This is a genomic window from Lysobacter sp. 5GHs7-4, assembly GCF_021284765.1.
Taxonomy (GTDB): domain Bacteria; phylum Pseudomonadota; class Gammaproteobacteria; order Xanthomonadales; family Xanthomonadaceae; genus Lysobacter.
This window is the reverse complement of sequence record NZ_CP089924.1, coordinates 3,754,769-3,809,274: the sequence shown is the minus strand read 5'-3', so window position 1 is coordinate 3,809,274 and position 54,506 is coordinate 3,754,769. Positions and strand designations below refer to the sequence as shown.

55 protein-coding genes and 3 pseudogenes (2 of these 58 running past the window's edge) are annotated in these 54,506 nt (G+C 70.1%); 22 read left to right on the top strand and 36 right to left on the bottom strand.

Translation table 11 applies throughout. From position 1 onward, the window contains the following. The 5 genes from LVB77_RS17225 to LVB77_RS17205 form a co-directional block, all read right to left on the bottom strand. Positions 1-1,828, bottom strand: partial view of a molybdopterin cofactor-binding domain-containing protein gene (locus LVB77_RS17225; RefSeq protein WP_232907299.1) — the 5' portion only. Its footprint begins 1,031 nt before the window's first position; the window shows 1,828 of its 2,859 coding nt (coding positions 1-1,828); the start codon lies at positions 1,826-1,828; its stop codon lies beyond the left edge, outside the window. Positions 1,829-1,979: 151 nt separating this feature from the next. Then, positions 1,980-2,624 (bottom strand): alpha/beta fold hydrolase, encoded by a 645-nt coding sequence (locus tag LVB77_RS17220; protein WP_232910336.1) that lies wholly within the window; start codon positions 2,622-2,624, stop codon positions 1,980-1,982. A gap of 108 nt (positions 2,625-2,732) precedes the next feature. Further along, positions 2,733-3,386 (bottom strand): hypothetical protein, encoded by a 654-nt coding sequence (locus LVB77_RS17215; RefSeq protein ID WP_232907298.1) that lies wholly within the window; start codon positions 3,384-3,386, stop codon positions 2,733-2,735. Beyond that, complete coding sequence (locus tag LVB77_RS17210) at positions 3,386-4,768, bottom strand: L-serine ammonia-lyase (protein ID WP_232907297.1); 1,383 nt, start codon at positions 4,766-4,768, stop codon at positions 3,386-3,388. Before LVB77_RS17210 ends, LVB77_RS17215 begins: the two co-directional genes overlap by 1 nt. A gap of 39 nt (positions 4,769-4,807) precedes the next feature. Beyond that, a complete protein-coding gene (locus LVB77_RS17205; protein WP_232907296.1) occupies positions 4,808-5,191 on the bottom strand; it encodes a hypothetical protein in 384 nt (127 codons plus the stop codon). 71 nt (positions 5,192-5,262) lie between these two features. Between LVB77_RS17205 and LVB77_RS17200 the strand changes: the two genes are divergently transcribed. Further along, positions 5,263-5,490, top strand: a complete 228-nt coding sequence (locus tag LVB77_RS17200; RefSeq protein WP_232907295.1) for a glutaredoxin family protein — start codon at positions 5,263-5,265, stop codon at positions 5,488-5,490. A 137-nt stretch (positions 5,491-5,627) separates the two neighbouring features. Here LVB77_RS17200 and LVB77_RS17195 read toward each other — a convergent pair whose 3' ends face one another. The 3 genes and pseudogenes from LVB77_RS17195 to LVB77_RS17185 form a co-directional block, all read right to left on the bottom strand. Beyond that, on the bottom strand, positions 5,628-6,176 hold the full coding sequence (locus LVB77_RS17195; RefSeq protein WP_232907294.1) for a YceI family protein: 549 nt from the start codon (positions 6,174-6,176) through the stop codon (positions 5,628-5,630). 85 nt (positions 6,177-6,261) lie between these two features. Beyond that, positions 6,262-6,798 (bottom strand): annotated as a pseudogene (locus tag LVB77_RS17190) (cytochrome b); the annotation flags it as partial. Then, positions 6,795-7,421 (bottom strand): annotated as a pseudogene (locus LVB77_RS17185) (YceI family protein); the annotation flags it as partial. The pseudogenes LVB77_RS17190 and LVB77_RS17185, both read right to left, overlap by 4 nt. A gap of 294 nt (positions 7,422-7,715) precedes the next feature. Here LVB77_RS17185 and LVB77_RS17180 point away from each other — a divergent pair. Together LVB77_RS17180 and LVB77_RS17175 are read left to right on the top strand one after the other, a co-directional pair. After that, entirely contained in the window at positions 7,716-11,300 is a 3,585-nt protein-coding gene (locus tag LVB77_RS17180; RefSeq protein ID WP_232907293.1) for an ATP-binding protein, read from the top strand. A gap of 177 nt (positions 11,301-11,477) precedes the next feature. Then, positions 11,478-12,410 carry a hypothetical protein gene (locus LVB77_RS17175; protein WP_232907292.1) on the top strand — a complete coding sequence of 311 codons (933 nt, stop codon included), beginning with the start codon at positions 11,478-11,480 and terminating at the stop codon, positions 12,408-12,410. A gap of 12 nt (positions 12,411-12,422) precedes the next feature. Here LVB77_RS17175 and LVB77_RS17170 read toward each other — a convergent pair whose 3' ends face one another. The 4 genes from LVB77_RS17170 to LVB77_RS17155 form a co-directional block, all read right to left on the bottom strand. Beyond that, a complete protein-coding gene (locus tag LVB77_RS17170; RefSeq protein WP_232907291.1) occupies positions 12,423-13,172 on the bottom strand; it encodes a heparin lyase I family protein in 750 nt (249 codons plus the stop codon). A 175-nt stretch (positions 13,173-13,347) separates the two neighbouring features. Next, positions 13,348-14,430: a uroporphyrinogen decarboxylase gene (gene hemE / locus LVB77_RS17165; RefSeq protein WP_232907290.1), complete on the bottom strand. Its 1,083-nt coding sequence runs from the start codon at positions 14,428-14,430 to the stop codon at positions 13,348-13,350. A gap of 171 nt (positions 14,431-14,601) precedes the next feature. Next, complete coding sequence (locus LVB77_RS17160; RefSeq protein ID WP_232907289.1) at positions 14,602-14,853, bottom strand: WGR domain-containing protein; 252 nt, start codon at positions 14,851-14,853, stop codon at positions 14,602-14,604. Positions 14,854-14,922: 69 nt separating this feature from the next. After that, positions 14,923-15,876: a helix-turn-helix domain-containing protein gene (locus tag LVB77_RS17155; RefSeq protein ID WP_232907288.1), complete on the bottom strand. Its 954-nt coding sequence runs from the start codon at positions 15,874-15,876 to the stop codon at positions 14,923-14,925. A 120-nt stretch (positions 15,877-15,996) separates the two neighbouring features. On the opposite strand from LVB77_RS17155, the gene LVB77_RS17150 reads away from it, so the two are divergent. Continuing rightward, positions 15,997-16,629: a cysteine hydrolase family protein gene (locus tag LVB77_RS17150; protein WP_232907287.1), complete on the top strand. Its 633-nt coding sequence runs from the start codon at positions 15,997-15,999 to the stop codon at positions 16,627-16,629. 136 nt (positions 16,630-16,765) lie between these two features. Here LVB77_RS17150 and aroB read toward each other — a convergent pair whose 3' ends face one another. After that, complete coding sequence (aroB, locus tag LVB77_RS17145; RefSeq protein ID WP_232907286.1) at positions 16,766-17,887, bottom strand: 3-dehydroquinate synthase; 1,122 nt, start codon at positions 17,885-17,887, stop codon at positions 16,766-16,768. Beyond that, positions 17,884-18,438, bottom strand: coding sequence for a shikimate kinase (locus tag LVB77_RS17140; protein ID WP_232907285.1), 555 nt, complete (start codon positions 18,436-18,438; stop codon positions 17,884-17,886). Before LVB77_RS17140 ends, aroB begins: the two co-directional genes overlap by 4 nt. Positions 18,439-18,564: 126 nt before the next feature. Here LVB77_RS17140 and LVB77_RS17135 point away from each other — a divergent pair, with 126 nt between their 5' ends. Then, positions 18,565-18,768, top strand: a complete 204-nt coding sequence (locus tag LVB77_RS17135; protein ID WP_232907284.1) for a dodecin family protein — start codon at positions 18,565-18,567, stop codon at positions 18,766-18,768. A gap of 40 nt (positions 18,769-18,808) precedes the next feature. Here the strand turns inward: LVB77_RS17135 and LVB77_RS17130 are convergent, their stop codons facing one another. After that, on the bottom strand, positions 18,809-19,636 hold the full coding sequence (locus LVB77_RS17130; RefSeq protein WP_232907283.1) for a kinase: 828 nt from the start codon (positions 19,634-19,636) through the stop codon (positions 18,809-18,811). Positions 19,637-19,653: 17 nt separating this feature from the next. Here LVB77_RS17130 and pdxH point away from each other — a divergent pair, with 17 nt between their 5' ends. From pdxH to LVB77_RS17105, 5 genes are all read left to right on the top strand, one after another. Further along, positions 19,654-20,256 carry a pyridoxamine 5'-phosphate oxidase gene (gene pdxH / locus LVB77_RS17125; RefSeq protein WP_232907282.1) on the top strand — a complete coding sequence of 201 codons (603 nt, stop codon included), beginning with the start codon at positions 19,654-19,656 and terminating at the stop codon, positions 20,254-20,256. Further along, complete coding sequence (aac(6'), locus tag LVB77_RS17120; RefSeq protein WP_232907281.1) at positions 20,253-20,723, top strand: aminoglycoside 6'-N-acetyltransferase; 471 nt, start codon at positions 20,253-20,255, stop codon at positions 20,721-20,723. Before pdxH ends, aac(6') begins: the two co-directional genes overlap by 4 nt. A gap of 78 nt (positions 20,724-20,801) precedes the next feature. Continuing rightward, positions 20,802-21,602: a cobalamin-binding protein gene (locus LVB77_RS17115; RefSeq protein WP_232907280.1), complete on the top strand. Its 801-nt coding sequence runs from the start codon at positions 20,802-20,804 to the stop codon at positions 21,600-21,602. Between the two features lie 205 nt (positions 21,603-21,807). Then, positions 21,808-22,767 (top strand): triacylglycerol lipase, encoded by a 960-nt coding sequence (locus tag LVB77_RS17110; RefSeq protein WP_232907279.1) that lies wholly within the window; start codon positions 21,808-21,810, stop codon positions 22,765-22,767. Positions 22,768-22,769: 2 nt separating this feature from the next. Beyond that, on the top strand, positions 22,770-23,735 hold the full coding sequence (locus tag LVB77_RS17105) for a lipase secretion chaperone (protein ID WP_232907278.1): 966 nt from the start codon (positions 22,770-22,772) through the stop codon (positions 23,733-23,735). Between the two features lie 42 nt (positions 23,736-23,777). Here LVB77_RS17105 and LVB77_RS17100 read toward each other — a convergent pair whose 3' ends face one another. The 3 genes from LVB77_RS17100 to LVB77_RS17090 all read right to left on the bottom strand — a co-directional run bounded on the left by LVB77_RS17100 (position 23,778) and on the right by LVB77_RS17090 (position 25,900). Beyond that, positions 23,778-24,269 carry a DUF4426 domain-containing protein gene (locus LVB77_RS17100; RefSeq protein ID WP_232907277.1) on the bottom strand — a complete coding sequence of 164 codons (492 nt, stop codon included), beginning with the start codon at positions 24,267-24,269 and terminating at the stop codon, positions 23,778-23,780. A 25-nt stretch (positions 24,270-24,294) separates the two neighbouring features. Continuing rightward, positions 24,295-25,140: a pyrroline-5-carboxylate reductase gene (gene proC / locus LVB77_RS17095; RefSeq protein ID WP_232907276.1), complete on the bottom strand. Its 846-nt coding sequence runs from the start codon at positions 25,138-25,140 to the stop codon at positions 24,295-24,297. A gap of 109 nt (positions 25,141-25,249) precedes the next feature. After that, positions 25,250-25,900 carry a YggS family pyridoxal phosphate-dependent enzyme gene (locus LVB77_RS17090; RefSeq protein WP_232910333.1) on the bottom strand — a complete coding sequence of 217 codons (651 nt, stop codon included), beginning with the start codon at positions 25,898-25,900 and terminating at the stop codon, positions 25,250-25,252. A gap of 230 nt (positions 25,901-26,130) precedes the next feature. Here LVB77_RS17090 and LVB77_RS17085 point away from each other — a divergent pair, with 230 nt between their 5' ends. From LVB77_RS17085 to LVB77_RS17075, 3 genes are all read left to right on the top strand, one after another. Then, positions 26,131-27,168: a type IV pilus twitching motility protein PilT gene (locus LVB77_RS17085; protein WP_055903397.1), complete on the top strand. Its 1,038-nt coding sequence runs from the start codon at positions 26,131-26,133 to the stop codon at positions 27,166-27,168. Between the two features lie 117 nt (positions 27,169-27,285). Continuing rightward, entirely contained in the window at positions 27,286-28,416 is a 1,131-nt protein-coding gene (locus LVB77_RS17080) for a PilT/PilU family type 4a pilus ATPase (RefSeq protein ID WP_232907275.1), read from the top strand. A 209-nt stretch (positions 28,417-28,625) separates the two neighbouring features. Beyond that, positions 28,626-32,477: a hypothetical protein gene (locus LVB77_RS17075; protein WP_232907274.1), complete on the top strand. Its 3,852-nt coding sequence runs from the start codon at positions 28,626-28,628 to the stop codon at positions 32,475-32,477. 31 nt (positions 32,478-32,508) lie between these two features. Here LVB77_RS17075 and LVB77_RS17070 read toward each other — a convergent pair whose 3' ends face one another. Further along, a complete protein-coding gene (locus LVB77_RS17070; RefSeq protein ID WP_232907273.1) occupies positions 32,509-33,075 on the bottom strand; it encodes a DNA-3-methyladenine glycosylase I in 567 nt (188 codons plus the stop codon). Positions 33,076-33,240: 165 nt separating this feature from the next. Here LVB77_RS17070 and LVB77_RS17065 point away from each other — a divergent pair, with 165 nt between their 5' ends. The 4 genes and pseudogenes from LVB77_RS17065 to LVB77_RS17050 all read left to right on the top strand — a co-directional run. Next, positions 33,241-33,807, top strand: a complete 567-nt coding sequence (locus LVB77_RS17065; RefSeq protein ID WP_232907272.1) for a YqgE/AlgH family protein — start codon at positions 33,241-33,243, stop codon at positions 33,805-33,807. Next, on the top strand, positions 33,804-34,298 hold the full coding sequence (gene ruvX, locus LVB77_RS17060; protein WP_232907271.1) for a Holliday junction resolvase RuvX: 495 nt from the start codon (positions 33,804-33,806) through the stop codon (positions 34,296-34,298). The genes LVB77_RS17065 and ruvX overlap by 4 nt, the downstream gene beginning before the upstream one ends. Then, positions 34,295-35,239 carry an aspartate carbamoyltransferase catalytic subunit gene (locus LVB77_RS17055; protein WP_232907270.1) on the top strand — a complete coding sequence of 315 codons (945 nt, stop codon included), beginning with the start codon at positions 34,295-34,297 and terminating at the stop codon, positions 35,237-35,239. Before ruvX ends, LVB77_RS17055 begins: the two co-directional genes overlap by 4 nt. Before the next feature lie 50 nt (positions 35,240-35,289). Further along, positions 35,290-35,505, top strand: a pseudogene (locus LVB77_RS17050) (alkylphosphonate utilization protein); the annotation flags it as partial. A gap of 191 nt (positions 35,506-35,696) precedes the next feature. Here the strand turns inward: LVB77_RS17050 and LVB77_RS17045 are convergent. Both LVB77_RS17045 and mgtE read right to left on the bottom strand, forming a co-directional pair. After that, a complete protein-coding gene (locus tag LVB77_RS17045) occupies positions 35,697-36,503 on the bottom strand; it encodes a prolyl oligopeptidase family serine peptidase (protein ID WP_232907269.1) in 807 nt (268 codons plus the stop codon). Positions 36,504-36,649: 146 nt separating this feature from the next. Continuing rightward, on the bottom strand, positions 36,650-38,011 hold the full coding sequence (gene mgtE / locus LVB77_RS17040; RefSeq protein WP_115858835.1) for a magnesium transporter: 1,362 nt from the start codon (positions 38,009-38,011) through the stop codon (positions 36,650-36,652). 296 nt (positions 38,012-38,307) lie between these two features. Here mgtE and LVB77_RS17035 point away from each other — a divergent pair, with 296 nt between their 5' ends. After that, the gene (locus LVB77_RS17035; protein WP_232907268.1) at positions 38,308-38,865 is read left to right on the top strand and encodes a DUF4189 domain-containing protein; all 558 of its coding nucleotides are present in this window, start codon (positions 38,308-38,310) and stop codon (positions 38,863-38,865) included. Positions 38,866-39,248: 383 nt separating this feature from the next. Here LVB77_RS17035 and ptsP read toward each other — a convergent pair whose 3' ends face one another. From ptsP to LVB77_RS16960, 15 genes are all read right to left on the bottom strand, one after another. Then, a complete protein-coding gene (ptsP, locus tag LVB77_RS17030) occupies positions 39,249-40,982 on the bottom strand; it encodes a phosphoenolpyruvate--protein phosphotransferase (RefSeq protein ID WP_232907267.1) in 1,734 nt (577 codons plus the stop codon). Between the two features lie 27 nt (positions 40,983-41,009). After that, positions 41,010-41,279, bottom strand: coding sequence for an HPr family phosphocarrier protein (locus LVB77_RS17025; protein WP_232907266.1), 270 nt, complete (start codon positions 41,277-41,279; stop codon positions 41,010-41,012). Between the two features lie 61 nt (positions 41,280-41,340). Beyond that, positions 41,341-41,733: a PTS fructose IIA subunit family protein gene (locus LVB77_RS17020; protein WP_232907265.1), complete on the bottom strand. Its 393-nt coding sequence runs from the start codon at positions 41,731-41,733 to the stop codon at positions 41,341-41,343. Positions 41,734-42,016: 283 nt separating this feature from the next. Continuing rightward, positions 42,017-42,307 (bottom strand): hypothetical protein, encoded by a 291-nt coding sequence (locus LVB77_RS17015; RefSeq protein WP_232907264.1) that lies wholly within the window; start codon positions 42,305-42,307, stop codon positions 42,017-42,019. Between the two features lie 57 nt (positions 42,308-42,364). Further along, positions 42,365-42,715, bottom strand: coding sequence for an EF-hand domain-containing protein (locus LVB77_RS17010; protein WP_232907263.1), 351 nt, complete (start codon positions 42,713-42,715; stop codon positions 42,365-42,367). A 178-nt stretch (positions 42,716-42,893) separates the two neighbouring features. Further along, positions 42,894-43,775 (bottom strand): RNase adapter RapZ, encoded by an 882-nt coding sequence (gene rapZ / locus LVB77_RS17005; RefSeq protein ID WP_232907262.1) that lies wholly within the window; start codon positions 43,773-43,775, stop codon positions 42,894-42,896. Next, positions 43,772-44,722 carry an HPr(Ser) kinase/phosphatase gene (gene hprK, locus LVB77_RS17000; RefSeq protein WP_056182810.1) on the bottom strand — a complete coding sequence of 317 codons (951 nt, stop codon included), beginning with the start codon at positions 44,720-44,722 and terminating at the stop codon, positions 43,772-43,774. Before hprK ends, rapZ begins: the two co-directional genes overlap by 4 nt. Next, positions 44,719-45,192 (bottom strand): PTS sugar transporter subunit IIA, encoded by a 474-nt coding sequence (locus LVB77_RS16995; protein WP_232907261.1) that lies wholly within the window; start codon positions 45,190-45,192, stop codon positions 44,719-44,721. Before LVB77_RS16995 ends, hprK begins: the two co-directional genes overlap by 4 nt. A gap of 43 nt (positions 45,193-45,235) precedes the next feature. Beyond that, complete coding sequence (gene raiA, locus LVB77_RS16990; protein ID WP_232907260.1) at positions 45,236-45,562, bottom strand: ribosome-associated translation inhibitor RaiA; 327 nt, start codon at positions 45,560-45,562, stop codon at positions 45,236-45,238. A gap of 302 nt (positions 45,563-45,864) precedes the next feature. After that, positions 45,865-47,310: an RNA polymerase factor sigma-54 gene (locus LVB77_RS16985; RefSeq protein WP_232907259.1), complete on the bottom strand. Its 1,446-nt coding sequence runs from the start codon at positions 47,308-47,310 to the stop codon at positions 45,865-45,867. Positions 47,311-47,419: 109 nt separating this feature from the next. Beyond that, positions 47,420-48,139 (bottom strand): LPS export ABC transporter ATP-binding protein, encoded by a 720-nt coding sequence (gene lptB / locus LVB77_RS16980; RefSeq protein WP_232907258.1) that lies wholly within the window; start codon positions 48,137-48,139, stop codon positions 47,420-47,422. After that, on the bottom strand, positions 48,139-48,666 hold the full coding sequence (gene lptA, locus LVB77_RS16975; protein WP_232907257.1) for a lipopolysaccharide transport periplasmic protein LptA: 528 nt from the start codon (positions 48,664-48,666) through the stop codon (positions 48,139-48,141). The genes lptB and lptA overlap by 1 nt, the downstream gene beginning before the upstream one ends. Continuing rightward, positions 48,647-49,213 (bottom strand): LPS export ABC transporter periplasmic protein LptC, encoded by a 567-nt coding sequence (lptC, locus tag LVB77_RS16970; protein ID WP_232907256.1) that lies wholly within the window; start codon positions 49,211-49,213, stop codon positions 48,647-48,649. Before lptC ends, lptA begins: the two co-directional genes overlap by 20 nt. After that, complete coding sequence (locus LVB77_RS16965) at positions 49,210-49,758, bottom strand: HAD hydrolase family protein (protein WP_232907255.1); 549 nt, start codon at positions 49,756-49,758, stop codon at positions 49,210-49,212. The genes lptC and LVB77_RS16965 overlap by 4 nt, the downstream gene beginning before the upstream one ends. Before the next feature lie 86 nt (positions 49,759-49,844). Next, a complete protein-coding gene (locus LVB77_RS16960) occupies positions 49,845-50,855 on the bottom strand; it encodes a KpsF/GutQ family sugar-phosphate isomerase (RefSeq protein WP_232910331.1) in 1,011 nt (336 codons plus the stop codon). A gap of 470 nt (positions 50,856-51,325) precedes the next feature. Between LVB77_RS16960 and LVB77_RS16955 the strand changes: the two genes are divergently transcribed. The 4 genes from LVB77_RS16955 to LVB77_RS16940 all read left to right on the top strand — a co-directional run. Continuing rightward, positions 51,326-51,562: a BolA/IbaG family iron-sulfur metabolism protein gene (locus tag LVB77_RS16955; RefSeq protein WP_232907254.1), complete on the top strand. Its 237-nt coding sequence runs from the start codon at positions 51,326-51,328 to the stop codon at positions 51,560-51,562. Between the two features lie 16 nt (positions 51,563-51,578). Next, positions 51,579-52,835 (top strand): UDP-N-acetylglucosamine 1-carboxyvinyltransferase, encoded by a 1,257-nt coding sequence (gene murA / locus LVB77_RS16950; protein WP_232907253.1) that lies wholly within the window; start codon positions 51,579-51,581, stop codon positions 52,833-52,835. Between the two features lie 101 nt (positions 52,836-52,936). Beyond that, on the top strand, positions 52,937-53,407 hold the full coding sequence (locus tag LVB77_RS16945; RefSeq protein WP_232907252.1) for a hypothetical protein: 471 nt from the start codon (positions 52,937-52,939) through the stop codon (positions 53,405-53,407). A gap of 110 nt (positions 53,408-53,517) precedes the next feature. Beyond that, positions 53,518-54,506, top strand: the 5' portion of a protein-coding gene (locus LVB77_RS16940; protein WP_232907251.1) for a hypothetical protein. Its footprint extends 91 nt past the window's final position; only the first 989 of its 1,080 coding nucleotides appear in the window; the start codon lies at positions 53,518-53,520; its stop codon lies beyond the right edge, outside the window.

The following is a 54,506-nucleotide window of genomic DNA, read 5'->3' as shown; positions in this document are numbered from 1 at the left end:
TGGCGACCATCGGCAGTTCCGGCCAGTCGATCTCGCCGGTGCGCACCTCGTCGGCGGGGCGGCCCAGCCATTGCGCGCAGATCGCGGCCTGGCTGGTGGTCATGCCGGTGCCCATCTCGATGGCGACATGCCGCAGCAGGATCTGTCCGTCCTTCGACACCGCGACTTCGGCGAAGCCGGATTCGGCGCCGGTGCCGAAGTCCTTCTGCACGCAGCCGAAGCCCACGCCGTAGCGCTTGCCCGGATGCGCGGCCTCGTACTCGCGCTTGCGCCGAGCGCGCTCGCGCCACAGCGGATGCGCTTTGGCTTTGGCCAGTACTTCGTCGGCGCGTTGCGCGCCGCCCGGGATCGCGCCCTGGGTGTTCTTCATGCCGGACTTGAACACGTTGCGCTGACGCAGCTCGATCGCATCCAGGCCGAGTTCGGCGGCGACTTCGTCGACCAGCATTTCGGTGGCGCCCATGCTCTGCAGGGTGCCGTAGCCGCGCGCCGAGCCGGCGTCCAGCGCGCGCGAGGCGATCACCGTGCTGGCCAGATCGCTGCGCGGGAAGTAGTAGATCGACTGCGCCGCGGTTGCCGCGACCAGGCACACCGAGGGCGAGAAGTTGCGGCGGCCGCCGCCGTCGCCGGTCATCACGCCCTGCAGGATTTCGAAGCGGCCGCTGTTGCGGTCCACCGCGATGCGGTAGCGCATCTGGAAGCTGTGGCGCTTGAGGCTGGCCTGGAACTGCTCGTATCGGTCGTTGGCCAGGCGCACCGCGCGGCCGTCGCCGTAGAGGCCGGCGATCAGCGCGTAGAACGGGAACGGGTTGTGGTCCTTGGAACCGTAACCGACGGTGTAGCAAGGGTGCAGCACCAATCGCTTCACGCCCAGCGCGCTGGCCGCCAGCAGGCGCGCGCCGTCCTCGGCGATCTCCTGCGGCGATTGCGTGGCCGTCACCAGGTGCAGGGTGGCGTTGTCGCGGTCGTACCAGCCGTTGCCGTTGTCGGGCTCCAGGGCGGCGGTGTCGATGGATTGCGAGAAATAGTCGCGCTGCAGAACCAGGCGGCCGTCGGCCGGCGCGTCCAGGCTGGCCGCCATGGCCGCAGCGTGGGCCGCGCCCTGGGCGTCGATCGCGCCGTCGGAATTGGCCTGCGGCCATTGCGGCTGGTTCTTGCGATAGCCGGACGGAAACAGCGGCGTGTCCTTGAGACTGGAATACACGTCGTCGTCGTAGGCGGTGGCGCCGCCGACGCGCACGTAGCGGAAGCTGGCCCAGGGATCGCGTTGCAGCGGGCCGGTTTCGGCGCCCCAGCGGATCAGGTCTTCGCGGAACTTCAGGCGCGTCTTGGCGGCGCGGAAACGGTCGAAGTCGTGCCAGATCAGCAGCGCCACCGCATGGCCCAGGTAGGCCGGCGTCTGGCCTTCGGGCAGCAGCATGTGCTCGCCGTAGAACGGCGGGAAACCGAGCCCGTCGCGGGCCAGATCGGCGGCGGTGACGACACGGTCGGGCTGCAGGCCGTCGCCCAGCACCGACAGGTCGTGCCCGGCATAGACGCGATCGGCGCGCGTCACCCGCAGCAGCATCGCGTGCGCCTGCTGCTGCGGCCAGCCGGGCAGGTCGCGCGCGCGCATGTCGAAGCTGAAGAGTTTCTCGCCGCTGACCTTGGCGGTGGCGTCGCTGCGGTAGCGGATCTTGCCGCTGGCCGCGTCCCAGGGCAGGGGGCGCAGGCGCTCGCGTTCGAACAGGGCGGCCAAGGCGGCGCTGCCCGGTGCGGCGACGTAGACCGAGACCCCGGCCACCACGCTGCATTTGAGAAAATCGCGACGACTCAGGCGGGCTGGCATGGACGGCGTCCTAGCTGGCTTTGGCGAATAGTAACCACAACCGCGGCAGGGAAAACCGTCGTGCGCCGCGGGTTTCGCGCGCGGCCCGCGGCCGGACGCGAGCGCTGTGTAAATTGCGTGAGGGAGCGCGCCGCCGCGGTTGCGGCCGGGATCAGGGCGCGAACGCGCGCTTGATCGCGTCGGCGGCCTGGGCCGCGTTGGCCTGCAGCAGGAAGTGCGGGCCGTCCAGCTCGACGTATCGCGCCTGCGGCTGGATCGCGCGGATCTGGCGGACGCTGGCGCGCGACACCAGCCGGTCGCGGCGGCCGTGCAGCACCAGCACGGGGCAGACGACCTGGGCCAGGGCGGCGCGCTCGTCGGCGTTGCCGCCTTCGCGCATGCGGCTGCGGATCACGGCCGGGTCCAGCGACGCCAGCAGCGCGCGCGTGCGCGCGCGCCAGTCCGCGCCGGCGTTGGCGCCCAGCATCGCGCGTACCGTCAGCGATGCGGGGATGCGATCGACCGGCAGCGCCGCGCCCAGACGCGCCAACCAACTTGCCGGCAAAGGCCAGCCCGGCGGCCGGGGCGCACGCGCGAAGCTCGCGCACAGCACCAGACCGCGCAGGCCGGAGGGTCGCGATGCGGCCAGGCGGATCGCGATCGGGCCAGAAAAGGATTCGCCGATCAGCAGATAAGGGCGGTCCTGCGGCAGACGCCGGCGCGCGAACGCGGTCAGCGCGTCGTAGCCCAGCGCGGGGTCGGCGGGGGTAGCGCAACGGCTGGGCTTCGAATTGCGGGGCCAATGCCGCGACGAAATCGCCCAGCAGTTCGCCGGTGCCGTCCATGCCGGGCAAGATCAGGCAGCGCAGCGCTGTACTCATTGGATGCGACGCACTACCCGCGGCGGCCATGCCCGTGTGCGAGCTCACGCCGCTTCATCGCCCAACCGCCGACTCAAGCGGTCCAGCGCTTTCAACATCAGCGGCCGATGACGGGCGAGCTTCATCCAGGTCGGCAGGCGCGAAATCATGGTCTTGTTGCCCAGCGTGCGGTGGCGTTCGCGCAGATCGGCGCTGACGTAGCGTCGGAGTTCGTCGATGTGCTCGCCGTTGTAGGCCCATAGCAGGCCCGCGCGGGTGCGTTCGATCAAGCGCAATGGCAGGCCGAAGTGCGGGTCGTAGCCTTCGTTGCCGCGCTCGCGGCGGGCGTCGATCGCGACGATGCTTTCGTGCTTGCAGACCGGGCAGGCGACCGCGAGGCTGTCGTCGGTGGGCGTCGTCCGCCATGGCGCGAGTTCGATCGGCGCGCGCAGGGTGCCGGCGCGTATCCGATCCACGCACAGCCATTGATGGCCGCAGTAGCCGCAGGGGCGCCGGCCGCTGAGGCGCACCTGGCCCAGCCAGTCGTTGCGTTCGCTACGCGCATCGAGACTGCAACGACCGCAGACGAAGTGCGCCACCCAGCGCGCGTCGGCATGTACGGTGCCTGCGTGCCCGCAGCGCGGGCAGTTCACTTCGATCCGGGTCGCGAACGCGCCCAGCCACTGCCCGTGGTCGCGATGGCGCAGCGGTTCGGTCATCAGCACTCGATGACGTTGACCGCCAAACCGCCGCGCGAGGTTTCCTTGTACTTGTCCTGCATGTCGCGGCCGGTGTCGCGCATGGTCTTGATGACCTTGTCCAGGCTGACCTTGTGCTTGCCGTCGCCGCGCATGGCCATGCGGTAGGCGTTGATCGCCTTGACCGCGCCCATGGCGTTGCGTTCGATGCAGGGGATCTGGACCAGGCCGCCGATGGGGTCGCAGGTCAGGCCCAGGTTGTGTTCCATGCCGATTTCGGCCGCGTTCTCGATCTGGCTGGCGGTGCCGCCCAGCGCCGCGACCAGGCCGGCGGCGGCCATCGAACAGGCCACGCCGACCTCGCCCTGGCAACCGACTTCGGCGCCGCTGATCGAGGCGTTTTCCTTGTACAGGATGCCGACCGCGGCGGCGGTGAGCAGGAAGTCGCGCGCGCCCTGGGCGCTGGCGCCGGGGCAGAAGCGGTCGTAGTAATGCAGCACGGCGGGGATGATGCCGGCGGCGCCGTTGGTGGGCGCGGTGACCACGCGGCCGCCGGCGGCGTTTTCTTCGTTGACCGCCAACGCGTACAGGTTGACCCAGTCCAGCACGGTCAGCGGATCGCGCATCGCCGCCTCGGGCTTGCCGGACAGTTCGGCGAACAGCGCCGGCGCGCGCCGAGACACGTGCAGGCCGCCGGGCAGGGTGCCGGTCTCGCGGATGCCGCGCTCGACGCAGGCCTGCATCGCCTTCCAGATTTCGTCGAGGCCGGCGTTGATCTCGTCCGGCGTGCGCCAGGCCTGTTCGTTGGCGAACATCATCGCCGCGATGCTCAGGCCGCTGCGCTGCGCCTGCGCCAGCAGTTCGTCGCCGGAATGGAAGGGGTAGGGCAGGTCGGTGGTGTCGGCGACGATGCGGTCTTCGGCCGCTTCGTCCTGATTGACCACGAAGCCGCCGCCGACCGAGTAGTAGTCGCGCGTGGCGATCACTTCGCCGTCGCCGTCGTAGGCGGTGAAGCGCATGCCGTTGGTGTGGAACGGCAGCTTCTGGCGCTTGTTCATGATCAGATCGTGCTTCTCGTCGAAGCCGATCTCGTGCTGGCCGAACAGGCGGATGCGCTTGCTGCTGCGGATGCGCTCCAGCGCGGCGGGAATGATGTCCGGATCGATCTGGTTCGGCCAATGGCCTTCCAGGCCCATCAGCACGGCCTTGTCGGTGCCGTGGCCGCGGCCGGTGAGCGCGAGCGAACCGAACACTTCCGCGCGCAGCCGCGCGGTGCGCGCGAGGTCGCCGTTCTCTATCAGCCAGCGTTCGATGAAACGCGCCGCGGCGCGCATCGGGCCGACGGTGTGCGAGGAACTCGGCCCGATGCCGATCTTGAAGAGGTCGAAGGTGCTGACGGCCATGGGGCGGGGGATGCTCGGCTGGAGGGCGATGGGACGCGGTCAGCGTCCGTTGGCGATCTTGCGGTAGCGGGCGCTGCGGCGCTCGTCGGGGGCGCGCAGCAGCAGGGTTTTGGCGTCGGTCATGTCCACGGCGTACTGCCAGTGCTGCCCGGTCGCGGCATGGTCGATGCGCAGGCGACAGGTCTTGGGGTCGAAGCGCCAGGTGCCGCCCAGCATTTCCGGGCGTTCGTGCAGCCACGAGTCGAAGCCGTTGCGGCCATCGCGGCGGCTGAGTTCGAACTGCTCGAAGTCGCCCTCGCCGTCGCTCTCCCAGGCCGCGACCAGCTGTGCCGTGTCCACCGCGCAGGCGGGGCCCGCGCATGCGGCGGCGGGCGCCAGCAGCAGCGCGCCCAGGATCGCGGTGTGGATGCAGCGCAAAGCCATGGTCCCGTCCCGTTCGGACTCGCAGGTATTCTAGACGCTAGCGAGGCCCCGCCACCTCAGTACGCAAGCGCATGCACCTGACCCTCTACCAGCGCGACGACTGCCACCTGTGCGACCTAGCCCTGGACGTGCTGGCGCAGGCGCGCGCGCCGGAGTTCGACAGCGTCTTCATCGACGAGGACGAGGCGCTGGAGCAGCGCTACGGCACGCGCGTGCCGGTGCTGCGCGACGAGGACGACGGGCGGGAGCTGGAGTGGCCGTTCGATGCGGAGCGGTTGGCGGGGTTCTTGCGGGGCTGAAGGCTCCCGCGTCCTTCGCGGCGCGGCCGCGAAAAGCAAATCCCCCTCAGTCCCCCCTTTTGCAAAGGGGGAAGCGGTGCGGCCAGGTGTGGGGTTCTGCCTCTGCACAAGGTGGAGGAAGGGGATGCGTTCCGCGCTTACTTCGCCGGCACCAGGTTCAGTTTGGTGCTCACCGCGACCTCGTTGGGAATGATCGAGGTGTCGGCCCAGTCGCCGCCGCCGACGCCGAAATCCAGGCGTTTGACCGTGGCCTTGCCGGTCAGCACCGGATTGGCGCCGCCGGTCCAGGTGAAGGTCAGGACGACCGGCTTGGTCACGCCGCGCAGGGTGAGGTTGCCGTCGGCGGCGTAGTTGTTGCCGCCCAGGCTGCGGAACTTGGTGGCGGTGTAACGCGCCTGCGGAAACTTGGCGATGCTGAAGAAGTCCGCGCCCTTGAGGGTGTCGTCGCGCTCGGCGTTCTTGGTATCGCTGCCGGCCAGCGGAATGATCACGTCGAGCTTGGCGGTGCTCAGTTGACCGGGCTCGAAGCTGATCCTGGTGGTGAAGCCGGGCAGGCGGCCGCTGAACACTTCGCCCTGGTACTTGGTGGCGAAGGTCAGGGTGGAGCTGGGCGCCTGCACGTAGTCGGCGGCGTGGACCGGCGCCGCGGCGAACAGCAGGGCGAGCGCGAGGGGCTTAAGGGACATCGGGATTCTCCGGAGCGGGGGCGGTGGCGACGACGGGCGCAACCGCGACCGGCGCGGCTGCGGCCGGCGCCTGACGCAGACGCATCGGCAGCATGCGGCGCAGGGTGTCGTCGTTCTGGAACACGTGGTGGTAGAGCGCGGCGCCGGCATGGGCGAGCACCAGCAGCAGGAGCAGCCAGAAGCCGTTCTCGTGCAGCGATTCGCTCAGATCGGCCAGCCCGGGGTTCACCGCGGCGATCTTGGGCAGGTTGAACAAGCCGAAGTACTGCAGCGGATAGCCGGAGCTGGAATTGAACAGCCAGCCGGTGATCGGCATGGCGAACATCAGCAGGTACAGCGCCCAATGCGTGAGCGAAGCGATGCGCTCCTGCCAGTGCGGCGTGCCCGCGACCGGTTTGGGCGCACCGGCGTAGAAGCGCCACAGCAGGCGCAGCACGACCAGCGTGAGCAAGGTCAGGCCCAGCGATTTGTGCAGGGCGTAGATCTTGATCTTGGACGGGCCGTTGGCCATGTCGGTCATGGTCAGGCCGATGATCGCGATGGTGGCGATCAGCAGCACGATGGCCCAGTGCAGCGACTGGCTGACGGCGCCCCAGCGTTGGTCGGTGTTCTTGATGGTCATGCGTGCGGTACCGGGGCGGGTTCGTAGGGGTCGTTGTCGGGCTTGGCCGGCGCGGCGGGCGGCGGCGCGACTTCGGTGTCGGCGGGCGGCGGTGCGGGTTCGTCGCTGTCGTCCGGCTTGCGCTCGCGTACCGCCTCGGCCTCGATGCGCAAGTCGACGCTGTCGCCGATCACCGATTTCCAGGCGTCGATGCCGAATGCGGCGCGGCTGAGCGTGGCGGTGGCGGAAAAGCCGGCGGTGCGGCGAAACGGCGGCAGCGGATGGCGCTTGAGCGCATTGAGGCGCACGTCCATGCACAGCGGCGCGGTCTTGCCGTGCAGCGTGAGCTGGCCGCAGACCTGGGCGCGGTCGGCGTCGACGGGTTCGACGCGATCGGAGACGAAGCGCGCCTCCGGGTAGCGCGCGCCGTCGAGCAGGTTGCCGGCCAGCGCGGCGGCGTTCCACTTGGCGTCGCCCAGATCGAGCCGGTTCAAGGGCACGCGCACGTCCAGCCGCGCGCTGCGCCAGTCGTCGCGGTCGAAGCTCAGATGGCCGGTGCTGCCCGAGACGGTGCCCAGCGCTTGCGAGAAACCCGCGTGCGAGATCGCAAACATCACCCGCGTGTGCACCGGATCCAAGGCATAGTTGTCCGCCGCATGCTTGTCCGCCGCATGCGCACGCGGCGCCAGCGCGCACAGCGCCAACGCGGTCAGCAGCACGGCAGTGGGCGGATTCGGCACGCAAGGCTCCAGGCAGGTCCGGCCTGCATCGTCCGGGGATTCTATGGACCGCACGATGAACCCGTAGACGCGTGTCCGCAACGGTCCGTTGCGGGCCGGTCGCGGAACGCGCGGGGACCGCGCGCGGTCGCGGGCCTTGCCTAGCCGGGCCAGGATCGGGGAGCCTAGCGTCCGTATTGCGAGGAATCGGACCCGAGGATGCTCAGGCCAGCGGTCGTGCATGGAAGCCCGGAGTGGCTGCGTTGGCTGTGCTGGCTGCTGCTGGCGGCGCTGACCTTGCCGGCGCGCGCGACGCTGCCGGAGACGCCGCAGTTCCGCACCTACGGCGTCGCCGAAGGCATGCCGTCCAGCACCGTGGCGGCGTTGGCGCAGGACGCCGAGGGCTACATCTGGATGGCCACCCACGATGGCCTGGCGCGCTACGACGGCATCAGTTTCCGGGTCTGGCGCCACGTGCCCGGCGATCCGGGTTCGCTGCCCAGCAACATGGTGCAGGCCCTGCATGTGGACGCGCGCAACCGCGTGTGGGTGGGGCTCAGCGGCGGCGGCCTGCACATGCTCGATCGCGAGCGGCAGAACTTCGTGCACTACAGCCGCGAAACCCATCCCGACATCGGCAGCGACGAGATCTACACCATCGCGTCCACGCCCGACGGCGCGATCTGGTTCGGCACCGACGGCGCCGGCGTGCATCGCCTGGACGCCGAGGGCCGCATCACCCGCTACATGCCCGACGCAGGCAAGCCCGAACGCGCCGGCGCGGGCGCCGCGAAGGACGGCCTGCCCGGCGAGTACATCTGGACCATGAAGACCGACAGCACCGGCCGGCTGTGGGTGGGCACCACCACCGGTCTGGCCTACTGGGACGGCGCGCGCTTTCACACGATCGCGCACGCTGGCATCAGCGGCGCCTGGGTCACGGCCTTGTCGCCGGCGGCCGACGGTTCGTTGTGGATCGGTGCCGGCCTGCGCGCGTTCCGGCGTGCGCCGGACGGGCGCATCGCGCAGATGCCGTGGTTCGCGCCCGCCGACAAGACCGGCGTCTACGGCGTGGCCGGCGACGGTCCCGGCAATTATTGGGTGGCCACCCACCGCGGCTTGCGGCGTGTGCTGGATGGGCGCCTCACGCCGCTGTCCGGCGATGCGGCGATCGCCAACATCAACACCCTGGACCTGCTGCAGGACCACGAAGGCGGCTGGTGGTTCGCCACCGAGGAAGAGGGCGTGGCCTACCTGGCGCCGAACTGGCGCCAGTTCACCGTGCTCAAGCCCGGCACCGGCCGTCCGGGCGCGCCGCGCGTGGCCTACATGCGCGACCTCGCCGCCAGTCGCGACGGCCACGAAGTATGGATGGTCGGCGAGCGCGGCGTGATCGACCGACTGGATCTGCGCGACGGCCATTCCACCCAGCGCGTGGTGCCGGCGCTGGCCGACGCCGCCTTGTACTCGGTGCTGGAAGCGCGCGACGGCGCGCTGTGGTTCGGCGACAACCGCGGCCTGACCCGGGTCGCGGCCGACGGCGGCACGCGCAACTGGACCGCGACCTCGCCGCGCGATGCCGCGCTGGGCGACGACGGCATCACCGACCAGCTCGTGCAAACGCCCGACGGCAACGTCTGGATCGCCTACATGCCGCCGGCCTTGCAGATGCGCGACGCCGAAGGCCGCGTGCAGGTGTCGGTGACGCCGGAGGACGACCGCGGCGTCGACACGCTGTACATCGAACAGATCGACGTCGGCCCCGACGGCGCGCTGTGGATGGCCGGCCCGGCCGGCCTGTCGCGCTGGAACGCGGCCACGCGCCGCTTCGACGCCTTGCCGGGCAGCCCGGTCGATCGCGTGTTCGGCTTCGCCATGCTCGGCAAGGACCGGCTGTGGCTGCACCGTCTGGAGGCCCTGGAGCAGTACGCCTGGGACGGCCGCGAACTGCGCCTGCTGGCGCGCGTGAGCGGCGACGAAGGCCTGCCGGCGACCGAATCGGGCGGCGTGCTGGCCTGGGGCGACAACGTCTGGCTGACCACGCGCCGCGGCCTGATCTGCTGGAACCAGAGCCGCCAGCGCCTGCGCATCTACGGCATGCGCGACGGCCTGCCCAGCCAGGAATTCACCGAACGCAATCCGCTGCTGACGCCGTCCGGCGTGGCGGTGGCCAGCACCATGGAAGGCGTGGTGCTGTTCGACGCCGGCCGCGCGCCGGAGGCGGCCAAGGCGCCGCGGCTGGTGATCGAGACCTTGAGTTACCGCCGCGACGAGGACGAGTTCAAGCTCGATCCCGAACGCCCGGTGGTGCTGGGCCCGCAGGACCGCGACCTGCGCGTGTCGGCGCGCCTGCTGTCCTTCGTCGACCTGCAATCGCACCGCTACCGTTTCCGTCTGCACGGCTACGACCCGGACTGGGTGATCCAGCCCGGCAACGGCGAGCGCGTGTTCTCCAAGCTGGAGCCCGGCACCTACCGCATGGAAGTGCAGGCGGCCAACGCCGACGGCATCTGGTCGCAGTCGCGGCAGTTCTCGCTGACCGTGCAACCGCCGTGGTGGCGCACGCCGCCGGCGCTGGCGGCGTTGGTCGGCATCGCCATCCTCGCCGCCTGGTGGGCGGCCGACCGTTACCGCCGGCGCCTCAAGCGCCGTCTGGACTGGCAGGCCGCCGAGCACGAGCGCGAGATCGCCAAGGAGGCTTCGCTGGCCAAGACCCGTTTCCTGGCCACGCTGGGTCACGAAGTGCGCACGCCGATGACCGGCGTGCTGGGCATGAGCGAATTGCTGCTGGACACGTCGCTGGACCCGCAGCAGCGCGGCTACACCGAGTCGATCCAGCGCGCCGGCAAGCATCTGCTGCGCCTGGTCAACGACGCGCTGGATCTGGCCCGGATCGAGTCGGGCAAGCTGGAACTGGCCGACGAGGCCTTCGATCTGCGCGCGCTGGTCGAGGACGCCAGCGCGTTGATGGCGCCGCTGGCGCGCAAGCGCGGCCTGGCGTTCGAGCTGGAGATCGCCGACGACGCGCCGCGCGGGCTGCGCGGCGATCCGCATCGGGTGCGGCAGATCCTGCTCAACCTGCTCGGCAACGCGATCAAGTTCACCGAACAGGGCCGCGTCTCGTTGCGGGTGGCGGCGCTGGCGCCGCAGGGCGTGCGCTTCGAGGTCGCCGACACCGGGCCCGGTTTGAACGAGGAGCAGCAGTCGCGCTTGTTCCGCCGCTTCGAACAGGCCGAGGGCGCGCGCACCGCCGCGCGCTACGGCGGCAGCGGCCTGGGCCTGGCGATCTGTCAGGAACTGGCGGCGGCGATGGACGGGCAGCTTTCGGTCGAGAGCCGGCCCGGCGAGGGCGCGCGCTTCGCGTTCGAGCTGCCGCTGCCGGCGGCGACCGTAGGCGCGGCCGCGAACGCGCCGGCGCGCGGCGGCGACGCGCGGCGCGCGCCGCTGGCGCTGCTGCTGGTCGAGGACGACGCCACCGTGGCGCTGGTGATCGCCGGCCTGCTGCGCGCGCAGGGCCATCGCGTGACCCATGTCGGCAACGGCCTGGCGGCGCTGACCGAAGTCGCCACGGCCCACTACGAAGCGGCGCTGCTCGACCTCGACCTGCCGGGCCTGAACGGGCTGGACCTGGCCCGTCAGCTGCGCGCGCAGGGCTATGCGCGGCCGCTGATCGCGGTCACCGCGCGCGCCGATGCCGACGCCGAGCCGCAGGCGATCGCGGCCGGTTTCGACCGTTTCCTGCGCAAACCGGTGACCGGCGCGATGCTGGCGGCGGTGCTGGACGAGGCCTTGCCGCCGCCGTGAGGGCCGCCAGCCCTGGCCGCAGCCCGCGGACTGGTGGATGCGGCGCAAGCGGCGCATGATCGCCACGGAAACAGCGGTGGCGAACGGCGGCATGCGCAGCAGGGGGCGGGGATGACAGTCAGGGCGGTACGCGCGTACCTGCGCGCGAGGGCAGGGTGCGGCATCCTCGCCGTCGCTTTGGCAGGCCCCACGCTCGCGGCCGATGCCGGCAACGCGCTGGCCAGCGCCGACAGCGGCCAATCGCCGGCCATGCCGCTGCTGGGCGGTTACCTGCGCGAGTCGCGCGTGGTCTATCCGCTGCGCCTGGGCAAATGGCAGGCAGTGGACGAGCACCGTTTCGACCGCCAGGAGTTCGGCGTGTCGGTGCGCTATGCCTTGAGCAAGCGCCGCGATCGCTGGATCGACGTGTATTTCTATCCGACCGGCGCGCTGTCGGCCGCCGAGTTCGAGCGCGTCGCCGACGAGGAGCGCGACGCGCTGGCCCAGGTCGGCCGCCAGTCCGGCGGCTACGAAGACATGGACCTGGGCCCGCTGCGCAGCTTCGCCTACGCGCGCGGCAAGGGCGCTGCGTCCAGCGGGCGTTCGCTGGATCTGGCCTTCACCAGCCAGGGCGAACGCAAGAGCTCGGCGATGACCCTGCAGATGGACCGCATGTACATCGTCAAGGGCCGTTACAGCGTGCCGGCCAAAGCCGCCAGCCGCGAACAGGCGCGTTCGTCGCTGGAAGATTTCATGGCCGACCTGTCGCGCCGCCTGACCGTGGTCAGCACCGGCCACTGCTGGAATCCCTTGCCGATCGAGCAGCTCGAAGCCGGCGCGCCCAGGCCCAGCGGCGCGGTGTCCACGCTGTCCAAGGACGGCCACGACAGCGCCTATCTGCTCAGCGACCGCGTGCTCGCGCGCGAACCGCAGTCCAGCGAAGCGCAGGCGCTGATGATGGTCGGTATGAGCCTGGGCAATCGCCTGCAGCCGGGCTGCGAACGGCCCGAGGACATCGAGCAGATGGTGCCGCAGGACATGCGCGAAATCCGGCTCGAGTACGGCGCGCCCAGCGACGCGCCGGCCGACCCCTCGCGCCTGCTCAGGAGCAACAAGATCGACGTGGGCTGAGCCCGCGCCGACTCAGGGCAGTTCGATCACGCGGATGTCGTCGTGCAGCACGATCCGGGTCGGCGTGGCGCCGGGCACCTTGGCTGCATCGGGCCGATACAGACCCCACTGAATGGTGCCGGCGGTGCCGGCGTACGCCGGGTCGAAGGTCGGATAAGCCGCTTCCGCGGCCTTGAGCGTGTAGTCGGCATCGCCGTCGCGCTTGACCTCGGCGGTGTAGTAGCCGCTGTCGTCCTTGGCCCAGTAGATCTCGAAGCGGAAATCCAGCCAGCGGTTGTCGTAGGGCCGCACGTCGTCGATCAGCACGGCCTGCTTCTCGCCGTAGCGCAGGATCATCTGGTTGCGGCGCACGCCCACGTAAAAATCGGGGCCGCCGTTGAAGTGCTTGAACTGCCAGACGATGTCGACGGGGGCGGGGCCGGGCGCCCCGTTCCAGTCCTCCCAGTCCTTGAGCATGACGCTGAAGGTGTAGAGGCGGTGCTGCCCCGGCGCGTACTGACCCGGCTTCAGCGCGCCGTCGCGAACCGAGCTTGCATGTGCTTCGCTGCGCGGCGCGCCGAAGGACACATAGCCCGGGTCGGTCCAGGTCACCTTGTGCGCGAGCGCGTAGCGGCCCGAACGCGCCTCGCCATCGACTATGTACGCCGCGTCGGCGGCGGGCGCCTCGGTGGCGACCAGTCTGAAGATGCCCGAGTCGGTGGTGCCGGTTTCGTAGTCGATGTTCAGCCGGGTGGTTTGCGCGAACGCAGCGGATGCAGTCAAAGCCGCCAAGCCGGCCGCCAGTCGCAGGTAAGTCCGCATCGCACGCATCTGCCATTCCCCAGCTGCGGTCGATCCGCCCTGTTCGGGGCGGCACTTTACGCGAGAAAAAGCCCGCGAAAATGCGGGCTTTTTCTCAGTTCGCGCAGGCGTCGAAAGGCGCCGTGCCAGGCTGCGCTCAGCGTGCGCTTAATTGGTGTACCGCATCCACCATCGCCGCGACGTGCTCCGGGCTCATGTCCGGCGACAGTCCGTGGCCGAGGTTGAACACGTGGCCCTCGCGCGAACCGCCGTTGCCGTCGCGGTAGTCGTCCAGCGCGCGGCCGACCTGGTCGCGGATGGCCGCGGGCGTGGCGTACAGGGTGACCGGGTCGAGATTGCCCTGGATCGCGACGCGCCCGCCGATGCGGCGCGCGGTGTCGCCCAGGCCGATGGTCCAGTCCACGCCCACCGCTTCGGCGCCGCTGGCGGCCAGGTCTTCCAGATACGGGTCGTTGCCCTTGCCGAACAGGATCAGCGGCGCGCGCGCCGCGCCTTCGCCGCGCGGCAACTCGGCGGCGATGCGCTGCAGGTAGCGCAGCGAGAACTCGCGGTACATCGCCGGCGACAGCACGCCGCCCCAGGTGTCGAACACCTGCAGCGCCTGCGCGCCGGCCGCGTGCTGGGCCTTGAGGTAGGCGATCACCGCATCGGTCACCACGCCCAGCAGCTTGTGCATCGCCGCCGGGTCGTTGAGCGCCAGCGATTTGACCTTGGAATAGTTGTCGCTGCCGCCGCCTTCGACCATGTAGCAGGCGATGGTCCAGGGGCTGCCGGAAAAACCGATCAGCGGCACCGAACCGTTCAATTCGCGACGGATGGTGCGCACCGCGTCCATCACGTAGCGCAGCTCGCCTTCCATGTCCGGCACGGCCAGGCGGTCGATGTCGGCAGCGCTGCGGATCGGGCGCTCGAACTTCGGGCCCTCGCCGTCGGCGAAGTACAGGCCCAGGCCCATCGCATCGGGCACGGTGAGGATGTCGGAGAACAGGATCGCCGCGTCCAGCGGGAAGCGGCGCAGCGGCTGCAGGGTGACCTCGCAGGCCAGCTCCGGGTTCTTGGCCAGGTTCAGGAAGCTGCCGGCCTGGGCGCGGGTGGCGCGGTACTCGGGCAGGTAGCGGCCGGCCTGGCGCATCAGCCACACCGGCGTGCGGTCGACCGGCTCGCGGCGCAGGGCGCGCAGGAAACGGTCGTTGGCGGGTGCGGCGTCGGTGGCGGTCATGCGGAATCCTGGGGCGGAGAAGCGAAGGCGGGGCGGCATTATCGCGGGCGGGCGGGGCCCGGCGCGAGTCGCGGTGAGGCCGATGGCCGCGTTGCTGTGTTCCGCGCGGCGGCAGGCGCGGCGGTGCGGGCTTGCGCTAGGCCTGCGGCTCGCCGCGGCGGGCGGGTACGCTCAGGGCGCTTCGGCGCCCTGCGCGAACATCAGCTGGAAGCCGCGTTTGAGCTGCTGGTCGCGCGCGTGTTCCAGCGCGGCGAAGGCGCTGTCGCGATCCATGAACTGCTCGCGGCGCAGGGTGCTGCGGCCGCCGATCTGGCCGGTTTCGCGCACCAGGGTCCAGCCGCCCAGCAGATCGGGCTGCAGCATCAGTTGCACGAAGCGCGGGGCTTCGCGGCCGTCGGGGCGTTGTTGTAGGAGCAGGCGCACGCACCGATTCTAGCGGGATGTTCTAGCGGGATGCGCCAGCGGTATGGGGCGGCATGCGCGGGCGCCGTCTCAGGTGCCGCGGAACTCGCGCCGGTAGGCCGTGGGCGAGGTCTTCAGCGCGGCCGCGAAGCGCTGGCGCAGCGACACCGCCGAGCCGAAGCCGGTGTCGGCCGCGATCGCCTCCACCGGCCGGTCGGTGCTTTCCAGCAGGCGCTGCGCGCGCGCCAGGCGCTGGCTCAGCAGCCACTGCGCGACGGTGGTGCCGGTGGTCTGGCGGAAGCGGCGGGTGAAGCTGCGCCGGCTCATCAGCGCGCGCTCGGCCAGGGCATCCAGGCTGTGCGGCTGGTCCAGATGCGCCAGCGCCCAACTCAGCACCCCGGACAGGCGCTCGTCCTGGGCCGAGGCCGGCACAGGCTGCTCGATGTACTGGGCCTGGCCGCCCTGGCGGTGCGGCGCCACCACCAGGCGGCGCGCGACTCGGCTGGCCAGTTCGGCGCCGCAGCGCCGGCGCAGCAGCTGCAGGCAGCAGTCCAGCGCGGCCGCGGTGCCGGCCGAGGTGGTCAGCTCGGCGTCCTCGACGTACAGCACGTCCTGTTCCAGGCGCACCTGCGGGTAGCGCTCGGCGAAGTGCCGGCTCCAGTGCCAATGGGTGGTCGCGCGGCGGCCGTCGAGCAGACCGGCCTCGGCCAGCACGTAGGCACCCAGGCACAGGCCGACGATCTGCGCGCCGCGCGCGTGCGCTTGGCGCAGCGCCTCCAGCAGCGCCTCGGGCGGGCGTTCGTCGCCGTCGCGCCAGGACGGCACGATCACCACGCCGGCGTCGTTCAGGCCTTCCAGGCCGTGCTCGACCGCGATGCTGAAACCCGCCTGGGTGCGCAGCGGGCCGGGCTCGGCCGCGCACACCCGCAACTCGAAGCGCGGCTGGCCGTCGAAACCGCGGTCCTCGAACACGATGCAGGGCACCGAGAGATGGAAGGGGCTGATGCGGTCGAAGGCGACCACGGCGATGGTGTCGGCGTTCATGGCCCGATTGTACATGGCCCGATCTTATCTAATATTGGCAATCGGGCCACTGTCGGCGTATCGGGCCGAAGCGGAGCATAGGCGGCGTCCGATCCATCCCTTCCTCTCAGGAGCAACGCCATGACCCGCAAGCGCGCCCTCATCGTCGTCGACGTCCAGAACGAGTACTTCAGCGGCGGCCTGCTCATCGAGCATCCGCCGGTGAGCCAGACCCTGCCCAATGTCGGCCGCGCCATGGACGCCGCGCGCGCCGCCGGCGTGCCGGTGGTGGTGGTGCAGAACACCGCGCCGCCGGAGGCGCCGGTGTTCGTCAAGGGCACGCCGGGCTGGGAACTCAACGATGTCGTCGCCTCGCGCCACCGCGACCACTACATCGAGAAGAACCTGCCCAGCGTGTTCACCGGCACCGATCTCAAGGACTGGATCGCCGACCACGGCATCGACACCCTGACGGTGATCGGCTACATGACCCACAACTGCGACGCCTCGACGATCTTCGAGGCCGCGCACCTGGGCCTGAACGTGGAGTTCCTCGGCGACGCCACCGGTTCGCTGTCGTACGAGAACAGCGCCGGGCAGGCCAGCGCCGAGGAGATCCACCGCGTGTTTTCGGTGGTGTTCCAAAGCCGCTTCGCCGCGGTGCTGGGCACCGACGAGTGGATCGATGCGCTCAAGGCCGATGCGGTGCCGTATCTGGACAACCCGTACTCGTCGAATCAGCGCGCGCTGGCGCGCCGGCGCGAGGCGGCTTGAGAGCAAATCCCCAACGATCCCCCTCTTTCAAAGGGGGGAAGACAAGCGGGCTTCAGCAGTTCGGCGATAAGGAGCGCATGGGTTCCCCCCTTTGGAAAAGGGGGGCTAGGGGGGATTTGCTTTTGCTCCAGATCCTTCAACCCGCCGCCAACACCTGCAGCACAAGGTCGTCGGCTACTCCCGACACGATCCGCGCCAACCCCGCACGATCCCACAGGATGAAGCGCAAACCCGACGCATCGGCCTTCTTATCCAGCCGCATGCGCGCCAGCAAAGCCTGCGGCGACAAGCCCGCGGGTATCGTCGTCGGCAGGCCCAGGCGTTCCAACAAGGCGCGCAGGCGTTCCGCATCGGCGGCGCCGGCCAGGCCCAGCGCGGTCGACAGCCGCGCGGCCAGGACCATGCCCACCGCCACCGCCTCGCCGTGGTTGAGGCCGTCGCCGGTGGCGCCGGCGTAGCCTTGCTCGGTTTCGATGGCGTGGCCGAAGGTGTGGCCGAAATTGAGCAGGGCGCGATCGCCGCGTTCGTAGGGATCGCGCGCGACCACGTCCGCCTTGTACGCGCAGCTGCGCGCGATCGCCTGCGACAGCGCGGCGTCGTCGCCAGCCAGCAGCGCGTCGGCGTGCGCTTCCAGCCAATCGAGGAAGCTGTCGTCGAAGATCGCGCCGTACTTCACCACCTCGGCCAGGCCGGCGCGCAGTTCGCGCGCGGGCAGACTGCGCAGGGTGGCGGTGTCGGCGAACACCGCGCGCGGCGGATGGAAGGCGCCGACCAGGTTCTTGCCGCTGGGCAGATCGACCGCGGTCTTGCCGCCGACCGAGGAATCCACCATCGCCAGCAGCGTGGTCGGCAGCTGCACCACGTCGACGCCGCGCATCCAACAGGCCGCGGCGAAGCCGGCCAGGTCGCCGACCACGCCGCCGCCCAGCGCCAGCACGGTGGCGTCGCGGGTGGCGCCAAGCCGGGCCAGCGCGTCCAGGCATTCGCCGAAGCGGGCCAGGGTTTTTTCGTGTTCGCCCGGCGGCAGCACGTAGCGCGCCAGCGTCAGGTTGGGCCTGGCCGCGCGCAGCGCGTTTTCCAGCGCGTCGGCGTACAGCGGCGCGACATGGCCGTCGCTGACGATCAGGGCGTGGCGGCCGCGCAGCTGCGCGGCGATGCGTTCGGCCTCGCCCAGCAAGCCGGGGCCGATCTCGATCGCGTAGGGCGCGTCGCCGGACACTTTGACGCGGTGCAGAGCGGGCGGCAGCGGTGCGGTCATGCGGAAGCTCCTTGCGCGTGCGCAAGGCGGCGCCAGCAGGTGTCGAGTTGGTCGGCCAGCTTGTCCGCGGCTTCGGCCGCGGTCATGCGTTCGGTGTCGAAGCGCAGGTCGGCCACTTCGGCGTACAGCGGCGCGCGCTGCGCCGACAGCGTGCGCAGCACGTCTTCGCGGTCGTCGCGCGCCAGCAACGGGCGGGTGCGGTCGCGCGCCAGGCGCTCCAGCTGGGCTTCCACGCTCACTTGCAGGTGCACCACGTAGCCGCGCTCGCGCAGCAGGGCGCGGTTGGCCGGGTCCAGCACCGCGCCGCCGCCGGTGGCCAGCAGCAGGCCGTCCTCGGCCAGCAGTTCGGCCAGGGTCGCGCGTTCGCGCGCGCGGAAGCCGGGCTCGCCCTCGCATTCGAAGATGGTCGCCACGGTGGCGCCGGTGCGCTGCTCGATCTCGCGGTCGGCGTCGGCCAGACGCAGGCCGTAGCGCTCGGCCAGGCGGCGGCCGATGCAGCTTTTGCCGGCCCCCATCGGGCCCACCAGGATCAGATTGCTCGCGGGATTCATGCCGCGATTGTAGCCAGCCGCGATGCCGCGCTGGCGGCCCGATCCTGTTGCGTGGCCTTAACGCCGGCCGGCCTAGGCTCGCCGTTCCGGCCGCAAGCCCGCGCGCCGGCCTGACGGGAGCACGCCATGGCGGTCGCCAAGATCATCGAACTCAACGCCTCTTCCAAGACCAGCATGGAGGACGCGGTCAAATCCGGGCTGAAGAAATGCGCCGAGTCGGTCAAGAACATCAAGGGCGCCTGGGTCAACGAAATCAAGGTCGTCACCGACGACGACGGCACCGTCACCGAATGGCGGGTCAACCTGCGGGTGAGCTTCATCGTCGAGTAAGTCCGGCGCCGCGCGACGGTGCCGGCCGAGCGCGTGCGCGTCAGTCGCGCACGCGCCAGTCCCGCACGCGCCGTCGCGCGTCGACCGCCACGCTCACCTCGGCGATCGCCGGCAGCCGCGCCAGCGCCTGGCGGCTCACGCGTTCGAACAGGCGCACGAAGCGCTCGACCCCCGCGCGGTCCATGCCGACGCGTCCGGGGCGGGCGGCCTGCAGCGCGCGCTCCTGCTGCCAGCGCCACTCGGGCACGTGCTCGAAGCCGGGCGGTTGCAGGAACAGCAGGCGGTCCAGGCGCGCCCACAAGGGCGGATAGGCCTCGGCCAGGGCCCGGTTGCAGTAGCCGCGCCAGACGCCGTCGGGATCTTCCGCGCGCTCCAGTTCGTTGATCGGTGCGATCAGCTCGGCTTGGGTTTGCGCGGGCGTTTTCAGGAACCAGCCCTCGAACAGGGTCAGATCGACCGCGCGCAGGCGCGGCCAGCGCGACGGCGGCAGGCGCCGGTCGCCGAGCTTGTCGAAGCGCGGCAGGCGCACCTCGCCGCCCGCGCGCAGGCCGTCCAGGGTGGCGCAGGCCAGCTCGACCGCGTGCGTGCCCGGCGGTCCGCGCGTGGCCAGCAAGGGGTGCACGCGACGGCCCAGTTGCGCGCGTTCGCGCCGGCCCAGGTAGCAGTCGTCGATCGACAGCACCGCCACGCGCAAACCGCGTTCCTGTGCGTGCGCGGCGACCTGCGCGGCCAGGGTCGATTTGCCGCTGCCCTGCAGGCCGGCGATCGCGTACGTGCGCGCCGAATGCGACAGCGCGTCGTCGAGCACGCGCTCCACGAAGTCCGCGGCATAGGCCTGGGCGGCGGAGGGATGCGGAGCGGCCGGCATCGGGCCACAATAACCCAATGAACCCACATCCCCTGTTAGCCGAAGCCATCGCCGGATTCAGCGGTCTGTTCGAAGAGGCGCGCATCGCCGGCGAACCCGATCCGACCGCGATGACCGTCGCCACCGCCGGCCTGGACGCGCGTCCGTCGGCGCGCACCGTGCTGCTGAAGGCGCACGATGCGCGCGGCTTCGTGTTCTACACCCATCTGGACGGCCGCAAGGGCCGCGAGCTGCAGGCCAATCCGCATGCGGCGCTGCTGTTCCACTGGCCGCGCGTGCGCAATGGCGTGCAGGTGCGGGTGGAAGGCGCGGTCGAGATCGTCGCCGACGCCGAGGCCGACGCGTATTTCGCCTCGCGTCCGCGCGTGAGCCAGATCGGCGCGTGGGCCTCGCTGCAGTCCGAGACGCTGGATTCGCGCGACACCTTCGAGCAGCGCCTGAGCCAGGCCGAGCAGCGCTTCGAGGGCCGCGACGTGCCGCGCCCGCCGCGCTGGACCGGGTTGCGCGTGCGTCCGGAAAAGGTCGAGTTCTGGTACGGCGCCGATTTCCGTCTGCACGAGCGCTGGCTGTACGAATGCGACCGCGCCGGCGACTGGTCGAAGCGGATGCTGTATCCGTGAGCGACGCGGCCTGGCGCGTGCGGCCGGCGACGCAGGCCGATCTGACCGCCTGGGCGCAACTGCGCAGCGCCTTGTGGCCGGACGAGGACGGCGAGCCGGCCACCGATCACCGCGACGACATGCTGGAAATGCTGGCGCAGCCCGAGCGCCAGGTCTGCCTGCTCGCGTTCGACGAACGCGGCCAGGCCTGCGGTTTCGCCGAAGCCAGCCTGCGCGGCGACTACGTCAACGGCACCGACCGCTCGCCGGTCGGGTTTCTCGAAGGCTGGTACGTGGCGCCGTCCGCGCGCGGCCGCGGCATCGGCCGCGGGCTGATCGCGCAGGTCGAGGCCTGGACGCTGGCGCGCGGTTGCGACGAGCTCGCGTCCGATTCGCTGCTCGACAACACCTTGGCGCACCAGGCGCACGCCGCCTGCGGCTTCGAAGAGACCGAGCGTGTGGTGTACTTCCGCAAAGCCCTGCGTTGATTCTTGCGCTGCAGACCGCCGGCAGGATGCGCCGAGCGCGGCGAACCGCAGCGCCGCCGCTAATGCGACAATCGCGCCATGGGCCCCCAACGCATCGTCTGCCTCACCGAAGAACCGACCGAAACGCTGTACGCGCTCGGCGAGCAGCACCGCATCGTCGGCATCAGCGGCTTCACCGTGCGTCCGCCGGTCGCGCGCAAGGAAAAGCCCAAGGTCAGCGCCTTCACCAGCGCCAAGATCGACGAGATCCTGAAGCTGCAGCCGGACTTCGTGATCGGCTTTTCCGACATCCAGTCCGAGATCGCCGCCGCGCTGATCAAGCAGGGCGTGGAGGTGTGGATCAGCAACCACCGCAGCGTCGAGGGCATCCTCGACTACATCCTGCGGCTGGGCGCGCTGGTCGGCGCGGCCGATAAGGCGCGCGCCTACGCCGACGGCCTGCGCCGCGGCCTGGAGGAGATCGAGCGCGCCAGCGCCGCGTTGCCGCGCCGGCCCAAGGTGTATTTCGAGGAATGGGACGAGCCGCTGATCACCGGCATCCGCTGGGTCGCCGAGCTGGTGCGGATCGCGGGCGGCGACGACGTGTTTCCCGAACACGCGGCGCAATCGCTGGCCAAGCATCGCATCCTGGCCGATTCCGCCGAGGTGATCCCGCTGGCGCCGGACATCGTGTTCGGCTCGTGGTGCGGCAAGAAGTTCCGCCCCGAGCGCGTCGCCGCGCGCCCCGGCTGGGACGCGATTCCGGCGGTGCGCGACGGTCAGCTGCACGAGATCAAGTCGCCGATCATCCTGCAGCCCGGTCCGGCCGCGCTCAGCGACGGCGTGCGCGAGATCGCCCGCATCATCCAGGCCTGGGGACGCACGGCGGCGGCGCAGTAGGGCGCCGCACGCGCGACCGGCGTTGGGTGCGATGCAGCATCGGTCGTGGCGGACGGTGCCGGTTGCGGCGGTCGCGCGCGATAAGCATCACAGTTCGCTCCCGTATGGTGCACTGCGGCGTGCAGCGCCCATACGCATTCGTACAGTCGGACGGGCCGGCGCCGCCGGCCTCGCCAGCGGTACGGCACGGTTTCTGGGAGGGAACATGTCGCGATCGATCCTGCGTACGGGCGCCTTGCGCGCCGGAGTCTGGGCCCGCGTGTTCGCGGTCCTGCTGTTGCTGGCGGCGGCCCTGCCGGCCAGCGCCGACGACTACACCAAGACCAAGCATCCCGTGGTACTGGTGCACGGCCTGTTCGGCTTCGACGAGCTCGGCGGCCTCTACGACTACTGGTACGACATTCCCGGCCAGCTGCGTGCCGGCGGCGCCAAGGTCTACGTCGCCAACGTGTCCTCGGCCAACTCCAGCGAACTGCGCGGCGAACAGCTGATCGACTATCTGGAAACCCTGCAGGCGACCTACGGCTACACCCGCTTCAACCTGATCGGCCACAGCCACGGCGGCCCGACCGCGCGCTACGTGGCCTCGGTGCGGCCGGATCTGGTCGCCTCGATCACCTCGATGGGCAGCCCGCACACCGGCAGCAAGGTCGCCGACGGCATCGGCACCGCGTTCCCGCCGGGCTCGCCCGGCCGCGGCCTGGTCGCCGGCCTCGCCGACGCGCTGGGCTCGTTCCTGGAGTTCCTGTCCGGCGACGACGATCCGCAGGATGCGTTGGCGGCATTGGCCTCGCTGGACAGCAGGGGCGCGGCCGCGTTCAACGCGCGCTATCCCGAAGGCCTGCCCGCCAGCGCCTGCGGCCAGGGCGCGGCCAGCGTGCGCGGCGTGCGTTATTACTCGATGGGCGGCACCCAGCCCTTGAGCAATGTGTTCGATCCCAGCGATCTGCTGATGGGCGCGGGCGCGCTGTTCTTCGGCTTCGAGGCCAACGACGGCCTGGTCGGGCGCTGCTCCTCGCACCTGGGCAGCGTGATCCGCGACGACTACGCCTGGAACCACCTCGACGAGGTCAACCAGGTCGCCGGCCTGCGCGGCCTGTTCGCATCCAGCCCGCCCAGCGTTTACCGTGCCCACCTCAATAGGCTGAAGAACGCCGGGTTGTAGGCATGCTGCGTTTCACCTTGGTATTGATGTTGGCCGCCGGCGTGGTGCTGGCGGTGGCGCTGTCGGGCTGGCGTCGCGAGACGGCGCCGGCTCGTGCGCCCGTACCGTCGGCGGCGAACGCGCAGGCCTCCGCCGCCGCGCCGGCGTCCGCACGCCGGCCCGCCGCGCCGGCGGGCGCAGGCGATTCCCTGCGCGACACCGCCGTCGACGGCGCCCTGACCCTGGACGCCGCCGGCAAGCCGGTGGTGGATCGCGCGATGCGGCGATTGTTCGATTACTTCCTCACCCGCCTGGGCGAGCGCGACCTGGCGGCCATCCGCAACGACCTGCGCCGCTATCTGCAGCCGCGCCTGGGCGCGCCCGCGCAGGCGCAGGTGCTGGCCTGGTTCGATGCCTATGTCGCGCTGGAACGCGAAAGCGCGGCGCTGGGCGTGGGCAGCGATCTGCGCGCCGACCTGGAACGCCGCCGCGAGCTGCGCCGGCGCCGTCTCGGCGCCGCCGTCGCCCAGGCCTGGTACGGCGAGGAAGAACTGCGCCTGGCGCAGACGATCGCGCGCCAGGCCCTGCTGCGCGATCACGGCCTCACGCCCGCGCAACGCGCCGCGCGCCTGCGCGAGCTGGAGGCCGCGCAGAGCGACGCCACCCGCGTAGAAAGCGACAACGTGACCTTGGCGATGCGCCAGAGCGCGCAATTCGAGGCGCAGGGCATCGGCCCCGAACGCCGTTACGCCGAACGCGAGGCCGCGTTCGGTGCGCCGGCCGCGCAACGCCTGGCCGACCTCGACCAGCGCCGCGCGCACTGGAATCGGCGAGTGGCCGAGTACCGCGCCGGCCGCGAGCGGGTCTTGGCCGATCGCAGCCTCGACGCGGCGCAGCGCCAGGCCCGTCTAACCGCCTTGCTCGCGCCGTTCGACGCGCGCGAACGCCTGCGCGTCGAGGCGCTGACCCGCGACGATCCGCGCCACTGAAGCCGCGGAGTCAGGTGAGCGCGCGCCGGTGCAGCGGACGCCTCAGCGCGGATAGAACTCGCGGCTGAACTGCACCGTCGTACTCGCTCCTTGCTCCGGCGTCACGCCGACCTCGAAACGCAGGGTGTCGGGCAGGGCGATCTCGACCGTGCCGATGTAGTCCAGCAACTGCGCATCGCCTTCGCCGGTGCGCAGCTCGCGCAGCTCCAGCGTGTGGCGCTGCCCGCGCAGGTCGGTGGCGGTGGCGCTGACGCGCGCCGGCACCGCCACGTCCTGGCCGTCGGGCCCGCGCCGCACCGCCACCAGCAGCATCACCGTGGCGTCGTCGCGCACGATGCCGTACTGCGCAGCGACCGTGGGCGACAGCGCCGAGGTTTGCAGCGCGCTGGCGCGCACGGTGACGTCGCCGCTGCGCGCCACCGCTTCCTGCGGCGCCGCATTGGCATTGCCGGAGCTGCCGGGCACCGCGGCCTCGCGGCCGCAACCGGCCAGCAGTGCCAGGCTGAGCAGGCAGACGGCGAGGGCGCTACGCATGGCGATGGCTCCTTGGGGTGGCGGATCAGTCGTTGGCGGCGGACAGTTCGCGCCCGCGCTGGGTGGCCGCGGCGATCGCGGCGGCGACCAGCGGACGGAAACCGCCGGTCTCGAAGGTTTCGATCGCGGCCTGGGTGGTGCCGCCGGGCGAAGTCACGCGCGCGCGCAGCACGTCGGCGGCCTCGTCGGAGCGGGTCAGCATGGTCGCCGCGCCGAGCAGGGTCTGGTTGACCAGCGCGCGCGCGGCCTCCGGCGCCAGGCCTTGGGCCACGCCCGCGGCCTGCATCGCCTCGGCGAGCAGGAACACATAGGCCGGGCCGCTGCCGGACACCGCGGTGACCGCATCCATCTGCGCTTCCTCGTCTATCCACACGGTCGGCCCCACCGCATCCAGCAGCGCCGCCGCGCGCGCGCGCTGCGCCGGCGTGGTGGCGGCGTTGGCGTACAGGCCGGTGATGCCGGCACCGAGCAGCGCCGGCGTGTTGGGCATCGCGCGCACCAGCGCCTGCCCGCCGCCCAGCCACAGGGCGAGCTGGCTGGCGGTGATGCCGGCGGCGATCGAGATCACCAGCGGCCGCTGCGACTGCGCCAACGGCGCCAGCGCCGAACACACGCTGCGCATCACCTGCGGTTTGACCGCGAGCAGCCACACGCTGGCGCCTTCGGCCGCTTCGGCCGCGTTGGCGTGGCTGCGCACGCCGAACTCGCGCTGCAGGGCCTCGCGCAGTACCTCGACCGGCTCGGCGACGCGGATCGCAGCGGCGTCGCCGCCGCGCGCGACCAGACCGCCGATCAGGCTGCGCGCCATGTTGCCGCCGCCGATGAAGGCGACCGGGCTGAGCGTGGACAGGGCGGTATCGGATGCGGACATGGCGGGATCGAGCGGCTGCGGAGCGCCCAGCATACCGAGGCCGCCGCGGCGCCGCGCGACCCGGTCGTCGGCGCAACGCCGCCGCGCGCTTATGCGACGGCGCGCACGTTCACGTCGACGCCTTCGGCGCGCGCGCGCCGAACAGCGCCGTGCCGATGCGCACCATCGTCGCCCCTTCCTCGATCGCGATCGCGTAGTCGTCGCTCATGCCCATCGACAGCGTGTCGATGCTGGGATGGGCTTCGCGCAACGCCGCGAACAACGCCTGGCTGCGACGGAAGGCCGGGCGGCGCTGCTCGGGCTGCGCATGCGGCGTCGGGATCACCATCAGCCCGCGCAGGCGCAGACGCGGCTCGCCCGCGATCGCCGCGGCCAGCGCCGCCGCGTCCTCCGGCCGGCAGCCGTGCTTGCTGGATTCGTCGTCGATGTTGACCTGGATCAGCACCTGCAGCGGCGCGCGCGCCGGATCGCGGTGGCGGGCCAGGGCGGTCACCAGTTTGGCGCGGTCCACGGTCTGCACCCAGTCGAACAGGCGCGCGGCCTGCTCGGCCTTGTTCGACTGCAGGTGGCCGATCAGGTGCCACTCCAGGTCCAGCGCGGCCAGCGCCTGCGTTTTGGCTGCGGCTTCCTGAACATAGTTCTCGCCGAACGCGCGCTGGCCGGCCGCCGCCAGTTCCGCGACGGCGGTCGCATCCTGGGTCTTGCTGACCGCCAGCAACTGCGGTACTGGCCGTTGCGCAAGGCGCGCGGCGTTATCCAACTGGTGCAAGATGCCGTGCAGGGCGAGCGCGCGCACGTGGGAAATCCTGTGAAAGAGGGCTGGTTCGGCGATGCGGGTACGGGGCTATACTGCCTCGCAGGGGACGCTGCCCGCTAGTCGCGGCTGGCCGTTATCGTCGCTCGTTTGCGTTTAAGCGTTTTCGCTGTAGCTTGCCTACGTGTGGTTTGAAGTTTCCATCTGAAGTTCTGTTGCAGTGCGGGGGAGCACGCATGGATATCGCCGAACTGTTGGCGTTTTCGGTCAAGAACAAGGCATCCGACTTGCATCTGTCGGCCGGATTGCCGCCGATGATCCGCGTCGATGGCGACGTGCGGCGCATCAATATTCCAGCGCTGGACCATAAGCAGGTCCACTCGCTGGTGTACGACATCATGTCGGACAAGCAGCGCCGCGATTACGAAGAATTCCTCGAGGTCGACTTCTCGTTCGAGATCCCCGGCCTGGCCCGCTTCCGCGTCAACGCGTTCAACCAGAACCGCGGCGCCGGCGCGGTGTTCCGTACCATTCCTTCGGAAGTGCTGTCGCTCGAGGATCTGGGCTGCCCGCGCATCTTCAAGGAACTGATCGAGCAGCCGCAGGGCCTGATCCTGGTCACCGGCCCGACCGGTTCGGGCAAGTCGACCACGCTGGCGGCGATGATCGACCACATCAACAAGAACGAGTACGCGCACATCCTGTCGGTGGAAGACCCGATCGAGTTCGTGCACACCTCGCAGAAGTGCCTGATCAACCAGCGCGAAGTCCACCGCGACACCCACGGCTTCAACGAGGCCCTGCGTTCGGCGCTGCGTGAAGACCCCGACTACATCCTGGTCGGCGAGTTGCGCGATCTGGAAACCATCCGCCTGGCGCTGACCGCGGCCGAGACCGGCCACTTGGTGTTTGGCACCCTGCACACCTCCTCGGCGGCCAAGACCGTGGACCGCATCATCGACGTGTTCCCCGCCGGCGAAAAGCCGATGGTGCGCTCGATGCTGTCGGAGTCGTTGCGCGCAGTGATCTCACAGGCGCTGCTGAAGAAGGTCGGCGGCGGCCGTACCGCGGCCTGGGAAATCATGGTCGGCATCCCGGCGGTGCGTAACCTGATCCGCGAGGACAAGGTCGCGCAGATGTACTCGGCGATCCAGACCGGTCAGAACCACGGCATGATGACCCTCGACCAGCACCTCCAGGACCTGGTGAAGCGCGGCATGATCCTGCGCCCGCAGGCCCGCGAGTACGCCAAGGACAAGCGTCTGTTCGACTAAGTGAAACCGGTCCCGGTTGCCCGGGACCGTTGCTGGCACAGTGCCGGCGCCGGTCCCCCGGCAGTCACCGCGTCACGGCACCGTCTTTTTAGTTAGACCTCCCGAGGAGGCAGCCCCATGAGCACCATCGACTTCACCTCGTTCCTCAAGCTGATGGCGCACCAGAAGGCCTCGGACTTGTTCATCACCGCCGGCATGCCGCCGTCGATGAAGGTCCACGGCAAGATCTCGCCGATCACCCAGAACCCGCTGACCCCGCAGCAGAGCCGCGACCTCGTGCTCAACGTGATGAACCCTCAGCAGCGCGAGGAGTTCGAAAAGACCCACGAGTGCAACTTCGCCATCGGCGTGACCGGCGTCGGCCGCTTCCGCGTGAGCTGCTTCTACCAGCGCAACCAGGTCGGCATGGTGCTGCGCCGCATCGAGACCAAGATCCCGACCGTCGAAGAGCTGAACCTGCCGCCGATCATCAAGACGCTGGCGATGACCAAGCGCGGCATCATCATCTTCGTCGGCGCCACCGGTACCGGTAAGTCGACCTCGCTGGCGGCGATGATCGGCTACCGCAACATGAATTCCAGCGGCCACATCATCACGATCGAAGACCCGATCGAGTTCGTGCACAAGCACGAGGGCTGCATCATCACCCAGCGCGAAGTCGGCATCGACACCGACAGCTGGGACGCCGCGCTGAAGAACACCCTGCGCCAGGCGCCGGACGTGATCATGATCGGCGAGGTGCGCACCCGCGAGGGCATGGACCACGCCATCGCCTTCGCCGAAACCGGCCACCTGGTGCTGTGCACGTTGCACGCCAACAACGCCAACCAGGCCATGGATCGCATCATCAACTTCTTCCCCGAGGACCGTCGCGGCCAGCTGCTGATGGACCTGTCGCTGAACCTCAAGGGCGTGGTCGCGCAGCAGCTGATCCCGACCCCGGACGGCAAGGCGCGCCGGGTCGCGATGGAAATCCTGCTGGGCACGCCGCTGGTGCAGGACTACATCCGCGACGGCGAAATCCACAAGCTCAAGGAAGTGATGAAGGAGTCCGTGCAGCTGGGCATGAAGACCTTCGATCAGGCCCTGTTCGAGCTCTACCAGGCCGGCGAGATCAGCTACGAGGACGCGCTGCGTTACGCCGACTCGCAGAACGAAGTGCGCCTGCGCATCAAGCTGGCCCAGGGCGGCGACGCGCGCACTCTGGCCCAGGGCCTGGACGGCGTCGAGGTCGCGGAAGTGCGCTGACGCGTCGTCCAAGCGCCGCATGGTCAAGAAGCCCGGCCCGTCCGGGCTTCTTGCCGTTTGGGCGCCGTGGTCGGCTGCCCTGCGGCGCAGCCCGCATCGGCAGCGGCGCTGGGCCGCACGGCCCGACGGCCGGCGCGGTGTCCTGTGGGACGCATGTGTATCGTTAGCCGCTAACAGGGACGTATCCCCCACGACAGGGAGCATGTCGCATGGCCGCGACCGACCACCGACCCGCCGCGTCCGGCCCCGAGCCCGGCGCCGCGCCCGACAGCGCGCACGAGCATGGCGCGGGCCCGCAACACGCGACCGCCGATGCCAACGCGGACGCGCTGGCGGCCACGATCGACGCCGCCGAACGCGCCGCGATCGATGCCCGCCGCGAGGCGGCCGGCGTAACCGGCCGCGACGGCGCGCCGCCCAGCACCATCGGCCTGGCCCTGTCCGGCGGCGGCGTGCGCAGCGCCACCTTCTGTCTGGGGCTGATCCGCGGCCTCGCCCAGAACGGCCTGCTGCCGCGCCTGGACTACCTGTCGACGGTCTCTGGCGGCGGCTACGCGGGTGCGGCGCTGGGACGCCTGATCGCCTCGGTGGGCCTGGCGCAGGCGCAGGAACTGCTGCGTCGCAGCGACACGCTGCTGCTGGGGTGGCTGCGCCGTTACGGCCGCTACCTGGTGCCGCGCGGCGCGCGCGACTACGGCGTCGCCATCGCCACGTATCTGCGCGCGGGCCTGGCCGTGCATCTGGAAATCGGACTGCTGGCGATCGCGATCGGCGCGCTGGTGGTGTTGCCGCACATGATCCAGAGCCGCACCTATCTGCTCGCGCCGCAGGATTGGAGCGCATGGCGCAGCGCGTGGTGGCCGTTGACGGCGCTGGTCTGGCTGTCGTTGGCGCCGGGCAATCTGATGGCCTATTGGGCGTTGCGCGACGCGGCGCCGAACGACGCCGCCGCACCCGCCCAGCGCGCGCGCTTCCGCGTGTGGGACATGTTCATGGTGTTGGGGCCGGCCGCGCTGGCGGTGCTGCTGTATCGCAGCCTGCCCGTGGCGACGGTGCCGCTGCCCGGATACTCGGGCAAGTTCCTGGCCTGCGTGGCGCTGACCAGCGTCGCCGTCTACGGCTTGTGGCTGTGGCTGCGCATCGCGCGTGCGCGCGAGGATCGCGACACCGTCAACGCACGCGAGCGCGATCGCCTGACCGCGCAGCTGCGCCTGATCAACATCGTCGCGCTGCTGCCCGCGTTCGCGGGCTTGCTCGACCTGGCCAGCTGGAACCTGCTCAAGCTGCTGGAGTCCGGTGCGCTGTGGGTGTACGGCAGCGTCGGCCTGGGCGGCTTGCTGGTGATCGTGGTGCGCGCGTTCGGCGAGCCCATCCAGCGCCTGCTGTCGAACGAGGAAGGGCCGCGTCCGGGCCTGATGCCGCTGCTGATCAACGTGCTGGGACTGGGCGCGGTGGCGATCGTGCTGGTGTTGTGGGTGACCGTGGTGCAGTGGTGGGTGTTCGGCGAACACGCCGGCGACTCGGGCTGGCGCGTATGGCTCGCCCAGCAATCGGCCCTGCAGCGCGTGGGTTGGCTGGCGCTGGCGCTGGCGGTCTGGTTCGTCGGCACCGGCCTGCACACCGAAACGGTCAACACCACGTCCTTGCACGGCTTCTACCGATCGCGCCTCACCCGCGCCTATCTGGCGGTCGGCAGCCGGCGCCGGTTCCCGGGCGAGGCCGTGCTCGGCGCGCGGCGCGCCAGTCCCGAGGAAGTGTCGAACATCGTCGAAACCGTCGACGACGACGATGTCGCCATGGCCCAGTACCGCCCCGATCTCAAGGGCGGCCCGCTGCACCTGGTCAACACCTGCCTCAATCAGACCCGCGGCGCCAGCAGCCGGCTGTACAACGCCGATCGCAAGGGCGTGCCGTTGGTGGCCAGCGCCTTCGGTCTGGAAGTGGGCCGCGATGCGGAGCGCGCGCAGATCGCGCCGCCGCGGCTGGACAAGCTCGGCCGCTGGATCGCGATTTCGGGCGCGGCGGCCTCGCCGGGCGCGGGCTCCAACACCACCACCGGCTGGGCGATGCTGCTGTTCCTGGTCGGTGCGCGCCTGGGCTACTGGTTCGACACCGGCCGCGGCAACGCTCAGTTGGATCCGCCCATGGCCGGCGTCGGCCGGGGCCGCACGCACGGTCCCGGCAAATGGACGCTGGCACTGGCGCGGCGCTGCCGCAACTCCAAGTTCGGGCGGCTGATGGCCGAGGCTCTGGCCTCGTTCGACGGCGCCGCCGCGCGCGCCTGGTTCCTGTCCGACGGCGGCCACTTCGACAACACCGGCGTGCATCCGCTGCTGCGGCGGCAGCTGGATTTCATCGTGCTGGCCGATTGCGGCGCCGACCCCGACTACGAGTTCGCCGATCTGGAGAACCTGATCCGCAAGGCGCGCATCGACTACGGCGCCGAGATCGAGTTCTACACCGAGGACAGCGCTTGCCACCTGCCGCTGATGCAGGACGAACACATCTGCGTATTGGCGCCGGAGAAGCTGCACGACCACTACACCGCGCGCGGGGTGATGCTGGCGCGCATCCGCTACCGCCCCGATCGCCAGGGCCGCAGCAAGCTGGGCACCTTGCTGGTGGTGAAGCCGAACCTGCATTTCGCGCTGGACAGCGACGTGCTGGCCTACGCGCGACGCAACCCCGCGTTTCCGCAGCAGCCGACCTCCGACCAGTTCTTCGACGAGGCGCAGTGGGAGAGCTACCACCGGCTGGGCGAGGACTTCGGCCGGGCCCTGAAGCCGGGTTGGCTGGAGCAGCTGCCGGGCTGGGCGGCGCCGATCGAGCCGCAGGACGCCTTGCCGTCGTTGCGGCGCCTGCGGCCGTCCACGGCCCAGGCCGACGAAGCGGTCAAACCGTTCTGGCGGCCGGAAACCAAGGCTGCGGCGATCAGCGCCGGCCTCGGCGCTGGCCTGGCCGCGACCCTGGTGGTGCCGGCCTGGAACGTGTTCGACAAGTTCGCTGAACAACGCCGGCAAGAGGCTGCCGCATCCGGCCAGCGCCTGAAGGAACTGCGCCAGAAATTGCCGGTGTGGGCGCGTGCCGGTCTGCCCGCGCCTGGCGGCGAGAAGGACGTCGATGTCGACGAAGACACGCAGGCCTTGCTCAACGACGTCTACCGGCAGGTGCGGCGCGAACGCGACGGCATCAGCGATGCCGGCCGCACGGTCAGCAAAGTCCAGGCCAGTTGCGGCTTGCCGCCGTCACGGTCGCTGGCCAAGGCCTGCCCGCCGCTGCAGAGCGCGCACCGCAATCTGTGCGATGCGGTCTGCGATCCGCCTGCGCGCGATCCGTATTGGGAGCGCAGCACCGAGGCGGTCGCGTTGGCGTCGGCGCCGGACGGAGGCCTGAAGATCGGAACCGAGACGACCGGTATCGACGACAGCGCAATCCACGACAGCGGCGGCTACGATTCGGTGTTCGTCGGCGATCCGCTATCGCGCGGCACGTCCGTGCCGACCGCCACGCTGCCGGACGTGCCCGTCGTCATAGACGCGCCGCCGCTGCGGGTCGGCGGCAACAAGCACGACGGCGCCAAGAAGCAAGGCGGCAAGCCGCAAGGCGGCGTCGTCGCCATCGAGCGCGCGCCGCCGGCGCAGGCGGCGGTGCAGCGCGCCTGCGGCCGCTATCCGGTGGCGGTGTACGTGCAGGTCTACGACGAGGCCACGCGCCTGCGTGCGGCGGCATTGCCCTGGGCGCAGCTCAAGCCCGCGGCCGCCATGCCCGGCATCGAGAACGTGGTGCGTTCGGCGCGCGCGCGCAATGCCGAGCCGCCCAAGTCCTACCGGCAGCCGACCCTGGTCGTGCATCGCATGGACGATCAGGGCGCCTGCGCCGCCGCGCTCAAGGACTGGTTGGCGCCTCAGCTCACGGCCTGGTACGGCGACAGCGCCGGGGTCGAATTGCGCAAGTTGCCGGGCGCGTTCAAGCCCGAGGAGCGGGTGATCGAACTGTGGCTGCCGAATGCGACGGTGGCGTCGGCAGCGATGGCGGGCACTGTGCCCGAGCCCGAGCGGTAGCGGCGACACGCCGCAGCGTGCGCGGTCAAGCTCAGGCCTTGGCCGCGCCTATCCACGGCGGCGGCGGCCGCAGCTTCGCCAGCTTGGCGTAGACCGGGCAGGTCTCGCGATGCCCGCCGGGCAGATAGCCCAGGCTCATCAGGAACTCGTTGGTGATCTCGCCGCCGGTGAAACGGAAGGTGTTCTTGAACAGCTTGACCCAGCCGGCCTTGTCGCGCGCGCGGCCGTCGAGCAGCAGATGCGCATCCAGCCATTGCGCGAAGCCGCCGTGGCTGGCGCGCAGGGCCTGCACGACCTGGGCGTTGTGGATCGCGGCGTCGACCTTGAGGCGGTTGCGGATGATGCCGGCGTCGGCGAGCAGGCGCGCGCGGTCGCGTTCGCCGTAGGCGGCGACGGTGTCGACGTCGAAACCGTCGTAGGCCGCGCGGAAACTCTCGCGCTTGCGCAGGATGGTTTCCCAGCTCAGGCCGGCCTGGTTGATCTCCAGGATCAGGCGTTCGAACAGCTCGGCCTCGGCGCGTTGCGGATAGCCGTACTCGCGGTCGTGATATGGGCCGTGCAGGGGATGGCCGGGCGCGAAATCGCAGTAACCGGACATGGCTCAGGCGGCTCCGCGATGGAGCGTGGCGGCGTCCGCGGGCGTTGCCGGGGCCGGAAAACGGAGGGTCGGCCGGGGCATGGCGCGGGTCCGGTGAGGGCAAACCCCATGCTACGACGGATCGGGCGCGACCCGCGAGCGCGACCCGCACGTTAGAATGGCGCCATGTCCGTGATGCCCACACCCCTGGCCAGCCAGCTCCTGATCGCGCTGCCCGCGCTGTCGGATACCAACTTCTCGCGCAGCGTCGCCCTGATCTGTCAGCACGACGACGATGGCGCCATGGGCATCGTGGTCAACCGTCCGTCCGAATACACCCTGGGCGAGGTATTCGGCCAGATGGGCGTGGACGGCGGCGACGACAGCCTGCGCTCGCAGATCGTGCTGGCCGGCGGCCCGGTCCATCCGGAACGCGGTTTCGTGCTGCACGACGGCGGCATGCAGTGGGACTCGACCCTGGCCATCGCCGACGCGCTGTTCCTGACCACCTCGCGCGACATCCTCGAAGCGATGGCGCGTGGCGAAGGCCCCGACAATGCCATCGTCGCCCTGGGCTGCGCCGGCTGGGGTTCGGGCCAGCTCGAGCACGAGCTGACCGAAAACGATTGGCTGACCGCGCCGGCCGATGCCGAGCTGCTGTTCGATCTGCCGCTGGACGCACGCTGGCATGCCGCCGCGGGCCGCATCGGCGTGGATTTCGCGCACCTGGCCGATTACGCCGGACACGCATGAACGCCGACGCCGACCAGCGCCCGGTGATCCGCCGCGACGGCACGGTGCTGGGGTTCGATGTCGGTTCGCGCCGCATTGGGGTCGCGGTCGGCAGCGCCTTCGGCCACGGCGCGCGCGCGCTGGCGGTGGTGGACGTGCACGGCCACGGCCCGGACTGGAACGCGATCGACCGCCTGCGCAGCGAATGGCGTCCCGACGGCCTGATCGTCGGCGACCCGATGACGCTGGAAGGCGGCGATCAACCCGCACGCGCGCGCGCGCACGCCTTCGCGCGCGAACTGCACGCGCGCTATCAATTGCCGGTGGTGCTGGTGGACGAGCGCGCGAGCTCGATCGAAGCCGCGCAGCGTTTCGCCGCCGACCGCGCCGAGGGCCGCAAGCGCCGCCGCGACGCCGAAGCGCTGGACGCGGTGGCCGCGGCGGTGATCGTCGAACGCTACCTCGCCGCCCCCGACGACGCCATCGAACTCAGCCAACTTCCCGCCGCATGAACCTGACGCAATCGCATTCCGCGCCGGCCGCCGCGCCGCGCCATCTGTTGACCCTGGACGGGATCTCGCACGAGGCCCTGACCTCGCTGCTGATCCGCGCCCAGGCCTTCGCCGAAGGGCACTACGACCGCCGCGCGCTGGATGGGCTGGCGGTGTGCACGCTGTTCTTCGAGCCGTCCACGCGCACCCGCATGAGCTTCCAGCTCGCGGCCCAGCGCCTGGGCGCGCATACGCTGAACTTCGACGCCTCGACCTCGTCCACGCGCAAGGGCGAGACCGCGCTGGACACGCTGAAGAATCTGGAGGCGATGGGCGTGCGCGGTTTCGTGATCCGCCACCACGAGGACGGTGCGGTGGCGACGCTGGCCGAGCACGCCAACGCCGGCACCAGCCTGGTCAACGCCGGCGACGGCCGCAGCGCGCATCCCACACAGGGTTTGCTGGACATGCTGACCCTGCGCCAGGCCAAGGGCACCGATTTCTCGGGCCTGCGTGTGCTGATCGTCGGCGACGTGCGCCATTCGCGCGTCGCGCGCTCGGACCTGCACGCGCTGCGCGCGCTGGGCACCGGCGAGATCCGCGTCTGCGGCCCGGCCGCGTTGCTGCCCGATGCGGCCACGCTGGACGGCTGCACGGTCTCGCACGAGCTGGATGCCGCGCTGGAAGGCGTGGACGCGGTGATGATGCTGCGCCTGCAGCGCGAGCGCATGGAAGAAGGCCTGATCGCCTCGCTCGACGACTACCACCGCGACTACGGCCTGACCGCCGCGCGCCTGAAGCGCGCCGCCGCGGACGCGATCGTGATGCACCCGGGCCCGATCAACCGCGGCGTCGAGATCACCGACGAGGTCGCCGACGGCCCGCAGTCGCTGATCCTGACCCAGGTCGCCAACGGCGTGGCCGCGCGCATGGCGGTGCTCGAGGCGCTGCTCAAGGGTTGAATCCGCTTACTCAGGCACGCGGCAGCACGCCGCGCGCCGGCAAGGAACGAACGATGATCGTGAAAGACAGCAACGGCACTCCGCTCGCCGACGGCGATTCGGTGCTGGTGATCAAGGACCTGAAGGTCAAGGGCACCTCGGTGACGCTCAAGCGCGGCACCTTGTGCAAGAACATCCGCCTCACCGACGACGAAGAACTCATCGAGTGCAACGTCGAGAAGGTCAAGGGGCTGGTGTTGCGGACGGAGTTTTTGAAGAAGGCTTGACGGAGGGGAGAGCAAATCCCCCTCTATCCCCCTTTTCCAAAGGGGGAGGCTGCACGCGCAAGTGTGAAGTGTGCGCGGGATTCACTGCCTTGCCGGATAGAGGGACGCGTCTAGGCCTGCGTCGAAGTCACGCCGAAGCCTGCTGGTCTTCCCCCTTTGAAAAAGGGGGCGAGGGGTGCGCTTCTTCGCCCTCAGTGCCGCCGCTGCCGCCACACCCACTGCCACAGCTCGTCGCTGGCGTAGGCCGGATCCCAGGCGTTATGGCCGGTGCCGGCCAGTTCGGTGTAGCGCACGTCGCCGCCGGCCTGCTTGAACGCCTCGGCCATACGCCGCGACTGCTCCACCGGTACCGATTCGTCGCGGTCGCCGTGGAAGATCCAGGTCGGCAGGCGGTGCAGGCGCTGGGCCGCGATCGCGAACGGATTGTCGTCGGTGGCCACGCCGTGCACGTACAGGTCGTCGTTGGGCCGGGGCGCGGTCACGCCGCCGCAGATCGGCACCAGCGCGGCGAAACGGTCGGGCTGCATCAGCGCCAATTCGTAGACGCCGTAGCCGCCGCGCGATAGCCCGGTCAGCACCACCCGCTCCGGGTCGCCGCCGAACTCGCGCATCGCCGCGTCCAGCGCCGCCAGCGCCATGCGCGCGGTGTCTTGCGTCCAGGACGCGTCCGCGGGCGACTGCGGGAACACCGCGATCGCCGGGAACTCGTCCGGATTGCGGGCGATGCGCGGCGCCAGGCCGACCGCGAGCTGGCGCTGGTTGTCGTCGCCGCGTTCGCCCGAGCCGTGCAGGAACAGCAGCGCCGGCGGATGCCGGCCGCTGGCCGCGCGCGCCGGCACGAACACTTGATAGCGGTAGGTCTTGCCGTCCAGGCTGAGCGTGCGCGCGACGAATGCCCCGTGTTCGCGGGCGGCCGGGGTATGCGTACAGGAGGCCGCGATCATCAGGGCCAACGGCAGCAGGATCGCCCACAGGCGAACGGTAACGGGTCGCAGCATCGTGCTGTCCAAGGCATCCTTGTTGATCGCATCATTCCGTGCGATTTCGGCGCTGTCCATGCGCGCTTCGGCGAATCGCCGCGACCGCCACATTCGGAAAAGTCGTCGTTCACATTCGCGCTGCGCTGCGTGGCCATGGCGCGCGTTCAGCGCAACAGGATCAGCGTCGCCAGGCCGAGGAAGCTCAGGAAACCCATCACGTCGGTGAGCGTGGTCAGGATCACGCCGCCGGCCAGCGCCGGGTCGAAGCCCAGGCGCTTGAGCGTGATCGGCACCAGCACGCCGCCGGCCGCGGCGGTGAGCAGGTTGATGGTGAGCGCGGTGCCGATCACCAGCGACAGACCCGGCTGGCGGAACCACAGCAGCACGATCAGGCCCAGCCCGATGCCCAGCACCAGACCGTTGATCAGCGCCACCGACAGCTCCTTGCGCAGCAGCACGCCGACGTTGGAGGCGCCGATCTGGCCCAGGGCCAGGCCGCGGATCATCAGCGCCAGCACCTGGGTGCCGGCGTTGCCGCCCATGCCGGCGACGATCGGCATCAGCGCCGCCAGCGCCACCAGCTTGGCGATGGAATCCTCGAACTGGCCGACCACGCTGGCGGCCAGGAACGCCGTGCACAGATTCACGCTGAGCCAGATCAGGCGGCGCCGGAACGCGCGCCGGACCGGGCTGAACAGGTCTTCGTCCTCGTCCAGGCCGGCCGCGCTCAAGGCCTGGTGTTCGGCCTGGTCGCGGATGATGTCGACCACGTCGTCGATGGTGATGCGGCCGAGCAGGATGTTGTTGTCGTCCACCACCGGTGCGCTGATCCAGTCGTGGTCGGAGAACTGGCGCGCGACCTCGGCCGCGGTTTCGGTCATGTCGATCGCCGGTTGCTCGTCGTCCATGAGCTTGTTGATCGCGGTGCCGGGCTCGTGGGTGAGCAGTGCGGCCAAGGCGATCCGGCCCAGGTACTGGTGACGGCGGCTGACCACGTACAGGTGGTCGGTGTGTTCCGGCAGCTCGCCGCGCAGGCGCAGATAGCGCAGCACCACGTCGATGGTGGTGTCGGCGCGCACCGTCACCACGTCGGGGTTCATCAGGCGGCCGGCGGTGTCCTCGGGGTAGGACAGCACCTGCTCCAGGCGCTCGCGGTTCTCGCGGTCCATCGACTTGAGGACTTCGTCGATGACGGTGTCGGGCAGATCCTCGACCAGGTCGGCCAGATCGTCGATGTCCAGGTCTTCGACCGCGGCCACGATCTCGTCGGTGTCCATGTCCGCGAGCAGGCTTTCGCGCACTTCGTCGCCGACGTGGACCAGCACCTCGCCGTCGTCCTCGGGATCGACCAGGCCCCAGACCACGACGCGCTTGCCGGGCGGCAGCGATTCGAGCAGGTTGCCGATCTCGGCGGGCGAGAGGGTGTTGACCAGGCGCCGTACCGGCCCCAGACGACCGCTGTCGAGCGCGTCGGAAAGCAGTCGCAGCTGACGTGCGGTCTTGTCGTGGCGGACGGCTTCGGCCATGCGGTACTTCCGTTGGCGCGTCGCGGCCGCGAGGGCGGCGACAGGGTTAGGCGTTCATGCGGGCATTATCGCCCGCGAATGCGGCAAAGCCCAGCAAAATCGGCATGCGGACGCGATGGTGTGCCGCGGCGGCGCAGCGCGGCGCGCGCGCACGTGCGCCCGCGCGACCGGCTCGCCGCAAATACGCCGGGCAGTCCGGTGCCGCCTGGGAGCGATGTCCGCGCGGCGCTCACAATGCGGGCACGGGGCTGGCGCGCATCCGGCGCGCAGCCGTCCGCCATATCTGCGAGAGCGTCATGAACATCAGAAGCTGGGTCCTGATCGCGCTGCTGGCCTGCAGCGGCAGCGCGTATGCCGAACAGGGCTGCCCCGACGGCCAGTACCCGGGCGGCAATCCCAGCGGCCAGCTGTGCATTCCGCTGCCGGGCTATGGCCTGCACGGCGATAAAAAGCCCGCCGACGCGGCGCCGGCCGGCACGCCGCAGGCGATCAAGCGCGAGTACAAGGCCTGGGCCGCGATCGCCCACGATCCGGTCAGGCGCAGCCTGGGCATGGCCGGGCAGGACAACGGCATTAGCGAGAAGAAGGAGGCCGAGCAGGGCGCGCTGGAGGCTTGCCGCGCCAACGGTGGTGGCGCCGACTGCAAGGTCTTGCTGTCGTATCGTTCCGAATGCGCGGCGATCGCGGTGGGCATGGGGCCGGACGGCAACGCCAGCCTGTACGCCGACAAGGGGCGCAGCGAGGAGCAGGCCCTGGCGACGGCGCTGGCGCGCTGCGGCAAGGGCGCGCAGATGTGTCAGAAGATCAGTACGAACTGCGTGACGGGGAGTTTTTACTTTGATGGGTGGAAGTAAGCGGTAAGGTCGCCTAGAGGTGGCCGCAAGGCGCTGCTGGCTCGCAGTGGCAGAACGCTGCGGCTCTTAAGCTCGTCATTCCCGCGAAGGCGGGAATCCAGTGACTTTCGTGCCGCTGCGCACAACGACGTCGTCTAAAGAAGAGCGGAACGAACGCTTTTTCTTCGTCAGAGCGAAGTAACCTATTTTTCGCGCTGACGTCACTGGATGTTCGGCTGCGCCGAAGTGGGGCGGAGCCCGCCTTCGCGGGAATGACGGCTAAAAGGCGGCGCGTCGAAGTTGATCGTGCGTCTAAGGCGGCAACGCCTCCAACGCCTCCAACGCAATAGCCGTCACCGATAGCACCACCATTGCGGCGATCCGTCGGCCGACAATCTGAACTCTCAGTCGGCGCCGTCGCCGCCGCCCGCCTTGCGCACCCAAGCCTCGATTCCCTTGCGGTCGGCCGCGCGCAACAGCGCCGGCGCGCGCGCGCGCAGGGCCGACAGGTCCAGGCCGCGGATCGCGCGGCGCAGTTCCAGCAGGGTCGCCGGATGCAGGCTGAATTCTTCCAGCCCCAGCGCCAGCAGCAGCGGCGCGAACGCGGGGTCGCCGGCCATCTCGCCGCACACCGCCACCGACTTACCGCGCGCCTTGGCCAGGCGGATCACGTCGCGGATCAGGCGCAGCACCGCCGGGTGCAACGGCGTGTAGAGCTCGCCCAGCGCCTCGTTGTTGCGGTCGGCGGCCAGCAGGTACTGAATCAGATCGTTGGTGCCGATGGACAGGAAGTCGACCGCGCCGATGAAGCTGGGCAGGGCGATCGCGGCCGCGGGCACTTCGATCATCGCGCCCAGCGGCACGCGCTCGGCGATTTCGTGGCCCTCGGCGCGCAGGTCCAGGGCGACTTTGTCCAACAATCGGCGCACGCGCAGGATTTCCTCGCGCGAGCTCACCATCGGCACCAGCACGCGCAGCGGACCGTAGCCGGAGGCGCGCAGCAACGCGCGCAGCTGGGTTTCGAGCAGGCCGTCGCGCGCCAGCGACAGGCGCACGCCGCGCAGGCCCAGGGCGGGGTTGGGTTCGTCGCGCAGGGCCAGGCCGGTGCGGTCGGCCTTGTCCGCGCCCAGGTCGAGGGTGCGGATGGTCACCGAGCGGCCGGTCATGCCCAGCACCACGTCGCGATAGGCGCGGAACTGCTCGTCCTCGGTCGGCAGTTCGCTGCGCTGCAGGAACAGGAATTCGGTGCGGTACAGGCCCACGCCGGCCGCGCCCAGGGCGTGCGCCTCGGCCACGTCGTCGCGCGATTCGGCGTTGGCGTAGAGCTTGATGTCGACGCCGTCCAGCGTGCGTGTGGGTTCGCGGCGCAGGCGGTGCAGCTGCTTGCGCTCGCGCGCGTGCTCGCGCACGCGGCCGCGGTGCGCGCGCAGGTCGTCGGCGTTGGGCTCCAGGATCACCGTGCCGCTGCTGCCGTCGACGGTCAGCGCGTCGCCGTCGTTGATCTTGAGCAGAGCCTGGGCGGCGCCGACCACCAGCGGCAGGTGCAGGCTGCGCGCCAGGATGGCGCTGTGCGAAAGCGTGCTGCCGGCGGCGGTGACGATGGCCAGCACGCCCTGCGCCTGCAGCTGCGCCAGCTCGGCCGGGGCGACGTTGTCGGTGATCAGGATCTCGCCGGCCACGCCCTGCATCTCGCCCTCGCGGCGGTGCAGGGCGGCGTGGATGCGGCCGATGACCTGATCGATGTCGTCGACGCGGCTGCGGAAGTAGGCGTCGTCCATGGCCTCGAACACCGAGGCGATGCGGTCGCGCTGCAGGCGCAGCGCGTAGTCGGCGGCGTAGCGGCCGGTGCGGATCAGTTCGTCCAGGCCGTGCAGCAGTTCGGGGTCGTCCAGCAGCAGGGTGTGCAGGTCGAGGAATTCGCCGACCTCGTGTGCGAGCGCGCCGTGCAGGCGGTCGCGCAGGGCATGCATTTCCTTGCGCACGGTTTCGATGGCGGCGTGCAGGCGCGCCAGTTCGGCCTCGACCTGGCCCTGCTCGATCCGCTCCTCGGCGACTTCCAGCGCATGCGGCAGACGGACCCGGGCACGGCCGAGCGCGCTGCCACGCGATGCGCCATGTCCGAAGAACGCTTGCCTCATCTAGGCTGCCTCATGTGCCGTGCCCGCTCAGCTGTCTTCGTCGAAACGGCGATCGAACAGCGCGATCACGGCATCGGCGGCAGCGGTTTCGTCCTCGCCTTCCACGCGCAGCTTGACCGTGGTGCCCAGGCCGGCGGCCAGCAGCATCACGCCCATGATGCTCTTGGCGTTGACCTCGCGGCCCTTGGCGGTGAGGGTGGCGCTGCTGCGGAAGCCGGACAGCACCTGCACCAGCTTGGCGGTGGCGCGAGCGTGCAGGCCCAGTCGGTTGGAGACGGTCAGTTCGCGTTCGATCATTGCGGGTTCCTCGATTTCCGTCTCGGTATTGCGGTGTCGCGGGTGGGTCTGGGGATGGGCATCAGGCCTCGTCGATGATCACGCCGTTGCGCGCGCCGGCCGCAGCCACCGCGGGCAGTTCGTCCAGCTCGAGGTCCGAATAGTTCAATACGCGCAGCAGCATCGGCAGGCTCAGCGCCGACACCCGTCGCACCGGCGTGCCCAGGCGGGCGACGCGCGCGGCCAGATTGCTGGGCGATGCGCCGTACAGGTCGGTCAGCACCAGCACGCCGTGGCCGCCGTCGACGCGGCGCAAGGCCGCGCTGGCCATCGGCAGCAGCAGGTCGTGATCGGCGTCGAACGGCACCTCCATGGCTTCCAGCTTCAGCGGCAACGGCCGCATCAACCGGCTCGCCACCGCGACCAGTGCGTTGCCGATGCCTTCGTGGGTGATGAGGAGGATGCCGACGCTCATACGGTCAACTTAACAGACCGCGGTGACAGCCCGGAAGCGCCGGACGTGGCGCGAATGCGAATTTGCGAGCGGCGTCGGCGAGCGCCGCGACCGGCGCGGCTTGGACCGCGCTCACGGGCTTGCTGCGATCCTGGCTGCCCTGGCAGGAGGACCGCGGCCATCCCTCGCGAGGCGGCGGTCTCGGCCGCCTCGATCGGTTGCCGCGGTCTGCTTCAATCGGCGACGCGGACCCCGCGCGCCCCGGAGGCCGGCCTCGCGGGACGCGGGCGGTTGCGGCCGGGGATCACTGCGCCGGCGGCGGGCCGTCGGTCTTGGGCGGTTCCGGCCGCGCTTGGGTGGCGGTGCCTTCGACCGGCGGCGGCAGCCCGGCATCGGCCGGCGCTGCAGCGGCCGTGTCGGCCGGCGGCGCGCTCTCGGGCGGCGGCGACGCGGTGTCCGCGGGCGGCGCCGGCTCGGCGCTGGGCGGCGGCAGTTCGCCCGGCGGGGTTTCGGGCTTGCTGCAGGCCGCGAGCGCGGCGGTGGCGAGCAGCGCGCCTAAGGACAGGGTCAGCTTGCGGGATGGCAGGGCTTGCATGAGGGGCTCCTTGGAAGGGCGGCCGGCGCAGGCGTCGGGTACGTCGCTTCGATCGGCTTACTTGCGCTTGCCGTCGTCGCGCGGGGTGGGGCCGGCGTGGTACTCGGCTTCGCTCAGCGCGCCGTCCATGTCCTGATCGCGCTTGGCGAAATCGCGCGTGAGCTCGCCGTCGACCGCGGCTTCGGCCTTGCTGATCTTGCCGTCGCTGTCGACGTCGAACTCGGCGAAGGTGGGCGTGATGCGGCTGCTGGCGGTGGGCGGCGCGGTGGTGCGCGTGGCGTCGCTGCCGGTGGTCGGCGGCGGATCCCGCGGCGGCGGCGCGGCGGATTGGGCGATCGCCGGCGGCAGTGCCAGCAGGGCGGACAAGGCGATCGACAGGGACAGCGCGGTGCGGGGCTTGCGGCTCATGGCGATGCTCCGAGGGGCGGAGTGCGCTGCGCGGCAGCGCGCATTCACCGTACGTGCGCGGGCGTAGAGCCGCGACAGGAATGCGCAAAGGTTTCGTAAGGCGGGTGCGGATGCGCCCGTTCACCGTTCCAGGATGCGCCTGCGATGAACAGGCGCGCGTCGCGCAGGAACTTAGCGCTCAGTCCAGTTCGCGATGATGCACCGCGACTTCGTTCCAGCCGCGCTCGCGCGCGTGTTCGGCCAGACGTTCGGCCAGGTACACCGAGCGATGGCGGCCGCCGGTGCAGCCGAAGGCGACGGTGGCGTAGCTGCGCGTGCTGTCGGCCTGCAGGCGCGGCAGCCAGGTATCGAGGAACTCGCCGATCTGGCCGACGAACTGCTGCACGTAGGGCTGCGCCTGCAGGTAGTCGCGCACGCCGGCGTCGCGACCGGACAGCGGGCGCAGCGTCGGATCCCAATGCGGGTTCGGCAGCGCGCGCGCGTCGAACACGAAGTCGGCGTCGGCGGGCACGCCGCGGCGGTAGGCGAAGGACTCGAACAGCAGCGACATGCCGGTCTCGCCGCCCATGCCGAATTCGGTGATCACGTAGCGACGCAGCTGGTGCACGTTGAGGTCGCTGGTGTCGACCACGGCGTCGGCGATCTGGCGCAGCGGGCGCAGCACCTGGTGTTCCAGCGCGATCGCGTCGGCCAGCGCCAGGCCGAGCTGGCTCAGCGGGTGGCGGCGGCGGGTGTCGGCGTAACGCTTGAGCAGCACCTCGTCGCGGGCGTCGAAGAACACCAGCTTGGGATCCACGCCCAGCGCGCCCACGGTCGACAACCAGCCGGGAATATTGGCCAGGTCGCTGTGGCGGTTGCGCACGTCGATGCTGACCGCGAGCTTGGCCGGCGCGCCGTCGTCGGCCTTGACCACGCTGCGCACGAACTCGGGCAGCAGTTCGGCGGGCAGGTTGTCGACGCAGTAGTAGCCCAGATCCTCGAAGGTGTGCAGGGCCACCGACTTGCCCGACCCGGACAGGCCGCTGACGATGATCAGGACCGGTTCGACGCTCTGGTTCATGATTCGCCGCGCTCGAGGAAATTGCTGTGGCGCGCGATGAACGCCGCGGCCGGGTCCAGGCCCTTCATGCGCAGGCTGTGCAGGCGCGTGGCCGCCTCGGTCAGCACCGCGAGGTTGCGGCCGGGCATGACGGGCAGGGTGATCATCGGCACGTCCAGGTCCAGCACCCGGCGCAGGCCGGTGTCGCCGGTGAGGCGCTCGATGCCCGAGGGCAGGGGCTCGGTCATCGGCTTGGTCAGGTGCACGATCAGGCGCAGGTACTTGTTGTTCTTGACCGCGGTGTCGCCGAACATCTGGCGGATGTTGAGCACGCCCAGGCCGCGCACTTCCAGCAGATCCTGCAGCATCTCCGGGCAGGTGCCGTCGAGCACGTCGGGCGCGATCTGGGTGAACTCGGGCGCGTCGTCGGCGACCAGGCGATGGCCGCGAGTGACCAGTTCCAGCGCCAGCTCGCTCTTGCCCGATCCGGATTCGCCGGTGATCAGCACGCCGATCGAATAGATCTCCATGAACACGCCGTGCATGGTGATGCGCGGCGCCAGCGTGCGCGCCAGGTGGTACTGCAGGTGGTTGAGCAGTTCGTGGCCGCGCCGCGGCGAGACCCACAGCGCGGTGCCGCTTTCCTCGGCGGCCTGGCGCAGGTCTTCGGGGCAGGCCTGGTTCTTGCTGATCACCAGCGCCAGCGGGCGGAACTGGATGATCTTCTCGATGGTTTCCCAACGCAGGCGCGAGTCCAGGCCGTCCAGCCAGGACAGCTCCTCGCTGCCCAGAATCTGCACCTTGTTGGGGTAGATCGCGTTGAGGTAACCGGCCAGCGAGGGGCGGCGCGCGACGGTCTCCACCGCCGCCACCACGCGGTCGTCGCCGCGCTGGCCGGCCAGCCAGCGCAGATCCAGACGTTCGCGCTGCTGCTCGAACAGTTCGCCGGCGCTGATGCTGGTGGTCATGCGCGCGCTCCGCTGCGCAATGCGCCGCCGCCGAGCAGGCGCCAGCCCAGTTCGTCGGCGTCGGCCGCCGCGCGCAGGGCGGCGCGGTATTCGGGGTCGCCGAAGCGCTCGGCCAGTTCGGCCAGCTGCTGCAGATGCTGTTGCACGTAGTGTTCGGGCACGGTCATGGCGAGCACCAGGTCGACCTTTTCGCCGTCGGCGGCGCCGAAGTCTACCGGTTCTTCCAGGCGCAGGAAGGCGCCGCGGCTGTCCTCGAACAGGGCGCTGCGGCCGTGCGGGATGGCCACGCCGTGGCCGATGGCGGTGCTGGCCAGGCGCTCGCGCTCGCGCAGGCTGTCGCCGATGGCGCGGATCGCCGACGGCGTGCCGTCGCCCAGCAGGCGCGCGGCGGCGTCCAGCACGGCGTCGCGATCGCTGGATTGCTCCAGGATCGCGACCCGTTGCGCGCTCAGCAGTTCATGAAGCGGCATCGTTCAACACGGCGTCGGGAGGCGCCGCATTATCCCCGAACGATCAGCCGAATTCGCCGTTCCGGGCGAGACTTTCTCCGCGGTGATGGTCGACCAGCTTGCTCTTGTGCTTCATCAGCAGGCGGTCCAGCTTGTCGGCGAGCAGATCGATGGCCGCGTACATGTCGATGGCGGCGGCGTCGCAATGCAGGGTGCGGCCGGCCAGGTTCACGGTCGCTTCGGCGCGATGGTCGGGCTTGTCGAGGCTGAGTTGGGTGCGAATGTCGAAAGGCTGTTCGTAATGACGTTGCAGCCGCGCCAGCTTGGTCTCGACGTAGTCACGCAGGGCGCTGGTGACTTCGATCTGCTGGCTGTGGGTTTCGATACGCATCGGAGGCCTCCTTACACGTTGCAGGGAATGCGGCTCCGTAGCCGGAGCCACGAGCCCAGCATCGCACGATGGCGATGGCGCGCAAGGGGTTTGCGACACGAAATTTGGCGGCTGGCGTTAAAAATCCGGATCCGATACAGGTTCGGCGTGGAGCTGCGACCAAAGTCGGAGGCGAGAGTAAAAACGGAGTTAATGCGGGGTGTGAAAAATGTTCCACGCGGAGAGTGCGAGTGCTCCACGCGTGGGGCGTCCCCATTCCCGCCGGCGGGAGTAGGTGCCCGCAGGGCGGCTGAGGGCCGCCTTCAGCCGATCCGCACCCGGTCCTGCGACGACGGGATGCTCATCGCCTCGCGGTACTTGGCCACGGTGCGGCGCGCCACCGGCACGCCGGTGGCCTTGAGGGTTTCGGCCAGGCGCGCGTCGGACAGCGGCTTGCGCGGGTTTTCGGCCTCGATCAGGCGCCGGATCATGGCCTGGATCGCGGTGCTGGAGGCCTCGCCGCCGGTGCCGGTCTCGATGCCGGAGGCGAAAAAGGCGCGCAGCGGCACGGTGCCGCGCGGGGTGCGCGCGTACTTGCGCGAGATCGCGCGCGAAACCGTGGATTCGTGCAGGCCGATTTCGTTGGCGACCTCGCGCAGGGTCAGCGGGCGCAGCGCGCTATCGCCGAACTCCAGGAACGCGGCCTGCTGCTTGAGCAGGCAGCGGCTCACCTTGAGCAGGGTGTCGCCGCGCGCTTCCAGGCTCTTGAGCAGCCAGCGCGCCTCCTGCAGGTGGCCGCGCAGGTAACTGGCATCGGCCGCGCTGGCATGGCGGATCATGCCCTCGTAGCCGCGGTGGATCGAAATCCGTGGGCGCATGCCGTCGGCCAGGGCGACGCGCCACAGACCGTGCTGGCGCCAGATCACCACGTCCGGCGCCACGTAGGTGTCGGCGGCGATGGCGCCGATCTGGGCGCCCGGGCGCGGGTCCAGCGAGCGCAGCAGCTGCACCGCGGTCTCGACCTCGGCCACGTCCAATTTGAGTTCGGCCGCCAGCCCGGCCACGCCGACGCGCGGCAGGCGTTCCAGCGGCCCGTTGGCGAGCTGGTTGGCCAGTTCGCGCCCGGCGGTGTCGGCGGGCAGCTGGCCCAGTTGCAGGCGCAGGCACTCGCCCAGCGAGCGGGCGCCCACGCCGACCGGGTCGTAGCGCTGGATCTGATGCAGCACCGTGGTCAGCTCGTCCAGGCCGGCGTCGATCGCCGGGCCCAGCGAAGCGGCGATCGCGTCCAGCGGCTCGCGCAGGTAGCCGTCGTCGTCGATGGCCTCGATCAGCGACACGCCGATCAGGCGGTCGCGCGCGGTCAGCGGGCTCAGGTGCAGTTGCCACAGCAGGTGGTCGTGCAGGGTGTCGGAATCGGCGACCTGTTCGGCGACCGGGCCGTCGTCGTCCTGGTCGGAGGGGCCGATGCGCTGATACCAGGGCTCGCCGTCGCCGGCGCCCCAGTCGGCTTCCGGCGGCAGCGACTCGCGGTCCTCGCCGGAGGACTCGGGCGCGCTGCTCTCGCGTTCGTCGCCGCTGCTGCCGGTGCCGGCGCCGTTGCTGACGCTGATCGCGGTCTCGGTCCAGTCCAGCAGCGGATTGCTCTCCACCGCGGTGACCAGTTCGGCTTCCAGCTCCACCGCCGACAGCTGCAACAGACGGATGGCCTGACGCAGCTGCGGCGTCATCACCAACTGTTGTCCTAGCGAGGCTTGCAGGCGGGGCTTCATGCTGGGTGTCTAACGCGACCTGATAGGGCGGGCGGCCGCATGCGCGTTCCGGGTCGGGCGAACGCCACGCCTGGAACCCTGCGCGATCGAATTGTGCAATCGGCTAAGGCTACAGGCGGAAGGTTTCGCCCAGGTACACGCGACGGACGTCGGGATTGGCCAGCAGCGCGTCCGGAGCCCCCTGCGCGAGCACGCCGCCTTCGTTGAGGATATACGCCCGGTCGCAAATGCCCAAGGTCTCGCGCACGTTATGGTCGGTGATCAGCACACCGATGCCGCGATTCTTGAGGTGGCGCACGATTCGCTGGATCTCGCCGACCGAAATGGGGTCGACACCGGCGAAGGGTTCGTCCAGCAGCATCAGCCGCGGCTTGGCCGCCAGCGCGCGCGCGATTTCGACGCGGCGGCGCTCGCCGCCGGACAGGCTGGCGCCGATCTGGTCGGCGACATGGGCGACCTGCAGCTCGTCCATCAGGTTGGCCAGCTCGCGTTCGCGGCCGTTGCGGTCCAGGTCGTCGCGCAGTTCCAACACCAGGCGCAGGTTGTCGGCCACGCTGAGCTTGCGGAACACCGACGGTTCCTGCGGCAGATAGCCCACGCCGTACTTGGCGCGCGCGTACATCGGCTCGCTGGTGATGTCCTTGCCGTCCAGCACGATCTGGCCGGCATCGGCCGGGACCAGGCCGACGATCATGTAGAAGCAGGTGGTCTTGCCGGCGCCGTTGGGACCGAGCAGACCGACCACTTCGCCGGCGTCCAACGTCAGGCCGAAGTCGCGCACCACTTCGCGCGAACGGTAAGCCTTGCGCAGGCCGCGGGCGACCAGCATCAGCGGCCTCCCTTGGCCGGCGTCGCGGGCTTGCCCTTGGGCTGCAGGCGCAGGTTCACGCGGCTGCCGGTGCCACCGCTTTCGATCTGGCCGGTCTTCATGTTGTAGACGATGCGCTCGCTCTTGATCGTGTCGCCGGCCTTGTCGACGTAGGCGTTGCCGGTGAGGATCACGGTGTCCTTGGGCATGTCGTAGTCGACTTTGTTGGCGCGGCCGTTGAACGGCGAGCCGTCGTCGAGCTCCTGCTTCAAGGTCACCTGCGAGCCGGTCAGCGTGACGTAGCTGATGTCGCCGTCGGCGCGCTTGATGTCGGCCTTGGCGGCGTTGATGACCAAGGTGCCCTGGACGATCTTGACGCTGCCGGTGAGGACGCAGGGGCCGGTGTCGCTGGCGACCGAGCAGTTGCTGTGGTCGGCGCCGACATCCATGGGCTGGTTGCGGTCCGAAGAACGCGCATGCGCCGCGGTGGCCGCCAGCAGGGCGACGATCAGGCACAGCACCTGCGGCTTAGCGGGCTTTCGCTTCATAGCGGACCTTGACGTTGGGGATGTTGACGTTCTTGGTTTCGAGATCGGCCTGCAATCCCGAGCCGGTCATTATAGTCCCGGGCTGAACTACCTTAACCGGAACGGCCGAGGTCGCCTTGTTGGTGTCGGGGAACACATTCAGTTCCTCGGTGGCGATGCTGATCGGCTTGCCGCCGGCGTTGGTGCTGTCGGCCTGCACCTGGCCGCGCAGACGCACCTCGTCGGCCTTGGCGCTGACCCAGGCGCTCTTGGACTTCACTTCCCAGGCGCCGCCGCCGGCACCGGCCGCGGGCGGGATCAGGAAGGTCGGCGTGGCGATGTCCATGGTCTTGATATTGGGGTCGCGGGTCAGCTTGGGCGCGCGTAAGGTGAAGGATTCCTTGCCCTGCTTGTCCAGCACCACCACTTCGAAGTCGTTGAGCACGTAGTCGGAGCGGCCGCCGGCCTTGGGGCCGCCGTGGTCCTTGTTGCGCTGCGACCACAGCGCCCAGCCGCTGGCCAGCGCGCCCAGCAGCAGGAACACGGTGATCATCGAGCGCCAGCTCATTCCAGCACCTGCGCCAGCACGCGCTCGGCGTGGCCCTGCGCGGCCAGCAGCAGGTCGCACAGTTCGCGGCCGGCGCCGGCGCCGCCCTGCGCGCCGGTGCGCCAGTGCACACGCTCGCGCACCCAGGGGTGGGCGTTGGCCGGCGCGACCGAAAGGCCGACATGGGCCATCACGCGCAGGTCGGGCAGGTCGTCGCCCATGAAGGCGACCTCGTCCAGGCCGATGCCCAGGCGCTGGGCGATCTCGCGCACGCAGGCCAGCTTGTCGGCCACGCGCGTGTGCGCTTCCAGGCCCAGTTCGGCGGCACGCTGCTCGGCGATGGTGCTGGCGCGCGCGGTCACGAACGCCACCGCGAAGCCGGTCTTGCGCAGCAACACCAGGCCCTGGCCGTCGTGGACGTGGAAGGCCTTGAGCTCGCGGCCCTCGCTGTCGAAGATCAGGCGGCCGTCGGTCAGGGTGCCGTCGACGTCGAAGCAGGCCAGCCGGATGCGGGCGGCGCGTTCGCGGACTTCGGCGGGGTAGTCGTTGAGGTGGCTGTAGGGCACGTGGGGGGATTCGGAAAGGGGTGGGCCGCGGGCTGCAGGTGGGGCGATCGGGCGGTCAGGGGATCGCGGATCCCGAATCCTGGCCTTTAAACCACTCTAGCGCGCAACAAGTCATGAATATTGAGAGCGCCGACCACGCGCTGTTCAGCGTCCACCACCAGCAGGCCACTGATCTTGTGGGTTTCCATGAGCTGGGCGGCCTCCACCGCCAGCGCCTCCGGGCCGATGGTCTTGGGCGCGCGCGTCATCACCTCGAGGATGCGGGTCGAGCGCAGGTCCACGCCCGGATCGTCCAGGGTGCGGCGCAAGTCGCCGTCGGTGTACAGGCCCAGCAGGCGGCCGCCGTCGTCGACCACCGCGGTCATGCCCAGGCGCTTGCGGCTCATCTCCACCAGCGCCTCGCTGACGCTGGCGTCGGCTGTGATGCGCGGCACGTCCTCGCCGGCATGCATGATGTCGGTGATGTGCAGCAGCAGGCGCCGGCCCAACGCGCCGGCCGGGTGCGAGCGCGCGAAGTCGTCGGCGGTGAAGCCGCGCGCCTCCAGCAGCGCCACCGCCAGCGCGTCGCCCATCGCCAGCGAGGCGGTGGTGCTGGAGGTCGGCGCCAGCGCCAGCGGGCAGGCTTCGGCCGGCACGCTGACGTCCAGGTGCACGTCGGCCTCGCGCGCCATCGTCGACTGCGCGCGGCCGGTCATCGAGATCAGCTTGTTGCCCTGGCGCTTGAGCACCGGCAGCAGCATCAGCACCTCGTCGCTCTCGCCCGAATAGGACAGGGCCAGCACGATGTCGGCGTCGGTGATCATGCCCAGATCGCCGTGGCCGGCTTCGCCCGGGTGCACGTAGAAGGCCGGGGTGCCGGTCGAGGCCAGGGTCGCGGCGATCTTGCGCGCGACGTGGCCGGATTTGCCCATGCCGGTGCAGACCACGCGGCCGCGCGATTCCAGCATCAGCCGGCAGGCCGCGGTGAAGGCGCCGTCCAGCCGCTGCGCGACCGCCGCCAGCGCCTGGCCCTCGATCTCGAACACGCGCCGGCCGCTGGCGGCCAGGCCGGCGTCGGAGACCGGGTGCGGGGCGGGGGCCGCGTTGAGGGAAGGCATCGTCATCGGCACAGGTCGCTCTGGAGACGGAGCGGCGGACGCTCCGGGTCGAAAGGGGGCCGGCGGGCCGCGGCGCAAGGGCCGGGTCGGCTGGGTCGCGTGGCCGGCAGGACGGGCCGTTCCCGTGCCGCCATTCCGGACCGCGGGGCTTTCCGCTAGGCTAATCCGCGAATTCTATGCGGTTCGTCCGCTGAATGCCCGTCTAGCCGGGCGTCGTGACGCCCAGCTAGCGCGGCCAGGGACTGGCCGCGTCGGCGCAACCCGCGCGCAAGCGCTGGCGGCGCCGCGAGCGCGCCCGCTGGATTCCGGGCTGGCGACACGCGATGCGTCCCGCACGGGCGCGTCGCGGACCTCCGCCAGGCGGGCCGCCAGCGGCATCCCCATCCCTCACGGCTCGCCGGGCCGCGCGCAGCATCGCGCCGACCGTCGTGCCGTCGTCCTCCGACCGAATCCAAGGCTGTGCCCCAGACGTGAACGCCGAAACCATCCAATCCTTGATCGAACAGGGCCTGCCGGGCGCCCGCGCCGACGTGCGCGGCGACGACGGCGTGCATTTCGAAGCCACCGTCGTGGCCGAGGCCTTCCGCGGCAAGTTGCCGCTGGCCCGCCACCGTCTGGTCTACGCCACCCTGGGCGAACGCATGGGCGGCGAAATCCACGCCCTCGCGCTGAAGACCCTGACCCCCGAAGAAGCCGCCGCGGCCTGAACCGAGTAGACAATCCATGCAGAAGATCGTGGTCGAGGGCGGGCCGGCACTGAACGGCGAAGTCCAGATTTCCGGCGCCAAGAACGCCGTGCTCCCCATCCTGTGCGCGACCCTGCTGGCCGACGCGCCGGTGACCATCCGCAACGTGCCGCATCTGCACGACGTGGTCACCACCGCCAAGCTGCTGGGCGAACTCGGCGCCGGCGTGGTCACCGACGGCGCCACCGTCACCGTCGACCCGACCACGGTCAACAGCCACGTCGCGCCTTACGAGCTGGTCAAGACCATGCGCGCCTCGGTGCTGGTGCTGGGCCCGCTGCTGGCCAAGTACGGCGAGGCCGAAGTCTCGCTGCCGGGCGGTTGCGCGATCGGTTCGCGTCCGGTCGATCAGCACATCAAGGGCCTGCAGGCGCTGGGTGCGGAGATCACGGTCGAGAACGGCTACATCAAGGCCCATCGCAAGGGCCGCCTCAAGGGCGCGCGCTTCGTCTTCGACGTGGTCAGCGTGACCGGCACCGAGAACGTGCTCATGGCCGCGGTGCTGGCCGAAGGCACCAGCGTGCTCGAAAACGCCGCGATGGAACCGGAAGTCGTCGACCTGGCCGACTGCCTCAACGCGCTGGGCGCCAACATCGAGCACGCCGGCAGCGGCCGCATCGTCGTGCACGGCGTCGAACGCCTGCACGGCGGCAGCCACGACGTGCTGCCCGACCGCATCGAGACCGGCACCTTCCTGGTCGCCGCCGCGATGACCGGCGGCCGCGTCACCACCACCCACAGCCGCGCCGACACGCTCGACGCCGTGCTGGACAAGCTGCGCGACGCCGGCGCAAAGATCGAAGTCGACGGCGACCGCATCACCCTGGACATGGGCGGCCGCCGCCCGCGCTCGGTCGACCTGACCACCGCGCCGTACCCGGCGTTCCCGACCGACATGCAGGCGCAGTTCATGGCGCTCAACTGCATCGCCGAAGGCGCCGGCGTGATCAACGAAACCATCTTCGAAAACCGCTTCATGCACGTCAACGAACTGCTGCGCCTGGGCGCGGACATCCGCGTCGACGGCCACACCTCGGTGGTGCGCGGCGTGCCCAAGCTCAGCGGCGCGCCGGTGATGGCCACCGACCTGCGCGCCTCGGCCTCGCTGATCCTGGCCGGGTTGGTCGCCAGCGGCGAGACCACGATCGATCGCATCTACCACCTGGACCGCGGCTACGAGAACATCGAAGCCAAGCTGTCGCAGCTGGGGGCGAAGATCCGGCGTATCGGCTGATCGCCGAGCGCCCACGTGCCGACGTCCAGCCCCGCTACGGCGGGGCTGTTTGTTTGTGGGCGGCCCTGGCTAGCGGCGGTGGGCTCGTGCATGATCGCCGCATGCGCGCCATCGCCCTTGCTGCTCTGATACTGGTTGCTTCATTGCTCCCGCGAGTGGCGCAGGCCTGCAGCTGCGTCCCGCCGGGCGACATCGCCTCCTCGTTCGACGAGTCCGGCGTGGTGGTCGCGGCCAAGGCGATTTCGGTGACGAACGGCCCCATGCCGTCTGGCGAATCGAAGACGCACGGAGCGGTGGACGAAGGGCAGCGGGTCGAGTGGGAAGTGGCCGAAGCCTGGAAAGGGCCTTACCGGGTCGGGCAGCGCTTCACCACGCAGACCATCGTGCAGTGCTGCATGTGCGGGTATCCGGTCGAGGCGAACAGCGTTCATGTCCTGTACCTGCATGCGGATGCGCCGCATTCGGTGAGCATGTGCAGCCGCAGCTCAGAACTGTTGCACGCCTTGCCGGAAATCCCGGAGCTGTATCTGTTGCGCGATCGCTCGCGCGAAAAGAACGATCAGGGGCGCTGAGCGCGTCCTGGTTGCGGCGTCTGTAGTAGGGGAACGATCTCGCGCTGCCTGTCGTCCGGCTTCGATTCGGACGGCACGATGCGCGACCCACGGCCTTTGACGGAGACTTCATGGAAATCGAAACGCTCGTGCGCGGCGGTGCCGACAACGGCGGTTACCGGTATCTGCTGCCGTTCGCATGGATGCTGCCCACTTACTACGCGACACCGCCCGGCAAACCGATACCCGCCAGCGGCGCGCCGCGGATCGAGTTGACCGATCCGGACCTGCAGGCGCGCGCTCAGCGTCTGATCAATGTGCTGCATTGGACGGCGCAGACCTACGCGCATATCAGTGGCGCCAGCGATGCGGACACCTTGAAGGTGTTCCTGGCACCGGAATTCCTGTTCCGCAAAGGGGGGCACGCCATCGTGCCGGCCACCGACACCGGGTTCGGCGCGTACGACCACTCGACGCGCTACGAGCTCGCTGAAGCTCTGTATAACGCCATCAACGGCACGCCGTTGTTCGAGAATTGGCTGGTCTTGGCCGGCAGCCATTGCTCGGCGCTATCGACGGAGAGGTTTCAAGGCGATTTGCTCAACACCACGATACTGATACGCGGCCGACGCGCACAGAGGGACGCCTCGGTGCCGTATGTGCTGGTAGAGCAGCATTACCGTTCGAGTCTGGACGACAACGCCGTTGCGCGCCTGGCCGGCACCGACCAGAGCGTGGCGGGCCGCTACGCTCTGAACCCCAGCCAGGATATGGATCATATGATCCGCTGGGACGACATGACGCTGGGCGTGGAGCTGGGCTTGAATCACGGCCAGCAGGCGCTGAGCAACGATCTGGCTCATCTGTCGCGCGTGCTCGGCCCGAATATGCCTCGCCCGGATCTGCAACTGGTCGCGTCCTGCGGCGCGTCCATCATCGACCCATCCTGCGGCGTCAAGGACGGCGCCCTGATCCTGCTGGCCGATGGCCATAGCAGCGCTTACCCGGCCACGATCGAGCCGCGTTTCCAGATCGGACGCTACGATGCCGCGCGCGGCATCGCGCGGCCCTTGCCGGCCGACGCCATGACCTTTAGCGAGGTGCCGCGGGACGACGCGCA

What these genes read in the sequence shown, in the direction of transcription:
- LVB77_RS17215 (WP_232907298.1), bottom strand. Translation starts at nt 3,386, where the DNA reads ATGACCGAACCGCTGCGCCATCGCGACCACGGGCAGTGGCTGGGCGCG.
- LVB77_RS17210 (WP_232907297.1), bottom strand. Translation starts at nt 4,768, where the DNA reads ATGGCCGTCAGCACCTTCGACCTCTTCAAGATCGGCATCGGGCCGAGT.
- LVB77_RS17205 (WP_232907296.1), bottom strand. Translation starts at nt 5,191, where the DNA reads ATGGCTTTGCGCTGCATCCACACCGCGATCCTGGGCGCGCTGCTGCTG.
- LVB77_RS17200 (WP_232907295.1), top strand. Translation starts at nt 5,263, where the DNA reads ATGCACCTGACCCTCTACCAGCGCGACGACTGCCACCTGTGCGACCTA.
- LVB77_RS17195 (WP_232907294.1), bottom strand. Translation starts at nt 6,176, where the DNA reads ATGTCCCTTAAGCCCCTCGCGCTCGCCCTGCTGTTCGCCGCGGCGCCG.
- LVB77_RS17180 (WP_232907293.1), top strand. Translation starts at nt 7,716, where the DNA reads ATGCTCAGGCCAGCGGTCGTGCATGGAAGCCCGGAGTGGCTGCGTTGG.
- hemE (WP_232907290.1), bottom strand. Translation starts at nt 14,430, where the DNA reads ATGACCGCCACCGACGCCGCACCCGCCAACGACCGTTTCCTGCGCGCC.
- LVB77_RS17155 (WP_232907288.1), bottom strand. Translation starts at nt 15,876, where the DNA reads ATGAACGCCGACACCATCGCCGTGGTCGCCTTCGACCGCATCAGCCCC.
- LVB77_RS17150 (WP_232907287.1), top strand. Translation starts at nt 15,997, where the DNA reads ATGACCCGCAAGCGCGCCCTCATCGTCGTCGACGTCCAGAACGAGTAC.
- aroB (WP_232907286.1), bottom strand. Translation starts at nt 17,887, where the DNA reads ATGACCGCACCGCTGCCGCCCGCTCTGCACCGCGTCAAAGTGTCCGGC.
- LVB77_RS17140 (WP_232907285.1), bottom strand. Translation starts at nt 18,438, where the DNA reads ATGAATCCCGCGAGCAATCTGATCCTGGTGGGCCCGATGGGGGCCGGC.
- LVB77_RS17135 (WP_232907284.1), top strand. Translation starts at nt 18,565, where the DNA reads ATGGCGGTCGCCAAGATCATCGAACTCAACGCCTCTTCCAAGACCAGC.
- LVB77_RS17130 (WP_232907283.1), bottom strand. Translation starts at nt 19,636, where the DNA reads ATGCCGGCCGCTCCGCATCCCTCCGCCGCCCAGGCCTATGCCGCGGAC.
- pdxH (WP_232907282.1), top strand. Translation starts at nt 19,654, where the DNA reads ATGAACCCACATCCCCTGTTAGCCGAAGCCATCGCCGGATTCAGCGGT.
- LVB77_RS17115 (WP_232907280.1), top strand. Translation starts at nt 20,802, where the DNA reads ATGGGCCCCCAACGCATCGTCTGCCTCACCGAAGAACCGACCGAAACG.
- LVB77_RS17110 (WP_232907279.1), top strand. Translation starts at nt 21,808, where the DNA reads ATGTCGCGATCGATCCTGCGTACGGGCGCCTTGCGCGCCGGAGTCTGG.
- LVB77_RS17105 (WP_232907278.1), top strand. Translation starts at nt 22,770, where the DNA reads ATGCTGCGTTTCACCTTGGTATTGATGTTGGCCGCCGGCGTGGTGCTG.
- LVB77_RS17100 (WP_232907277.1), bottom strand. Translation starts at nt 24,269, where the DNA reads ATGCGTAGCGCCCTCGCCGTCTGCCTGCTCAGCCTGGCACTGCTGGCC.
- proC (WP_232907276.1), bottom strand. Translation starts at nt 25,140, where the DNA reads ATGTCCGCATCCGATACCGCCCTGTCCACGCTCAGCCCGGTCGCCTTC.
- LVB77_RS17085 (WP_055903397.1), top strand. Translation starts at nt 26,131, where the DNA reads ATGGATATCGCCGAACTGTTGGCGTTTTCGGTCAAGAACAAGGCATCC.
- LVB77_RS17080 (WP_232907275.1), top strand. Translation starts at nt 27,286, where the DNA reads ATGAGCACCATCGACTTCACCTCGTTCCTCAAGCTGATGGCGCACCAG.
- LVB77_RS17075 (WP_232907274.1), top strand. Translation starts at nt 28,626, where the DNA reads ATGGCCGCGACCGACCACCGACCCGCCGCGTCCGGCCCCGAGCCCGGC.
- LVB77_RS17070 (WP_232907273.1), bottom strand. Translation starts at nt 33,075, where the DNA reads ATGTCCGGTTACTGCGATTTCGCGCCCGGCCATCCCCTGCACGGCCCA.
- LVB77_RS17065 (WP_232907272.1), top strand. Translation starts at nt 33,241, where the DNA reads ATGTCCGTGATGCCCACACCCCTGGCCAGCCAGCTCCTGATCGCGCTG.
- ruvX (WP_232907271.1), top strand. Translation starts at nt 33,804, where the DNA reads ATGAACGCCGACGCCGACCAGCGCCCGGTGATCCGCCGCGACGGCACG.
- LVB77_RS17055 (WP_232907270.1), top strand. Translation starts at nt 34,295, where the DNA reads ATGAACCTGACGCAATCGCATTCCGCGCCGGCCGCCGCGCCGCGCCAT.
- LVB77_RS17045 (WP_232907269.1), bottom strand. Translation starts at nt 36,503, where the DNA reads ATGCTGCGACCCGTTACCGTTCGCCTGTGGGCGATCCTGCTGCCGTTG.
- mgtE (WP_115858835.1), bottom strand. Translation starts at nt 38,011, where the DNA reads ATGGCCGAAGCCGTCCGCCACGACAAGACCGCACGTCAGCTGCGACTG.
- LVB77_RS17035 (WP_232907268.1), top strand. Translation starts at nt 38,308, where the DNA reads ATGAACATCAGAAGCTGGGTCCTGATCGCGCTGCTGGCCTGCAGCGGC.
- ptsP (WP_232907267.1), bottom strand. Translation starts at nt 40,982, where the DNA reads ATGAGGCAAGCGTTCTTCGGACATGGCGCATCGCGTGGCAGCGCGCTC.
- LVB77_RS17025 (WP_232907266.1), bottom strand. Translation starts at nt 41,279, where the DNA reads ATGATCGAACGCGAACTGACCGTCTCCAACCGACTGGGCCTGCACGCT.
- LVB77_RS17020 (WP_232907265.1), bottom strand. Translation starts at nt 41,733, where the DNA reads ATGAGCGTCGGCATCCTCCTCATCACCCACGAAGGCATCGGCAACGCA.
- LVB77_RS17015 (WP_232907264.1), bottom strand. Translation starts at nt 42,307, where the DNA reads ATGCAAGCCCTGCCATCCCGCAAGCTGACCCTGTCCTTAGGCGCGCTG.
- LVB77_RS17010 (WP_232907263.1), bottom strand. Translation starts at nt 42,715, where the DNA reads ATGAGCCGCAAGCCCCGCACCGCGCTGTCCCTGTCGATCGCCTTGTCC.
- rapZ (WP_232907262.1), bottom strand. Translation starts at nt 43,775, where the DNA reads ATGAACCAGAGCGTCGAACCGGTCCTGATCATCGTCAGCGGCCTGTCC.
- hprK (WP_056182810.1), bottom strand. Translation starts at nt 44,722, where the DNA reads ATGACCACCAGCATCAGCGCCGGCGAACTGTTCGAGCAGCAGCGCGAA.
- LVB77_RS16995 (WP_232907261.1), bottom strand. Translation starts at nt 45,192, where the DNA reads ATGCCGCTTCATGAACTGCTGAGCGCGCAACGGGTCGCGATCCTGGAG.
- raiA (WP_232907260.1), bottom strand. Translation starts at nt 45,562, where the DNA reads ATGCGTATCGAAACCCACAGCCAGCAGATCGAAGTCACCAGCGCCCTG.
- LVB77_RS16985 (WP_232907259.1), bottom strand. Translation starts at nt 47,310, where the DNA reads ATGAAGCCCCGCCTGCAAGCCTCGCTAGGACAACAGTTGGTGATGACG.
- lptB (WP_232907258.1), bottom strand. Translation starts at nt 48,139, where the DNA reads ATGCTGGTCGCCCGCGGCCTGCGCAAGGCTTACCGTTCGCGCGAAGTG.
- lptA (WP_232907257.1), bottom strand. Translation starts at nt 48,666, where the DNA reads ATGAAGCGAAAGCCCGCTAAGCCGCAGGTGCTGTGCCTGATCGTCGCC.
- lptC (WP_232907256.1), bottom strand. Translation starts at nt 49,213, where the DNA reads ATGAGCTGGCGCTCGATGATCACCGTGTTCCTGCTGCTGGGCGCGCTG.
- LVB77_RS16960 (WP_232910331.1), bottom strand. Translation starts at nt 50,855, where the DNA reads ATGCCTTCCCTCAACGCGGCCCCCGCCCCGCACCCGGTCTCCGACGCC.
- murA (WP_232907253.1), top strand. Translation starts at nt 51,579, where the DNA reads ATGCAGAAGATCGTGGTCGAGGGCGGGCCGGCACTGAACGGCGAAGTC.
- LVB77_RS16945 (WP_232907252.1), top strand. Translation starts at nt 52,937, where the DNA reads ATGCGCGCCATCGCCCTTGCTGCTCTGATACTGGTTGCTTCATTGCTC.